General features: G+C 67.7%; 37 protein-coding genes and 1 pseudogene (1 of these 38 only partly in view). 32 read left to right on the forward strand and 6 right to left on the reverse strand.

The features are described from left to right. On the reverse strand, positions 1 to 1536 hold the 5' portion of the coding sequence (locus tag J2T23_RS10715) for an acyl-CoA carboxylase subunit beta (RefSeq protein WP_141161097.1). It extends 48 nt beyond the left edge of the window; 1536 of the gene's 1584 nt are visible here — the first part of the coding sequence; it begins with the start codon at positions 1534 to 1536; the stop codon falls past the left edge of the window. A gap of 215 nt (positions 1537 to 1751) precedes the next feature. Between J2T23_RS10715 and J2T23_RS10720 the strand changes: the two genes are divergently transcribed. The 4 genes from J2T23_RS10720 to J2T23_RS10735 all read left to right on the forward strand — a co-directional run bounded on the left by J2T23_RS10720 (position 1752) and on the right by J2T23_RS10735 (position 5408). Then, positions 1752 to 2639, forward strand: coding sequence for an SDR family oxidoreductase (locus J2T23_RS10720; protein WP_307359814.1), 888 nt, complete (start codon positions 1752 to 1754; stop codon positions 2637 to 2639). 85 nt (positions 2640 to 2724) lie between these two features. Then, positions 2725 to 3633 carry a biotin--[acetyl-CoA-carboxylase] ligase gene (locus J2T23_RS10725; protein WP_307359816.1) on the forward strand — a complete coding sequence of 303 codons (909 nt, stop codon included), beginning with the start codon at positions 2725 to 2727 and terminating at the stop codon, positions 3631 to 3633. After that, positions 3626 to 4222 carry a PH domain-containing protein gene (locus J2T23_RS10730; RefSeq protein ID WP_307359819.1) on the forward strand — a complete coding sequence of 199 codons (597 nt, stop codon included), beginning with the start codon at positions 3626 to 3628 and terminating at the stop codon, positions 4220 to 4222. The genes J2T23_RS10725 and J2T23_RS10730 overlap by 8 nt, the downstream gene beginning before the upstream one ends. Further along, on the forward strand, positions 4212 to 5408 hold the full coding sequence (locus J2T23_RS10735) for an adenylate/guanylate cyclase domain-containing protein (protein WP_141181091.1): 1197 nt from the start codon (positions 4212 to 4214) through the stop codon (positions 5406 to 5408). The genes J2T23_RS10730 and J2T23_RS10735 overlap by 11 nt, the downstream gene beginning before the upstream one ends. Positions 5409 to 5778: 370 nt before the next feature. Here J2T23_RS10735 and J2T23_RS10740 read toward each other — a convergent pair whose 3' ends face one another. Further along, on the reverse strand, positions 5779 to 6024 hold the full coding sequence (locus tag J2T23_RS10740; protein WP_307359823.1) for a hypothetical protein: 246 nt from the start codon (positions 6022 to 6024) through the stop codon (positions 5779 to 5781). Between J2T23_RS10740 and J2T23_RS10745 the strand changes: the two genes are divergently transcribed. From J2T23_RS10745 to J2T23_RS10825, 17 genes and pseudogenes are all read left to right on the forward strand, one after another. After that, positions 6011 to 11725, forward strand: coding sequence for an Ig-like domain-containing protein (locus J2T23_RS10745; protein WP_307359826.1), 5715 nt, complete (start codon positions 6011 to 6013; stop codon positions 11723 to 11725). The genes J2T23_RS10740 and J2T23_RS10745 overlap by 14 nt on opposite strands. Before the next feature lie 147 nt (positions 11726 to 11872). Continuing rightward, positions 11873 to 17986 (forward strand): Ig-like domain-containing protein, encoded by a 6114-nt coding sequence (locus J2T23_RS10750; protein WP_307359830.1) that lies wholly within the window; start codon positions 11873 to 11875, stop codon positions 17984 to 17986. Positions 17987 to 18052: 66 nt separating this feature from the next. Beyond that, on the forward strand, positions 18053 to 19024 hold the full coding sequence (locus J2T23_RS10755; protein ID WP_141161090.1) for an AAA family ATPase: 972 nt from the start codon (positions 18053 to 18055) through the stop codon (positions 19022 to 19024). Positions 19025 to 19093: 69 nt separating this feature from the next. Continuing rightward, complete coding sequence (locus tag J2T23_RS10760) at positions 19094 to 20437, forward strand: DUF58 domain-containing protein (protein WP_141161089.1); 1344 nt, start codon at positions 19094 to 19096, stop codon at positions 20435 to 20437. Further along, positions 20434 to 23046 (forward strand): transglutaminase-like domain-containing protein, encoded by a 2613-nt coding sequence (locus J2T23_RS10765; RefSeq protein ID WP_307359836.1) that lies wholly within the window; start codon positions 20434 to 20436, stop codon positions 23044 to 23046. The genes J2T23_RS10760 and J2T23_RS10765 overlap by 4 nt, the downstream gene beginning before the upstream one ends. Further along, positions 23046 to 23123: pseudogene (locus J2T23_RS10770) on the forward strand (zinc-ribbon domain-containing protein); the annotation flags it as partial. The gene J2T23_RS10765 and the pseudogene J2T23_RS10770, both read left to right, overlap by 1 nt. Before the next feature lie 264 nt (positions 23124 to 23387). Then, positions 23388 to 24626, forward strand: coding sequence for an RDD family protein (locus J2T23_RS10775; protein ID WP_307360132.1), 1239 nt, complete (start codon positions 23388 to 23390; stop codon positions 24624 to 24626). Continuing rightward, positions 24623 to 25549, forward strand: coding sequence for a PP2C family protein-serine/threonine phosphatase (locus tag J2T23_RS10780; RefSeq protein ID WP_307359838.1), 927 nt, complete (start codon positions 24623 to 24625; stop codon positions 25547 to 25549). Before J2T23_RS10775 ends, J2T23_RS10780 begins: the two co-directional genes overlap by 4 nt. Beyond that, entirely contained in the window at positions 25546 to 27585 is a 2040-nt protein-coding gene (locus J2T23_RS10785; RefSeq protein ID WP_307359841.1) for an FHA domain-containing protein, read from the forward strand. Before J2T23_RS10780 ends, J2T23_RS10785 begins: the two co-directional genes overlap by 4 nt. Beyond that, complete coding sequence (locus tag J2T23_RS10790) at positions 27582 to 29348, forward strand: serine/threonine-protein kinase (RefSeq protein ID WP_307359844.1); 1767 nt, start codon at positions 27582 to 27584, stop codon at positions 29346 to 29348. The genes J2T23_RS10785 and J2T23_RS10790 overlap by 4 nt, the downstream gene beginning before the upstream one ends. Before the next feature lie 45 nt (positions 29349 to 29393). After that, positions 29394 to 30098, forward strand: a complete 705-nt coding sequence (locus tag J2T23_RS10795) for a hypothetical protein (protein ID WP_307359846.1) — start codon at positions 29394 to 29396, stop codon at positions 30096 to 30098. Then, positions 30095 to 34540 carry a type VII secretion EssC family protein gene (locus tag J2T23_RS10800; RefSeq protein WP_307359848.1) on the forward strand — a complete coding sequence of 1482 codons (4446 nt, stop codon included), beginning with the start codon at positions 30095 to 30097 and terminating at the stop codon, positions 34538 to 34540. Before J2T23_RS10795 ends, J2T23_RS10800 begins: the two co-directional genes overlap by 4 nt. Positions 34541 to 34661: 121 nt before the next feature. Further along, a complete protein-coding gene (locus J2T23_RS10805; protein WP_307359850.1) occupies positions 34662 to 35297 on the forward strand; it encodes a hypothetical protein in 636 nt (211 codons plus the stop codon). Positions 35298 to 35375: 78 nt separating this feature from the next. Continuing rightward, on the forward strand, positions 35376 to 37664 hold the full coding sequence (gene ligA, locus J2T23_RS10810; RefSeq protein WP_307359851.1) for an NAD-dependent DNA ligase LigA: 2289 nt from the start codon (positions 35376 to 35378) through the stop codon (positions 37662 to 37664). Further along, on the forward strand, positions 37661 to 38470 hold the full coding sequence (locus tag J2T23_RS10815; protein WP_141161079.1) for an inositol monophosphatase family protein: 810 nt from the start codon (positions 37661 to 37663) through the stop codon (positions 38468 to 38470). The genes ligA and J2T23_RS10815 overlap by 4 nt, the downstream gene beginning before the upstream one ends. Before the next feature lie 124 nt (positions 38471 to 38594). After that, positions 38595 to 39098 carry a GNAT family N-acetyltransferase gene (locus tag J2T23_RS10820; RefSeq protein WP_307359854.1) on the forward strand — a complete coding sequence of 168 codons (504 nt, stop codon included), beginning with the start codon at positions 38595 to 38597 and terminating at the stop codon, positions 39096 to 39098. A gap of 46 nt (positions 39099 to 39144) precedes the next feature. Further along, a complete protein-coding gene (locus tag J2T23_RS10825) occupies positions 39145 to 39525 on the forward strand; it encodes a RidA family protein (RefSeq protein ID WP_307359856.1) in 381 nt (126 codons plus the stop codon). A gap of 11 nt (positions 39526 to 39536) precedes the next feature. Here J2T23_RS10825 and J2T23_RS10830 read toward each other — a convergent pair whose 3' ends face one another. After that, entirely contained in the window at positions 39537 to 40199 is a 663-nt protein-coding gene (locus J2T23_RS10830) for a response regulator (RefSeq protein ID WP_307359858.1), read from the reverse strand. Continuing rightward, entirely contained in the window at positions 40192 to 41946 is a 1755-nt protein-coding gene (locus tag J2T23_RS10835) for a sensor histidine kinase (RefSeq protein ID WP_307359860.1), read from the reverse strand. Before J2T23_RS10835 ends, J2T23_RS10830 begins: the two co-directional genes overlap by 8 nt. A 189-nt stretch (positions 41947 to 42135) precedes the next feature. Here J2T23_RS10835 and J2T23_RS10840 point away from each other — a divergent pair, with 189 nt between their 5' ends. From J2T23_RS10840 to J2T23_RS10860, 5 genes are all read left to right on the forward strand, one after another. Then, positions 42136 to 43638 carry a CitMHS family transporter gene (locus J2T23_RS10840; protein WP_307359862.1) on the forward strand — a complete coding sequence of 501 codons (1503 nt, stop codon included), beginning with the start codon at positions 42136 to 42138 and terminating at the stop codon, positions 43636 to 43638. A 148-nt stretch (positions 43639 to 43786) separates the two neighbouring features. Next, the gene (gene gatC / locus J2T23_RS10845) at positions 43787 to 44083 is read left to right on the forward strand and encodes an Asp-tRNA(Asn)/Glu-tRNA(Gln) amidotransferase subunit GatC (protein WP_018763018.1); all 297 of its coding nucleotides are present in this window, start codon (positions 43787 to 43789) and stop codon (positions 44081 to 44083) included. 2 nt (positions 44084 to 44085) lie between these two features. Further along, entirely contained in the window at positions 44086 to 45657 is a 1572-nt protein-coding gene (gene gatA, locus J2T23_RS10850; protein ID WP_141161073.1) for an Asp-tRNA(Asn)/Glu-tRNA(Gln) amidotransferase subunit GatA, read from the forward strand. Beyond that, positions 45657 to 47165 carry an Asp-tRNA(Asn)/Glu-tRNA(Gln) amidotransferase subunit GatB gene (gatB, locus tag J2T23_RS10855; RefSeq protein ID WP_141161072.1) on the forward strand — a complete coding sequence of 503 codons (1509 nt, stop codon included), beginning with the start codon at positions 45657 to 45659 and terminating at the stop codon, positions 47163 to 47165. The genes gatA and gatB overlap by 1 nt, the downstream gene beginning before the upstream one ends. Positions 47166 to 47356: 191 nt before the next feature. Next, positions 47357 to 47986 carry a DUF5666 domain-containing protein gene (locus J2T23_RS10860; protein ID WP_307359866.1) on the forward strand — a complete coding sequence of 210 codons (630 nt, stop codon included), beginning with the start codon at positions 47357 to 47359 and terminating at the stop codon, positions 47984 to 47986. A gap of 44 nt (positions 47987 to 48030) precedes the next feature. Here the strand turns inward: J2T23_RS10860 and J2T23_RS10865 are convergent, their stop codons facing one another. Then, the gene (locus J2T23_RS10865) at positions 48031 to 48942 is read right to left on the reverse strand and encodes a LysR family transcriptional regulator (RefSeq protein WP_141161071.1); all 912 of its coding nucleotides are present in this window, start codon (positions 48940 to 48942) and stop codon (positions 48031 to 48033) included. 126 nt (positions 48943 to 49068) lie between these two features. Here J2T23_RS10865 and tdh point away from each other — a divergent pair, with 126 nt between their 5' ends. From tdh to J2T23_RS10895, 6 genes are all read left to right on the forward strand, one after another. Continuing rightward, entirely contained in the window at positions 49069 to 50115 is a 1047-nt protein-coding gene (tdh, locus tag J2T23_RS10870; protein WP_141161070.1) for an L-threonine 3-dehydrogenase, read from the forward strand. A gap of 8 nt (positions 50116 to 50123) precedes the next feature. Next, complete coding sequence (locus tag J2T23_RS10875) at positions 50124 to 51320, forward strand: glycine C-acetyltransferase (protein ID WP_141161069.1); 1197 nt, start codon at positions 50124 to 50126, stop codon at positions 51318 to 51320. Positions 51321 to 51377: 57 nt separating this feature from the next. Then, positions 51378 to 52508: an NAD(P)/FAD-dependent oxidoreductase gene (locus tag J2T23_RS10880; protein ID WP_307359870.1), complete on the forward strand. Its 1131-nt coding sequence runs from the start codon at positions 51378 to 51380 to the stop codon at positions 52506 to 52508. Positions 52509 to 52519: 11 nt separating this feature from the next. After that, positions 52520 to 53731, forward strand: coding sequence for an imidazolonepropionase (gene hutI / locus J2T23_RS10885; RefSeq protein ID WP_307359873.1), 1212 nt, complete (start codon positions 52520 to 52522; stop codon positions 53729 to 53731). 101 nt (positions 53732 to 53832) lie between these two features. Then, the gene (locus J2T23_RS10890) at positions 53833 to 54621 is read left to right on the forward strand and encodes a DeoR/GlpR family DNA-binding transcription regulator (protein WP_141161066.1); all 789 of its coding nucleotides are present in this window, start codon (positions 53833 to 53835) and stop codon (positions 54619 to 54621) included. 64 nt (positions 54622 to 54685) lie between these two features. Then, positions 54686 to 55465, forward strand: coding sequence for a CPBP family intramembrane glutamic endopeptidase (locus J2T23_RS10895; protein WP_141181110.1), 780 nt, complete (start codon positions 54686 to 54688; stop codon positions 55463 to 55465). 509 nt (positions 55466 to 55974) lie between these two features. Here the strand turns inward: J2T23_RS10895 and J2T23_RS10900 are convergent. Beyond that, positions 55975 to 57657: an HNH endonuclease signature motif containing protein gene (locus tag J2T23_RS10900; RefSeq protein ID WP_307359877.1), complete on the reverse strand. Its 1683-nt coding sequence runs from the start codon at positions 57655 to 57657 to the stop codon at positions 55975 to 55977. Between the last annotated feature and the right edge of the window lie 14 nt (positions 57658 to 57671).

Consider the following 57671-nt stretch of genomic DNA (forward strand, 5'->3'; position numbering starts at 1 on the left):
GTCGCGGAGGGCGCGCAGTCCTTTGATGATCTGGATGCGGGTGTCCGACGGGGCGATGACGGCGTCCACGTAGCCAAGCTCGGCTGCCTGGTAGGGGTTGAGGAGTTCTTCCTCGTACTGCTGGATGACCTGGGCGCGGCGGGCCTCCACGTCGCCGCCGTCCTCGGCGACCGCTGCGAGGTCGCGGCGGTAGAGGATGTTCACGGCCCCCTGCGCGCCCATGACGCCGATCTGCGCCGTAGGCCAGGCAAGGTTCAGGTCGGCCCCGAGCTTCTTGGAGCCCATCACGATGTAGGCGCCGCCGTAGGCCTTGCGCGTAATCACCGTGAGCTTGGGGACGGTCGCCTCGGCGTAGGCGTAGAGGAGCTTGGCGCCGCGGCGGATGATCCCCTGGAACTCCTGGTCCTTGCCCGGAAGGAAGCCGGGAACGTCCACCAGGGTGATGATGGGAATGTTGAAGGCGTCGCAGTGGCGCACGAACCGGGCCGCCTTTTCGGAGGCGGCGATGTCCAGGGTGCCGGCGAACTGCAGCGGCTGGTTGGCCACGATGCCCACCGTGTGGCCCTCGACGCGGCCGTAGCCGATCATCACGTTGGGGGCGTACAGGGCCTGCATCTCCAGGAAGTGCCCGTCGTCCACGATCTGCTCCACCACGGCGCGCATGTCGTAGGGCTGGTTGGCTGAATCCGGAACCAGCGTGTCCAGGGCGAGGTCGTCGTCGTCGATCTCCAACTCCTGCTGGTGCCCCAGGACGGGCGCCTCGGACAGGTTGTTGGACGGAAGGAAATCCAGCAGTTCGCGCACGAACTCAATGGCGTCGGTCTCGTCGGAGGCGAGGTAGGTGGAGGTTCCGGTGGTGGCGTTGTGCTGCCGCGCACCGCCGAGGGTTTCCATGTCGACGTCCTCGCCGGTGACGGTCTTGATGACGTCCGGACCGGTGATGAACATGTGCGAGGTCTTGTCCACCATCACCACGTAGTCGGTGAGGGCGGGGGAGTAGGCGGCACCGCCGGCGGAGGGGCCCATGATGAGCGAAATCTGCGGCACTACGCCGGATGCGTGGACGTTGTTGCGGAAGATGTCCGCGAACATGGCCAGTGAGGCCACGCCTTCCTGGATGCGGGCGCCGCCGCCATCCAGGATGCCGACGACGGGGCAGCCGTTGCGGAGCGCAAACTCCTGGACCTTGACGATCTTTTCGCCGTTGACCTGGCTCAGGGATCCGCCGTACACGGTGAAGTCCTGGCTGTAGACCGCCACCAACCGCCCGTCCACGGTGCCGTAGCCGGAGACCAGGCCGTCACCCAGCGGTTTCTTCTTCTCCATGCCGAAGGCGGTGGAGCGGTGCACGGCCAGGGCATCAAACTCCACGAAGGAATCCTCGTCCAGCAGCAGGGCGATGCGCTCGCGGGCGGTGTTCTTGCCGCGGGCGTGCTGTTTCTCGATGGCCTCGGGGCCGGAAGGCTGTTCGGCACGCGCCTGGCGGTCGCGGAAATCGGCAATCTTTCCCGCAGTCGTTGTCAGATCGTGGCTCATCAAGTGTCTCCGGCTCTGTAGCAGGTCAATTCTGTCGGCTGGCAGGTCTGGCTGCGCGGAGCGTTAAGTAGCATCCACACAAAAGACGAACCCTGCTGGCAAGTCTAGTAACGCTTTGGGCGCCAACGGCTGTAGGGAACCTACAATTTTCTGCCGTTCCAACAACCTCTCCATAATGTTACTCATGAGTAACTTAGTTGGGTTACAGTGTTCCCATGACTTCAAGCGACGATGCTTTGCATGCCTCCGAAAGCCCGTACCGGGCCGCCGGCTCCCTGGCGGGCCTGACCATCCTGCTGTCCGGCGGCAGCCGCGGGATCGGCCTGGCCATCGCCCTGCGGGCGGCCCGCGATGGGGCCAACATTGTGCTCCTTGCCAAGACGGGGGAGCCGCACCCCAAGCTCGCCGGGACGGTCCACACCGCAGCCCGCGAGCTGGAGGCGGCCGGAGGCCAGGCCCTGCCTCTGGTGGGCGACGTGCGGAGGGACGATGACGTGGCCGGCGCCGTAGCCGCGGCTGTTGACCGGTTCGGCGGCATCGACATCGTCATCAACAACGCCTCCGCCATCGACCTCTCCACCACGGACAAGGTGGACATGAAGAAGTACGACCTCATGCAGGACATCAACGTGCGCGGCACCTTCCTGCTGTCCAAGCTGGCGCTCCCGGCGCTCCGTGCCTCGGGCCGGGGGCAGATCCTGACACTCTCGCCGCCGCTGAACCTCCACCCCTCCTGGGCCGGGAAGCACCTTGCCTACACCATGGCCAAATACGGGATGAGCCTGACCACCCTGGGCCTGGCCGAGGAACTGAAGGCTGACGGGATCAGGGTCAACTCACTGTGGCCCTGTACCCTGATCGACACGGCTGCCATCCGCAATATGCCCCACGGCGAAACCATGGTGCTGGCCGCGCGCGGCCCGCAGATCATGGCCGACGCCGCCCACGCCATCCTGACCGGCAGCAATCTCGGTGCCGGTGCGCTGCCGTCGGGCAACTTCTACACGGATGAGCAGGTCCTGGCCGCCGCGGGCGTGACCGACTTCCGCCCCTACAGCCTGGGAGCACCGGAAGACCGGCTGGTCCCGGACATCTTCCTCTAAGGCGGGCCCTCATGCAGTCCCCGGTGCCCGTTCCGGGACTGCGGCAGGCTGGGTACGATCAGGCGCGGCTCGGTAGGATCTAGCTATGGATGACGCACACGCACCGGGTACCCCCCTGAACCGAGGGGACCTGGCCGACCAGCGTTTCCTCTCCGCCACGGGAATACCCCGGATCGACGTGGTGGACTCCACCGGCTCCACCAACGCCGACCTCCTGCATGGCGTCACGGTGGACCCTGCGGCATGGCCTGACCTCTCCGTCCTGACGGCGGAGTACCAGACCGCGGCAAGGGGCCGGCTGGACCGGCGCTGGGAGGCACCGCCGCTGAGTTCCGTGTCGGTCTCCCTGGTTTTGCGCCCGGTGAACGCCGAGGGCAGGCCCCTTCCCACCCAGAGCTACTCGTGGCTTTCCCTGATCGCAGCCCTGGCGCTGCGCGAGACGCTCCTGGAAACGGCAGGCCTTCCCGCCGAGCTCAAATGGCCCAACGACGTCCTGGTCCGCGGCAGGAAAATCGCCGGCATCCTGGCCCAGCTCGGTCCCATGGTGGACGGCAGCGTGCCCCCCGTCATCCTGGGGACCGGCCTTAACGTCAGCCTGGGCGAAGACGAACTTCCCGTGCCCACCGCCACGTCCGTGGCCATCGAGGGTGCCACCACCACAGACCGCACCGCGCTGCTGAAAAGCTACCTGGCCCACTTCGCTGTCCTCTACCGCAGTTTCTGCAACGCCGACGGCGACCCCGCGGCGGGCATGGCCGGCGGCCCATCGCTGCACAAACGGGTGGAGGCCGTGATGGTCACCTTGGGAAAGCAGGTGCGCGCGCAGCTTCCCGGCGACCACGAAATCATTGGACATGCCTCCCGCCTGGATGACTACGGCTCCCTCCTGGTGGTGGACCGGGATTCGCGTGAGCATGTAGTCACGGCCGGCGATGTGGTGCACCTGCGGCCCTGGTCATCGCCGGACGCGCCGCAGCAGGGTGGTTATGCGTAGGTCCCTTGTTCCAGGGGAGCAGGTCATCGTCACTACCCGCCCGCAGCCGCGGAAGCTTGCCGGTCCCGCCGTGGCCTTCGTCCTGGCGCCGGCCGTGGCCGCCTTCGCCAGCGCCTGGGTTATCCGCGGCGGCCCCGCACGCGTGGCGCCTGCCCTTGGCCGCCAGTGGACGCCCTGGCTGGTGGGCGCCTGCGTGCTCGCGGCGGCGGCTGTGTGGCTGGGCTACTGCCTGCCCCGGCTTCTTCGCTGGCATGGCACCCGGTACACGCTGACCAGCCAGCGGATGGTGGCCAGGTACGGACTGTTGAACCGGCGGGACCAGCAGGTGAACCTGGCATCGGTGCGAAACCTGACGGTCCATGAATCGTTGCTGCAGCGCCTGGTGCGTTCCGGGAATATATCCTTGGAAACCGGGCACCAGGGCATGGTGACCTTTCGCGACGTGCCCGAGGTCGCCCGGTTCCGGGACTTCATCCTCGACGCCATCGGGGAACTGCCGGAGGACAGCGGGGCCCAGCCCGGCGCGACGTATTACCCAGCCGGTGCATTTCCGGAGGACATGAGAGAAGGTGGACGGGATGACCGATGAGGACCAGCAGGAACGCGTCGAGAGCATCGAAACCGGCGCCTTCGACGCGTCGTCCGACGCCGGCTCGCCTGACCCTTTCACAACCGGGCCGGGTGCTGCCGCGGAGCTGCCCGGCGTCGACCGTCACCCGCCAACCGGCGCCATGTCCGCGGAACGCTTGGCCATGAAGGCGCTCGAAGCCCGCCTCCTGGGTGGGGAACGCAAGCTCCGCCGCCGTGAAGTTGCGGCCGGGGCCGGCCTCTCACTGCTTTCTGCCCGCAAGCTCTGGCGTGCCCTGGGATTCCCCAACTTCGGCGACGAGGACGTCGCCTTCACCGAACGCGACCAGGCGGCCCTGTCCACCGTGGTGGACCTTGTCCGCGCCGGCAAGCTCACGGAGGAAGCGGCGATCTCGGTGACGCGCTCCATCGGGCAAATGACCGACCGCATGGTGGTCTGGCAGATCGAGGCGCTGGTGGAGGACATGGTCCACGAGCAGGGTGTCACGGACGCCGTGGCCCGCAAGCGCCTGGTCAACGAGCTGCCCGCTTTGGTGGACGCACTCGAGGAAGTACTGGTCTACTCCTGGCGCCGCCAGCTCAACGCCGGCGTCCAGCGCCTCGCGGTCCGCGCCGAAGCCGGGCTGCAGGCCAGCGAGGAAGGCCGGGAAGGCGACGAGGACGACGCGCCGCTGCCCCTGGCCCGCGCGGTCGGTTTCGCGGACCTGGTGTCCTACACGAGCCTGTCCCGGCGGATGAACGAAAAGACGCTTGCCCGGCTGGTCCAGCGCTTCGAAAACAAATGCGCCGAGATCATCTCCGTCGGTGGCGGCCGGCTGGTCAAGACCGTGGGCGACGAAGTCCTGTACATCGCCGAAACCCCTGCCGCGGGTGCGGAGATTTCGCTGGCGCTGGCTGAAGCCTTCACCGAAGACGAAATCCTCCCGGAAGCCCGGGTAGCCATGGTCTGGGGAAGGATCCTGTCCCGCCTGGGCGACATCTACGGCCCCACCGTGAACCTCGCCGCCCGCCTGACCACCCTGGCGGACCCTGGTACCGTCCTGGTGGATTCCATGACAGCCTCCGCCCTGGAACATGACGAACGGTTCGTCCTGATTCCGCAGGACCCGGAGAATGTGCGCGGCTTTGGCGAGATCAATCCCGTCCGCCTGACCCGCGGGCGCGGCAAGGGCCTGGTCCTGGACTAGGCTCCGGCGGCTTTGGGTCCGGGACGGACCGGGCCGAAAGAATTTATCCACTTGTTGGCGTATGGCGGTATCGTTGTGGTGCCCGGGGTCCTGTGATGCCGGCAGCAGGCACGAAGCCTAGATTTACCGGGGGATTTCCACACATGACACGGCTCGGACAACCGCGCGCCCAGATCCCTTCTTCCGCCGCGCCCCGGTGGCGCCGCCTGCCGCGTTCCCGCTGGTTCACCGGTACGGCGTTTGGTGCTGTGGTGGCTGTGGTGGTGATGGGTGCTGTGTTGTATCCGGGGTTTAAGACCACTGAGGTGGAGTTGAATGACGGTGGTGTGTGGGTGGTTTCGAAGTCGAAGAATGCTGTGGGGCGGTTGAATTATCCGTCGCGGGTGTTGGATGGTGCGGTGACGCCGGCGTCGTCGACGTTTGATGTGTTGCAGCATGCGGGTGAGGTTTTTGTTGATGATGAGTCTGGTTCGACGTTGAACCAGGTGTCGCCGGCGAATATGCGTTTGGGTGGGGATAAGCAGTTGCCGGGGGCGGCTGATGTGAGTTTTGGGGCGCGGACGATTTCGGTGACGGATGCTGCGTCGGGGAAGGTGTGGGCGGTGTCGCCGTCCACGGTGAATGGTTTTGATAAGGAAGCGTCGGAGCCGGTTTTGGTGGGTTCGGCTGGCCTGGTGTCGGTGGTGGGGTCTGATGACCGGATTTATTCGGCGGATCCGAAGACCGGTGTGGTGACGGTGACCGGTGTTGATGCCGAGGGTGGTGTGGTGTCGTCGGAGTCCAGTACGTGGGATGGGCTTAAGGGTGCCGGGGATTTGCAGATGACGGTGGTGGGGGACCAGCCGGTGGTGCTGGATGCTGCTGCGGGAAATCTGTTCCTGCCTGGTGGTAAGCGGCTGCAGTTGGAGAATGCGCGGGATGCGAAGTTGCAGCAGCCTGGGCCGGGTAGTGATTTCGTTGCTGTCGCGACGCGGAAGGCGTTGCTGAAGCAGCCGTTGGACGGCGGGACGGCGAAGACCGTGGGGTTCGATGGTGAGGGGGTTCCGGCTGCTCCGGTGCAGTTGGGTGGGTGTGTGCATGCGGCGTGGTCGGGTGCGAACAAGTACGTCCGGGACTGTGTCAATGATGCTGATGATAAGAATGTTGCGGTGCCCAAGGCGAGTGCGTCGCCGTCGTATGTTTTCCGGGTGAACCGGGACCTGGTGGTCCTGAATGATGTGAATTCGGGGAATGTGTGGTTGGTGAACCAGAACATGCAGCTGGTGAACAACTGGGACGACGTCATCCCACCGCAGCAGACCTCGGACGACGCCGACAAGGACTCCGCCGACGAGGTCCAGCAGACCGTCCTGCCGGACCGCACCAAACCCAACAGCGCCCCCGTGGCCAAGCCCGACCAGTTCGGCATCCGCGCCGGGAAGACCACCATCCTGCCCGTCCTGGACAACGACTCCGACCCCGACGGCGACGTCCTCACTGTCCGAACCCCCGAAGGCGTCAAAACGGGCGCAGTCTCGCCCATCTATGGCTCCACGGGCCTGCAAGTCGCCGTGCCCGCCGACAAGGCCGGCAGTGAGACCTTCAAGTACACCGTGGACGACGGCCGCGGCCTGTCAGCGTCGGCGGACATAACGCTCAACGTCATCCCGCCCGGCACCAACACTGCGCCGCGGCAAAAGCCCAACCGGAACACCACGCTGGTGGTCCAGTCAGGCAAGTCGGTCACGCAAAACATCCTTCCGGACTGGATGGACCCCGACGGCGATGACCTGTTCGCCGTCTCAGTGTCCAGCAGCGATCCGCTGGACCAGGCCCGGATCCGCCCGGACGGACAGCTGGCCTTCCAGGATTCCGGTGCCGCCCCGGGCCGCAAGGTCCTCACCGTGTCGGTCTCCGACGGCCAGTCCACCGCGGAAGGCAAAGTCACCGTCGACGTCAGGAGCCCAGGGGCCCTGCCGCCCATCGCCAACGCCGACCACGTAGTGGCCGTTGCCGGCACCGACACCGTCATCACCCCGCTCAAGAACGATTCGGACCCGCAGGGCGGGACGCTGCGGCTGGCGCAGGCCACCCCGGACGCCGAGACTACGGCAACCCTGAACCCGGACCAGCAGACGTTCACCTTCAACTCCCGGACCCTTGGTGCCCACTACGTCAGCTACCTGGTGACCAACGGACCGGCCAGCGCACAGCAGCTGGTGCGCGTTGACGTGGTGCCTGGCACCGACGAGGGCGCCCCGGTGGCCGTCCGGGACACCGCGCTGCTCCCCACCGGCGGGGATGTCCTGGTGGATGTCCTGGGCAACGACTCGGACCCCGCGGGCGGCGTGCTGGTGGTGCAGTCCGTGACGGCCGACGCCGGACTGCCGGTCAGCGTGGCCGTGCTGGACCACTCGGTGGTAAGGATCACCGACATCCGCGCCGAGGGCCAGCTGACGGTCCGGTACACCGTGTCCAACGGCCGGTCCTCCGCCACCGGCGAGATCGCGGTGCTGATGGTTCCCGCCCCGGCCAAGCTCCAGGCACCCCAGGCAAAGCCGGACGAAGCAACGGTCCGGGTCAACGACGTCGTCACTGTTCCCGTCCTGGCCAACGACGCCGACCCCAACGGATCAAAGCTCACCCTCCTCCCGGACCTGGCCCAGCAGCCCGATGCAGCCGATGGACGAATGTTCGTGGCGGGAGACCAGCTGCGGTTCGTGGCCGGGCCCGAGGCGAAAACGGTGTACGCCATCTACAAGGTTCAGAATGCCTCCGGGCAGGTGGACTCGCAGCAGGTGACCATCCGCATCCGCGCCCGGGACGATGACCGGAACACCCGGCCCGAGCCCCGAAACCTGACCGCGCGCGTGGTGGCCGGGATGACCGTCAAGGTCCCCGTGCCGCTGGACGGCATCGACGCAGACGGCGATTCCGTCCAGCTCATCGGCATCGACAAGGCACCCGCCATGGGAACCGCCGTGGTGCGCGACGGCTACCTGGAGTTCACAGCCGCCGGGGACGCTGCCGGCACCGACAGCTTCACCTACCGGGTTCGGGACCGGATCGGCGCCGAAAACACCGGCACAGTCATTGTCGGCATCGCCCCGCCGGAGGCCAACAACCAGAAACCCATCGCGGTGGATGACGCCGTGGACGTCCGGCCCGGCCGCAAGGTGGCCGTGGAGGCCCTGGCGAACGATTCAGACCCCGACGGCGACCCGCTGAGCCTGGTTTCCGACGGGTTCGAGGCCAGGCCCGACCTGCAGGTTGAGGCAACGGACGCTGCCAAAGTGCTGTTCACCGCCCCGGGCACCGCCGGCAACGAAAGCATCAGCTACCGCATCCAGGACGACAAGAAGGCCTCCGCCAGCGCCGTGATCCGGGTCCGGATCAGCCCGGACGCCGAACTCCAGCGCCCCGTGGCCAAGGACGACCACGTGACGGTGGCCGAAACCCTCGGCAAGACCGCGGTGGACGTCCCCGTCCTGAAGAACGACTCCGATGCCGACGGCGTGGCCTCCGAGTTGAAGGTCAGCCTTCCCGACGGCAACCCGAACGCCCGGCCCGGCGGCTCTGGCAACGTAGTGGTGACTCTCACCCCGGAAGACCAGCTGATCCCCTACACGGTCACGGACGTCGACGGCCTCACCTCCACCGCCCTGATGTGGATCCCGGGCCAGGGCGCGCAGTACCCCACCCTCGCCAAGACCGACCCCGTTGAGGTCATGTCCGGCAAGGACGTCACCCTGGACCTGTCCGAATACGTCCGGGTCCGCAGCGGCCGCAGCGCCCGGATCACCGTGGCCGACTCCGTCCGCGTCCAGGGCGGCTCCCCGGATGGCATCATCCAGTCCGACGGCAAAGCCCTGCGCTACGCCGCCAGACCGGACTATGTGGGCCCGGGCTCCATCACCTTCGAAGTAACGGACGGCTCCGGACCTGACGACGCCGACGGCCTGAAATCCACCCTGGTCATCATGACCAAGGTGGTCCCGGACCCCAACGCCAACCACCCGCCCACGTTCAGCGGCACCTCCGTGGACGTCCCCAAGGCCGAAACGGCAACGGTGGACCTCGCCGGACTGGCCAAGGACGTGGACGAACGGGACAAGGACAACCTCCGCTTCGAACTGGACGGGACGCTTCCTGCCGGCTTCAGCGCAAAGGTCGACGGCGCCACGCTCGCCATCACTGCCGATGGTTCCCTTGGCATCGGCGTCACCGGGAACATCCAAGTGAAGGTCACCGACGGCAGGTCACCCGCCGTGGGCGCCACCATCGCCGCACGACACGTAGCATCCAACCGGCCCCTGCCAGTGGCCAACGACGATGCTGTGGACAAGGCCAACGCAGGAAAGACGGAACAGGTCAACGTCCTGGCCAACGACTTCAACCCTTTCCCGGATACGCCCCTGCGGATCGTCGGCGCCACCGTGGAGACGGGCGCCGCAGCAGGCCAGCCGTCCGTGTCGGGGGACAGCATCACCGTTACCCCGGCTGACGGGTACAAGGGCGTCATGGTGGTCCGCTACACCGTGGCCGACAAGACGGGCGATCTGTCCCGCCAGGTGGACGGCCGCCTGCGCCTCACCGTCCGCGGCAAACCCGACGCACCCTCTGCCCCCAGCGCCACCGACGTCCGCAGCCGAACCGCCGTGCTCAAGTGGGCGCCGCCGTCGGACAACGGCGCTCCCATCACCGGGTACACCGTCCGCTCGAACAACGGCTTCGAACAGAAGTGCCCCACCACCACCTGTACCTTGAGCGGGCTCACCAACAACGTGAAGTACGTATTCACGGTGCTGGCCACCAACGAGGTGGGGGACTCGCAGGCTTCGCCGCAGTCCAACGAAATCCGGCCTGACGAGAAGCCATCGCCACCGGAAGCCCCCACCGTGAAGGCGGGGGACAAGACCATGGCCATCACCTGGCCCGCGGCGAAAACCGAGGGCTCGCCGGTGAAGCACTACAACCTGGAGATCTCACCGCCACCGGCCAGCGGCGTCGCGGTAAAGAACGAGGTTGCCGGGCTGAACTACACCTGGACCGGCCTCACCAACGGCGTGAAGTACAAGGTGCGCGCCCAGGCCGTCAACGAGCTTGGCGCCTCCGACTGGGGGACCTATTCCGCGGAGGACAATCCCGCCGGAGTCCCTGCGGCACCTGCAGCACCTGCATCCGCCGTTGCAGCATCCGTGGGGACCCAGAACCAGCTTCGGGTCACGTGGGCCGAACCCAACACCAACGGTGATCCGATCAGCACCTATTACGTGACCATGAGCGGCGGCAACGCCCCTGCCCAGACGCAGACCGTCCCCGGCAACGTCCGCACCGCAAACTTCACCGCCAACAACTCTGAGGCCGCATACACGTTCACGGTGCAGGCTGAGAACAAGGCCGGCAAGGGCGCGGTCAGCCCGCCCTCCGCGCCCCGGCGCGCCACCGGCAAGCTGGCGACGGTCTCCGGGGTCACGGCCACACCGGCGAACACCGGCGGAGCAGGACGCGCCGTGACGGTGGACTTCCGCAAACTGACCGCGGCGGAACGAAATGGTTCTGCCGAAAACGAGGTCAGCTACAGCTACAACGCGAGCAACGGTGCCCGCGGGCCCATCACGCCCGGCCAGACCATCGGCGGCTTCACCAACGGCAACGCCGTTAGTATCACCGTCGTCGCCAACTCCACGGTGGCCCCGAGTTCTGACGGCAGCACCCCTGCCACCGCCACGCCGTACGGCTCCCCGGGCACCCCCTCCGCGTCCGGCCAAAACGGCGGCGTGAACCAAAAGTCCGCCACCCTGAACTGGTCCTCCCCGTCCACCAGCACCAACGACGTGGCGCAAACGAGGATCAAAATCAACAACGGCGGCTGGGAGAACGTTCCCCCTTCCGGCAGCCGGACGGTCAACACGGCCAACTTCGGTGACACCGTCACCATCGCGGTCCAGACCTTCAACTCTGTCGGCACCGGCAGCGCGGTGGTTACCGCCAGCGCCACAGCGGGCAAGCAAGGCCTGTGGGAAACCCGGATCAAGACCTCCGACCCCAACTTCGTCAGGAGTTGCACCTTCACCCTGGGCGGATCGAACTACCGGCCAAGTCCCTACTTCGACTGTGACGGCGTCAACGCCGACAGCCCACCCTGGTTCTACAAGGCGGACCAGGACCGCATCATGGTGGCGTGCTGGATCGACCAGAGCGACAACTGGTCCGGCAACGGCATCGTCCGGTGGTGGCGGGTTGAATCCGGCTCGGCACGCAATGTTGGCCGCTACGTGATCGCCGGCCACACCACGCTTGCCGATCCCGCCGGGCTGGGGGCACCGCATTGCTAGGCCTCCTGCCCTGCCATTGCCCGGGCAGTTGTCCCCATCGCGGCGGTTTCCGCTATTCGGTAGGCTTACCCCGGGGAAAAGGAAGCCTGCTGCCTGTCCTGCCACCAGGCCGCCATCTGGCTACACAATCTGAGGGAAATTAACGCTGTGACAACTCTGCTGGGGAAGCTTGGGCTGAAAAAGCGACACAAGAAACTGGTCACCGGTACGGCGTTTGGTGCTGTGGTGGCTGTGGTGGTGATGGGTGCTGTGTTGTATCCGGGGTTTAAGACCACTGAGGTGGAGTTGAATGACGGTGGTGTGTGGGTGGTGTCGAAGTCCAGGAATGCTGTGGGGCGGTTGAATTATCCGTCGCGGGTGTTGGATGGTGCGGTGACGCCGGCGTCGTCGACGTTTGATGTGTTGCAGCATGCGGGTGAGGTGTTTGTTGATGATGAGTCTGGTTCGACGTTGAATCAGGTGTCGCCGGCGAATATGCGTTTGGGTGGGGATAAGCAGTTGCCGGGGGCGGCTGATGTGAGTTTTGGAGCGCGGACGATTTCGGTGACGGATGCTGCGTCGGGGAAGGTGTGGGCGGTGTCGCCGTCCACGGTGAATGGTTTTGATAAGGAAGCGTCCGAGCCGGTTTTGGTGGGTTCGGCGGGCCTGGTGTCGGTGGTGGGGTCTGATGACCGGATTTATTCGGCGGATCCGAAGACTGGTGTGGTGACGGTGACCGGTGTTGATGCCGAGGGTGGTGTGGTGTCGTCGGAGTCCAGTACGTGGGATGGGCTTAAGGGTGCCGGGGATTTGCAGATGACGGTGGTGGGGGACCAGCCGGTGCTGCTGGATGCTGCCGCGGGAAACCTGTTCCTGCCTGGTGGGAAGCGGCTGCAGTTGGATAATGCGCGGGATGCGAAGTTGCAGCAGCCTGGGCCGGGCAGTGATGTGGTGGCGGTGGCGACGCGGAAGGCGTTGTTGAAGCAGCCGTTGGATGGTGGAACGGCGAAGACCGTGGGGTTCGACGGCGAGGGCGTCCCTGCGGCGCCGGTGCAGTTGGGCGGGTGCGTGCATGCGGCGTGGTCGGGTGCGAACAAGTACGTCCGGGATTGCGTCAATGATGCTGATGATAAGAATGTGGCGGTGCCCAAGGCGAGTGCGTCGCCGTCGTATGTTTTCCGGGTGAACCGGGACCTGGTGGTCCTGAATGATGTGAATTCGGGGAATGTGTGGTTGGTGAACCAGAACATGCAGCTGGTGAACAACTGGGACGACGTCATCCCGCCCAAGAACCAGTCCGACGACCAGGACCAGGAGTCGGCGGACAACAACACCATTAACATCCTGCCGGACCGCACCAAACCGAACCGTCCGCCGGAAACCAAGCCCGACGCCGTCGGAGTCCGCCCCGGCCGCACCACCATCCTCAGCGTCCTGGACAACGACTCCGATCCCGACGGCGACGTCCTGACGGCTGCCGTGGCGCCCGAGGCTGCACCCAAATCGGGAACGCTGGAAAGCATCTACGGCGGCACCGCCTTCCAGATCACCGTCCCCGCGGACGCCAAGCCGGGCACCGAGACTTTTAACTACAGCGCCTCGGACGGCCGTGGCCTCTCCGCCACGGGCCAGGTCACGCTCAGCGTGGTGGGACCGGACGAGAACAAGCCGCCCAAGTTCAAGCGCGGCGAAGACACCACCATGCTGGTTGAACAGGGCAAGACCGTCAGCCAGAACATCCTCACCGACTGGATCGATCCCGACGGCGACGACCTGGTCCTGCTGGACGCGAAGGCCGATAACGACCAGGACCAGGTCAAGGTGCGGCGCGACGGCCTTCTGACTTTCCAGGATTCCGGCGCCACTGCCGGCAAGAAGAACGTCCAGGTCAGTATCTGGGACGGCCGCGCCACCGTCACGGGCAAGGTAGTGGTCAACGTGCAGCCGCCCGGAGCCCTGGCACCGGTGGTCAACGCCGACCACGTCACCGCCGTGGTGGGCCAGGATCTGGTCATCTCCCCGCTGAAGAACGACGTCGACCCCAACGGAGGTGCCCTCCGCCTGGCCCAGGTGGAAGCCAACGGCCCCGCCGAACTTGGCCCCGTCACCGACGGCGGCACCTTCACCTTCCGCAGCAGCACCCCGGGCCCCGTCTACCTGACGTACATCGCCAGCAACGGCCCCCAAAGCAGCCAGGGCCTCATCCGGGTGGACGTCGAATCCGGCAACGACGGCGGCGATCCCGTCGCGGTCCATGACGTTGCCCTGATGCCCACCGGCGGCAGTGTCCTGCTGGACCCCCTGGCCAACGACTCCGACCCCTCCGGCGGTGTCCTGGTGCTTCAGTCCGTGAAGCTCCCGGACAACGCGACGGTGTCCGTCAGCGTGATCAACCACAGCGTCCTGCGGATTACGGACATCCTGGGAACCAAGGACCCCATCCTGTTCGAATACACCATGTCCAACGGAAAGAAGTCCGCCACCGGCAGTGTCTCCGTGGTGCCCGTGCCGGCCCCCGCTGTCGTGGAAGCACCCCAGCCCAAGCCGGATGAGGTGAATGTCCGCGTCAACGACGTCGTCACCATCCCCGTCCTGGACAACGACACCCACCCGCAGGGGCAGGAACTGACCGTGGACCCCGTCCTGCCGCAGGCGGTTGACCCTGCCGACGGGAAGAGCTTCGTCTCAGAGAACACCCTCCGGTTCATAGCGGGCAGCCAGCCCAAGACCGTGCGCGCCATCTACAACGCGGTGGATCCGCAGGGCCAGAAGAGCGCCGCCGCCGTGACCATCCACATCCTCCCGCTCGAGGGCGCGGAGAACTCCCGGCCGCAGCCGCGGAACCTGACAGCCCGCGTGGTGGCTGCGGGCACCGTCCGCATCCCGGTTCCCCTCGACGGCATCGATCCCGACGGCGACTCCGTCCAGCTCACGGGCATCGACAGCACCCCTGCCATGGGAACCGCCACAGTAGGTAGCAACTTCATCGACTTCACCGCCGCCGGGGACGGTGCCGGCACCGACACCTTCCGCTACAAGGTGGTGGACCGCCAGGGGGCAGTGAACACGGGAACCGTCACGGTGGGCATCGCGCCCCGCGGTGACATGAATCAGAAACCCACCCCGGTGGACGACGAGGTCCGGGTGCGTCCCGGCCGGCAGATTGCCGTCGACGCTACCGCCAATGACACCGATCCTGACGGCGACCGGATCCGCATCCTCACCGACGGCATCGAGGCCGACCCCGCCCTGCAGGCAACCGTCAGCAGGAACAGCGGCCGCATCATCCTCCTGGCCCCGAACGAGGCCGGAACCGTCAACGTGCGCTATACCGTCGCCGACGACCGGGACGCCACTGCCCAGGCCACCATCCGCCTGGTGGTGGACAACGACGTGCCGCTGAAGGCGCCGATCGCCCGCGACGACAGGGTGACATCAGCCCAGGCCATGGGCAAGACCGCCGTGGACGTTCCCGTCCTCAAGAACGACGAGGATCCCGACGGCGTTGGCGAGAACCTCAAAATCAGCACCGAGGCCACCACCGCGCGGCCCGGCGGAAACGGCAACGTCCTGGTGGACCTCACCGAACAGCCGCAGCTGATCCCGTACACCGTGGAAGACGTCGACGGCCAGCAGTCCACAGCCATCATCTGGGTGCCGGGCCTTGGCCAGCAGGTCCCCACCCTGGCCAAGGACGAGGTCCTGGAGGTCGTGGCCGGACAATCCGTCGACGTTGACCTGAAGGAATGGGTCAAGGTCCGGGAAGGACGTTCACCCCGGCTGACCCAGGCGGACAGGATCAAGCTCATCGGTGCCGACGGCGGCGATCCGGTAACGCGCGACGGCACCGGTCTGAAGTACACGGCTGGTGCGGATTACGTGGGCCCCGGTTCACTGACCTTCGAGGTGACCGACGGTACCGGGCCGGATGATCCTGCCGGCCTCAAGTCCACCCTCAGCATCAGGACCAAGGTGTTGCCGGACCCCAACAAGAACAACCCGCCGGAGCTGCTGGGCGCCAACGTGGATGTTCCCAAGGGTGACTCGGCCAGCACCGACCTCGGGAAGCTCACCTCAGATCCGGACCAGGACGACGTCGAGAAGATGAAGTACGAAGTGGTGGGCGACTCGCCCGGCGGTTTCAGTGCACGCATCGAAGGCAAGACGCTGAAGGTGTCGGCGGCCGATTCCACGGCAACCGGAACCCGTGCCGCGGTGCAGGTCAAAGCAATTGACCCCCGCGGGCTTGAAGCGACGGCGACGTACCAACTCGCCGTGACGGCTTCCAACCGGCCCAAGCCTGTGGCCAATGATGACGTGGAGCCAAACGCTGCGGCGGGCAAACCCGTCACTATCAACGTCCTGGCCAACGACGCCAATCCGTTCCCCGAAACACCGCTGAAGATCATCGCAGCCAACACTGAAACGGGCAGTGGCAACGTTGGCGTCAACGGTGACTCGGTGACCGTGACACCGGCGCCGGGCTTCACCGGAACCATGGTGGTGGCCTACACCGTGGAGGACAAGACGCAGGACAGCTCCCGGCATGCCACGGCCAGGGTCCGGCTCACCGTCAAGGACAAGCCGGCAGCACCCACCACGCCACAGGCACAAAGCGTCGGCGACCAGACGGCGCTGCTGACCTGGTCCGCACCGGCGGACCGGGGCTCGCCCATCACCAAGTACACGGTGTTCGGCGAGGGTGGGTTCCGGCAGGAGTGCCCGGCCAACACGTGCACCCTGAACAACCTGACGAATAACACCACCTACCACTTCCAGGTGATGGCTACCAATGAGTTCGGTGATTCCGACCGGTCCCCGGCGTCCGCCGATGTCCGCCCGGACGTTAAGCCGGATACGCCACAGGCGCCGTCATTGAAGTTTGGCGACAAGCAGTTGGCGGTCAATTGGGCCGCGCCGGCGAGCAAGGGTTCGCCCGTGAAGTCCTACGACCTGGAAATCTCACCGGCACCGGCGGGCCAGAACGCCCAGATCCAGGGGCTGACGTCCGTGAGCTACGTGTGGAAGGGCTTGCAGAACGGCGTGTCCTACAAGGTGCGGGTCCTGGCCCGGAATGACGCCAAGGATCCATCCGAGTGGAGCCCGTATTCGGCGGCCGAAGTGCCTGCCGGCGTGCCCGCCACGCCGGCGGCGCCAAGCGTGGCACAGGCCACGCCCGTGGGTTCCCAGAGCCAGCTGCGGGTGGTTTGGTCGGCGCCGAATAACAACGGTGACGCCGTTTCCGCGTACACCCTGACCACGCTCCGGGGCGGAGCCGCGATTGCCAGCCAGCAGGTTTCCGGGACGTCGCAGAACGTCACGGTAGACAACTCGGAGTCCAGCTACACCTTCACAGTGTCAGCCACCAACAAGGCCGGCACCAGCGGCACCAGCGCGCCGTCGGCTGCAACGCGTGCGGTGGGCAAACCCGGAACGGTGGCGGCTCCCTCGGCCTCCTTGGTGGACACCAACGGCAACGGCGGCAAGATCGACGTTCGGTTTACGCCACTGACGGACGCCCAGCGGAACGGCTCGGCGCCCGGCGAAATTTCCTACCGCTACAGCCTGACGTCCGGTGGGGGCTCCGGTACCATCCCTGCCGGCGGGGGCGTGGTGGCGGCGGCCAACGGCACGCAGACATCCGTGGTGGTGTGGGCGGTGTCAACACGCAGCACTTCAGCCGGTGATGCCAGCGCACCATCGAACGCCGTCAACCCGTATGGCCTGGCCTTTGCCCCGAACGTCACCGGCAGCAAGAGCAGCGGCGTGGGCGACAAGACGGTTTCCTGGACCTGGAACCAGCCGGACGGTAACGGCCGCGCTGTTACGGGATACCAGATCAGCCTCGACAACGGTGCCTGGCAGGACACCACACAGCGCAGCTTCTCCAAGAGCGTTGGATACGGCGAGACGCACAAGCTGGAGGTCCGCGCCATCAGCGGCGGCCAGCCGGGACGCATCGGCAGCGATACGTCCAGCAGCGGTGCCGCGCCGCCGCCGCCGGGACCCAAGCTGTGGAACGTTGTCGTCCGGGTAAACAGCTGCCTGGAAGAAGCCAAGGGCACCGGCGATCATTGGGGTTCCGGCAACTGCACGTCCTACATGATGCCGCAGGGCTCCAACCTGGGGCTCGAGTGCTACCGCGATGGCTGGGGCTCCAGCCGCTGGTACTACATCTACGAACGCAACGGCAGCCGGTGGACCAACCAGTACCGGTTCATCAGGGCGGACACCATCACCGGATCAACCGCCGGAATGGGCTCCTGCCCGGCCAGCTACTAGGACCTCGGCAACCCGGTCTTTCGCAACAACACGACAAACCCCGCACAACCAGAGGAAGCACATCTCATGACCATGACCATTGAGCAGGCCGAGTGGTTTGCCGATACGTTCGAAAAGCTGGTTGCCAACGTGGGACAGGCGGTGCTGGGCAAGGAACACGTCATCCGGCTGACCTTTACCGCCATGCTGGCCGAAGGGCACGTCCTGTTCGAGGATGCACCGGGCACCGGCAAGACCTCCCTGGCGCGGGCCTTGGCTGCTACGGTGCAGGGCTCCAACAACCGCATCCAGTTCACCCCTGACCTGCTTCCTTCCGACGTCACCGGCGTGACCATCTACGACCAGAAGACGCAGAAGTTTGAGTTCCACAAGGGACCGATCTTCAACAACATCGTCCTGGCCGACGAAATCAACCGCGCCTCGCCCAAAACCCAGTCAGCCCTGCTGGAGGTCATGGAGGAATCACGGGTGACCGTGGACGGCGTCACGTATTCCGCGGGCCGTCCCTTCATGGTGATGGCCACCCAGAACCCGATCGAGCAGGCCGGTACCTACCGCCTGCCCGAGGCCCAGCTGGACCGCTTCCTGATCAAGACCTCCATCGGCTACCCGGACCACGCTTCCACCGTCCGGCTCCTGGGCGGCAGCAACCTGAAGGACCGCTCCAAGGAACTCTCCGCCGTCATCACCACCCAGGCTGTGGCGGACATGGCAGACCTCGCCGCAACGGCACACGTGGACACCGCAGTACTGGAATACATTTCCAGGCTGTGCGAGGAAACCCGCAACGCCCCGGAAACCCGCCTTGGGGTGTCCGTGCGTGGTGCCCTGGCCATGGTCCGGGCCGCCAAGGTCTGGGCAGCCTCGCAGGGCCGGAACTTCGTCCTGCCGGATGACATCAAGGAACTGGCGCCCGTGGTGTGGACGCACCGGTTCGTGATGGACCCCGAAGCGGAATTTTCCGGCGCCACGGCCGAGGCCGTACTGACCCGGATCCTGGCCGACGTCGCCGCCCCGCAGCAGCGCACCAACGCCTGAGCCGGCCGGCTGCGGCCGACCGCCGCAGCCCCCGCCATTCCATTCCAGCGCAACAACGAAGGCACCCCTATGTCCGACGGCACGTCCAGCGGCACCCCGTTGACCCGGTTCGCGGAGCGTTTCCGGCAACTCTTCCACCGGAACGGCCGCCCCACCCGGCTGCACCCTGCCGCGGTGTGGTCCGAAGCCAGCAGCACCGCACTCCAGGCCCTGACGCCCGCGTGGCGGTCCGTCCGGGACACCTGGCTGAAGTATGCATGGCCGGTGCTGTCCGTGGTCAGCATCCTGGGCTGGTCCGTCCTGGCTGCAGCTATCCTGCTCTGGGCCACCGGCCAGGCCTTCGGCTGGCAGGAGGCCACGGCGGCGGCCATTGCCGCCTTCGCCATGTTTGTGATCGCCGTTGCCTTCATCCTGGGCCGGTCGTCCTATGGCGTGGTCCTGGACCTTGCCCGGACCCGCGTGGCGGTGGGGGACAGCGCGGTCGGAAGCATCGCCGTCTCCAACACCTCCGCGCGGCCGTTGCTGCCTGCGGCCCTTGAACTTCCGGTGGGCAGCACCACCGCCGTGTTCCACCTGCCCCGGATGAAGCCGGGCCAGGTCCACGAGGACCTCTTCACCATCCCCACGGCACGGCGTGCCGTCATCGTGGTGGGACCGGTCCGCTCCGTCCGGGCCGACCCGCTGCACCTCCTGCGCCGGCAGGTCCTCTGGACCGACCCGGAGGACCTCTTCGTCCACCCGCGCACCGTGGCCCTGGCCGGCTCCGCCGCAGGCTTCATCCGCGACCTCGAGGGCATGCCCACCACGGACCTCTCCAGCGCCGACGTCTCCTTCCACGCCCTGCGCGACTATGTGCCGGGCGATGACCGCCGGCACATCCACTGGAAAACCACCGCCCGCACCAACAAACTCATGGTCCGCCAGTTCGAGGAAACCCGGCGCGCCCACCTGGCCATCTCGCTGTCCATTAACACCGAGGAATACGCCTCCGAGACCGAGTTCGAAATGGCCATCTCCGTGGCTGCCTCCATCGGCCGGCAGGCCATCCGCGAACAGCGTGAACTGGACGTCCTGACCCAAAAGGGCCCCCTGCGCTGCGAAACCGGCCGCAACATGCTGGACGACATGACCCGGATCGTCGGCGCCCCCATGCGCCGCACCGCCGTCGACCTCGCCCGGACCCTGGCCGACACCGTGCCCAACGCCTCGGTGGTCTTCTTCGTGGTGGGCAGCAACGTGACGGCAACCCAGCTCCGCTCCGCCGCCGCCTCCGTCCCGCCGGGTGTACGTAGCCTGGCGGTCAGGGTGGAAGCCGGGGTGGCCCCCACCCGGGCCAACATCGCAGACCTGACTGTCCTGACGCTCGGCGACCTGGCCGACCTTGCCATCGTGCTGAGAAAGGCGGCCGCATGAGCACCGCACCGGGCCGCTCCCCGCAAACGCAGATTCCCCCAACCCGTACCCGCCGCAAGGCGGCCACCACGGAGTCGCCCTTCGTGGACGGCCAGCCGCCATGGCATTTCCTGCTCGACGCCGGGGCACTGGTGGTCCTGCTGGGCCTGGGCCTGCTCGGTTTCGGCCTCAGCTTCGGCGGGGACCCGTACTACCTGCTGTCCGGGTTCGGCGGAATCGTGCTGGGCCTGGCCATCGGCGCAGCGAACGCCCACCTGCGGCTGGGGCTGTTGATCACTTCGGCCCTGGCACTCGCCGCCTACCTGGTCCTCGGAACCTGGCTGGCAGTACCCGGCGCTGCCATCGCCGGCTTTGTTCCCACCCTTGATTCGCTGCGGACCCTGCTTCTCGGCGTCGTCTTCGCCTGGAAGGACATGCTCACGGTCGGCGTGCCTGTGGGCACAGCCGGCGGGGTGCTCATTGTCCCCTTCCTGAGCTCCATGATCACGGCGCTCGTCGCTGCGCTGCTGACCTGGCGCGCCAAAAGCCCCTACCTGCCCCTCCTGCCCGTGCTGGTCCTGTTCGTCACCGGAATCGCCTTCAGCACCAACGCCGCGTTCCTGACACTCGAACGCGGCATCGGCCTGACCGTCCTCGGCATCGCCTGGGCCACCTTCCGCCGCGACGCACTGCGGCGGAACAACACCCGCCGGGTGGCGGTCAACAACCCGCAAACAGACACGGCCGCTGCACGCCGGGCCAGGATCCGCCGGCTGGGCATGGCGGCAGGGGTCATTGCTGCCAGCGTGGGGGTCACCGCGGTGGCCGCACCGCTCGTCAGCGCAGGAGAAGACCGGAAAGTCCTCCGCAACGTGGTGGTGCCCCCGTTCGACCCCAAGGACTACATCACGCCCCTGGCAAGCTTCCGGACGTACGTGAAGGACAAAAAGGACGACACCCTGTTCGTGGTCAAGGGCCTCCCGAAGGACGGCCGGGTCCGGCTCGGCGCGCTGGATGCCTTCAACGGGACCAACTACAACATGGACCCCAATGGCTCCGGAAACTTCAGCAAGGTGGGGGATGCGAAATCCATCAACACCCTCGCCGACTCATCCGGCGTGGTGCCCACCAACGACTACTCGATCAGCATCAACATCGAGGACTACCAGGGCTACTTTGTCCCCGGCGGGCGAAAGACCACCGGCATCAGCTTTGACCAGTCCGGCTCCGCCGCTGCTGCCGGCCTCTACTTCAACCCCGGCTCCGACACCGCCGTGACCACCAACGGGCTGTCCCGCGGCGACTCCTACAGCGTCCAGGTCTCCGACCCCGTCAAGCTCGAGCACGGCCAGCTGACGCAATACGACTTCGCCAAGGTGTCGCTCCCGGACGCGTTGGAAGTGCCGCCGGTGGTGGGATCCCAGGCCAACGACCTGTCCGCCGATGCACCCACGGCCATCGACCGGGTCCGCCAGATCGAAGCCCACTTCCAGAAAACCGGGGCGTTCAGCAACGGCCTGGTCAGTGAGGGCCAGCTGCCCAGCGTCTCCGGCCACGGTTCCGCCCGTATCCGCAGCCTGCTCACGGCCAAGCAGATGCTGGGCGACGATGAACAGTACGCGGTGGCCATGTCCCTGATGCTCCGGCACTTGGGCATCCCCTCCAGGGTGGTGATGGGTTTCTACCCTGAACCGACCAGCCCGGAGAACGGTGCCGGCGAGGTGAAGATCACCGGCAAGGACGTCCACGCCTGGGTTGAGGTCGCCTTTGAACGGGTCGGCTGGGTCAGCTTCGATCCCACCCCGCCCAAGGACAACATTCCCATCCCGCCGGACCCCGAAAACAAGTCCAAGCCCAAGCCGCAGGTGCTGCAGCCGCCGCCCCCGCCGCAGGAACCGGCAGACCTGCCGCCGGATTCATCGCCGGACGCGCTGGACGCCGACCAGAAAAAGAACAACCCCTGGCTCTTCTGGGGTGCCCTCCTGGGCGCCCTGGGCGTCGTCGCGGTCCCGCTGGTGATCCTGGCGCTGCCGCTGCTGCTGATCGGCCTGTTGAAGGCGCGACGGCGGAAGTCGCGTTTCCGCGACGGGCACCCCGCCCAGCGTGTGGGCGGAGGATGGAACGAGGTGGTGAGCCTCGCGACAGACCTGGGCGCCGCCGTCGACACCCGCTCGACGCGGCGCGAAAGCGCCGCCGTGCTGGCCGAAGCGTTCCCTGCCACCCAGGGAACAACCACCATGCTGGCGCGCCGGGCCGACGCCTCGATCTTCGGAGCCGGGGAACCCACCGAGGAGGAGGTCCGCGAGTACTGGACCATCGTTGATGGTTCGCTCAAGGAAATGACCTCCGGCATGGGATTCTGGCGGCGGCAGCAGGCACGCTTCTCGCCCCGTTCGCTGCTGGCCGACGCCCGGACCGCGATGAACTCCGGCAATGGCCTCAAACTGCGCGGCGGCCGCGTGGCGCTCCCGGCGGTGGGCGGCATCCTTGCTGCGCGCCGCCGCCGCCTCGCCGACGGCAACGCCGCGGGGAAGACCGCCGGAACGCCCGCCCCAACTTCGGCGCCCCTGCCGGAAACCCCGCAGCGCGAGGCGCCAGGGCCAGACCAGCAAGGACCCAGCCAGCAGTGATGCCTGATCCCGAACGCTGCCCGCGCTGCCAACAGCAGATCCGTGCGGGTGCCACCTTTTGCCCTGCCTGCGGTGCGCCGCTGCCCAACCGGGCGGCGCGCCGGACGCGCACCCCGGATCCTGTGGTGGGCTACGACAGTAGCGGTGCCCGGGAAGCGAGCCCCACGCATGCGCCCGGGATTCCCGGTACTATCCCGGTAGTAGAAAGCCCCCCGGCAGGTCGGCCGGCGGGCGCAGGACAGACGGCCCCCGGGGGCAGGAACAGCCCCCATGCGGGCGCCGGGCCGGGCATGACCGGCGGTTCCACCAGGGTGGAAGCCGCTCCAGGGGGAGGAACGGGAATGGCAGTGAACCTTCAGCTTGTTCCGGCTGCGGCGGGCAAGCGGCTTGGCGCTGCCGTCATCGACTGGCTGCCCGGGGTGGCGGTGCTGGTGGTGACGTTCGCCATCGGATTCGCCGGGATCACCCGGACCAGGAGCGGTGGCTTCATTGTGTACGACACCTCTTCCCTGGTCCTTTTCGGCGGCATTGGCCTGGGCCTCACCCTGGCCTACCTCTTCGTGGTGCTCGGGCTGGAAGCCCGCACCGGCAAGACCCCCGGCAACCTGGCCATGGGCATCCGCAGCGCGGACCAGGACGGCTACGCACCAGGCGCCGGTGCCGTCTTCCTGCGCGGCCTCATCACAGGGGCAGGCATCCTCCTGGCCCTGCCCGCGGCGGTGCTGGTAGCGGTCTTCAAATGGTTTGACGCCGCCCTGTTCATCCTCGGCCCGCTGCTCGTGGTGGGTGCTGCCTGGGCGGTGCTGGTGGTCGTTTCCAACCGATGGGACAAGAACGGCGGACTCCGGGGCTGGAACGACACCGCTGCCAAGACCCTGGTGTTCGACGTCAAGGCCGGCAGGGACCCCATCACCACCGGCGGCATCCAGGGACCCTACAGCTTCGCGCCCCTGGACCTCCCGCCCGTGCAGCAGGTGCTCTCCCCGGTGGCCCAGGCAAACACGCCCCAAGCCCCCGCAGCACAATCTGTCGCCCGGTTCCAGGCTCCCCAGGCTTCCGCACCCCACGCGCCTGCGCCGTCGGCCACCATGCCCTCACAGACCATGCCCTACACCTCGCCGGCGTCCTTCGCGCCGCCGGCCACCCCAGCCCAGGATGCCCCCGCAGGCCACCGGGTGCCGCCACAGCACGTGGACGACGACGTCGAACGCACCCAGGTGCGCCCCGGCACCGGCGGACCCGCCCAGGTGGCCGTTCTCCGCATCCGGCTCGATGACGGCCGCGATTTCCAGCTGGACCGCAGCGTCCTGGTGGGCCGCAACCCGGTGGGGCAAGCGGGCGAACAGCACGCCCAGCTGCTGGCCGTGGACGACCCCGGCCGATCCATCTCCAAGACCCACCTGCACCTGCTCACTGACGGTGCGGGCATCTGGGTGACGGACCGGCAGTCAACCAACGGAAGCGCCGTCACCACCCCGGACGGCCTGCGCACCCCCCTGGTGCCGGGCGTCCCCACGTTTGTTACCCCGGGATCCAGCGTGCACTTTGGAGACCGTACCTTTTACCTAGGACAGGCATGAACCAGCACCCCGCCAGTGTTTCCCCCACCATCCAGCCGGGGCCGGGCCTCAGCCTCACCTATGGCTACGGGACGGACAGGGGACTCCGCCGGGAGCTGAACGAGGATTCCTACATTGCCGCCGATCCGGTCTTCGCCGTGGCTGACGGCATGGGTGGACACGAGGCCGGCGAAATCGCCAGCGGCCTCTGCGTGCGCGCCCTGGCCGAAATGCCCCAGGTCACCACCGGGGAGCGGAACATCACGGCGTCCCTCCTCCAGCAGTACCTGGTCCGCGCTGACGCCTCCATCCGCGAAGCCACGGGCGCCCGCGCCGGCACCACCCTTACGGGTGCCGTGGTGGTGGAGCAAATGGGCGTGCCGTACTGGCTGGTCCTGAATATCGGCGATTCCCGCACCTACCGGCTCAGCCAGGGCCGGTTCGAGCAGATCAGCGTGGACCATTCCGAGGTCCAGGAGCTCGTTGACGCCGGCGAGATTACCGCACAGGAAGCCACCGTCCACCCGCGGCGCCACGTGGTGACCCGGGCCCTGGGCACGGGCAATGAGACGGAGGCGGACTACTGGCTCCTCCCCGTGGAGGAAGGCGACCGGGTGCTGGTCTGCTCCGACGGCCTCACCGGGGAACTGCCGGACGAGGACATTCTCCGGATCCTCAGCACCGTGGCTGATCCGCAGGAGGCGGTGGACGCCCTGATCCAGGCCGCCCTGCGCAGCGGCGGCCGGGACAACGTGACGGCCATCGTGGTGGACGCCCGGAACGTCGCGCACGACGACGGCGCCGGCACCACGGCACCGCGCCACGCCCCGGCGGACGGCGACGAAGTGACGCTGCCGCGGCCCCCGGCGTCGGAGGCGGTAACGCAGCCCCTGCCCGAACCCGTGGACGCCGGTGCGGAGCAGGCCGGGGAGCCCGGCCGATGACGGGCGCAAGCTACACCCCCGGCACCTGGCTGGGCATTGTCCGGTCAGGGACCGCAGTCCTCCTGGGCCCGGAGACACCGGCGGAACTCGCCGGGGCCATCTGGGACCTCCTGGGTTCGCGCCCCGAGCCACACGAAGTCCTGGCCGCCGTCACCAGCAGCTCCGGTGGGTCACTGTCCCGGATACCGTCGTTTGCCATCCTCGATTTCAACGGTTCGCTCCGGGTTTTCCTGCGCGGCGAGCTCGACCTCGCCGTGGAGCAGCCCGGCGGACCGGTGGATCTGGACGGCCGCGACGTGACCACCTGGACTGAGCGCAGGTTCCTGGTGGCGGGTAAGTGCCGGCTGACAATCGCCGGCGGCACGGTTGCCACGGGGCAGGGTGCCGGCAGTCCCGGCCGGCCGCTGGTTGACCTGCCACTGCCTGAACTTCCGCTGCTTGAACTTCCACTGGTGGAGGGCGTGGTGCTGCTGCGGTCCCTGACTCTGGGTGCGCCGTCCGGCCCCGCCGCCGTCGCTGCCCCAGCTCCGGCTGACCGCGACGAATCGACGGGGACTTCGGCCGGTGGTGACGGCACCTTCGCCGTCAATTCTTCCGGCGAGGTGGACGGTCCCGCCGGCATCGACCAGCCCGTTGCCCCGGAAATGCCAACGGGTGGGGGCGAACCGGCCGCCGATGCGTCCGTATGGACCGCCACTGCCATGCCGGCCGCAACCGCCGGTGACCTTCGGCAACCGGACGCGCAGCCCGATCCGGAGTCCGCTGTGCGCCACCTTGATCCGGAAGCCACCATTGCCCCCGGCGCGATCATCGACGCGGACGGAGAGCTTCTCGAAGGAACCGGTACCCAAGACTCGGCAGGCCTTGGGGACCCGGGACCGGAGCTGCCCGGCCCCGGTACAACCGGGGCAGAGCCAACCGCCGCGGCGGGCCACGCCGATGCCGCCCCCGCCGCGGAGGTGACCACGTCCTACGACCACCTGTGGGACCGCACCGTGATGCGGAACATCGAGGACGCCGCCGTCCGCGAGGACCCAGATGCCGATTCCGGGCACGTGGTGCCGCAGCAACAGCCTGCGCTGACCGCCGCCGAACCACTGCCCGCGCTCGGGACGGCAGAAGAGGCGGCGCCGGCAGGCTCCGCCGCTGAACCGGGGCCAGCGGAAGCCGGTGCAGCAGAAGCCGGGCCTGCGCCTGCAAGTCCCGGCGATGCAGCGGGACCCGGGACCGGCCGGGACGATGCTGCTGCCGGTCCGCCCCGTCCTGCGTCGGCTGGAGTCCTCATCGACTCCGTCCCCTGGCGCACAGGGGGAACAGATCCCACCCCCGCCCGCCCCGGGAGCCGGCCAGCTGTCCAGGAACCCGCTGCCCCGGAACCCGCGCCCGTCCCGGAACCCGCACCTGTCCAGGCTCCCGCGGCAGCCCATGGACCGCTGGCGCACCCGCCCGCCCCGGGCCAGCAGCCCGGCCCAGGCTTCGACCCTGACCACGACGGCCAGACAGTCATGAAGAGCAGCCTCGCCGGAACCGCGGGCCCGGCCTCGAACACACCTGCCGGGCAGCAGGACGCCGGGAGTGGCCCGCTGGTGCTGGCGCGCATCTGCGCCCAGGGTCACGCCAACCCGCCTACCCGTGCCCAGTGCAGCGTCTGCGGGGGCGCCCTGTTGCCCGATGCGGTGCAGGTGGCCCGTCCCCGGCTGGGGCGGATGCGGCTTTCCACCGGAGACCTGCTGGACCTCGACCAGTCCATGGTGATCGGCCGCCAGCCGTCGGTATCCCGCGTCCAGGGCGGGGTGATGCCGCGCCTGGTGCAGGTGGCAAGCCCGGGCGGTGACATCTCGCGCTCCCACGTGGAGGTGCGGCTTGAGGGCTGGCACGTGATGCTCTGCGACCTCAAGGCCACCAACGGCACCGTCCTGGTCCGCGAAGGCCAACCGCCGCGCCGCCTCGCCCAGAACGAGATGGCCATCCTGCTCGACGGCGACATCGCCGAACTGGGCGACAACATCTCATTGCGTTTTGAGGAGATTCCTTGAGTTCCAAACGGCCCGTTGCGCCGCCGCCCCGCATTCCGGGGTTCACCTACATCAGCCTGCTCGGTTCGGGCGGCTTTTCGGACGTCTACCTCTACGAACAGGACAGGCCGCGCCGGAAGGTGGCCGTCAAGGTACTCCTGTCCGACCTGAAGACGGAGGGTGCCCGCCGGCGCTTCGAGTCCGAGGCCAACCTCATGGCCCAGCTGTCCTCGCACCCCTACATCGTCACGATTTTCGAAGCGGAAGTAACAGACGACGGGCACTCCTACCTGGCCATGGAGTACTGCTCCCGGCCCAGCCTGGATGTGAGGTACCGGCGCCAGCGCTTCAGCGTTGACGAAGTCCTGGCCGTCGGCATCCAGGTGGCCTCCGCCGTCGAAACCGCCCACCGTGCCGGCATCGCCCACCGCGACATCAAACCCGCCAACATCCTGGTGACGGACTACAACCGTCCCGCGCTGACCGACTTCGGGATCTCCGGCACCCTTGCCGGGGACTCCGACGACGACTCCGGCATGTCCATTCCCTGGTCGCCGCCGGAGCAGTTCCGGGATGGCAGCGTTGACGGCGTCATGGTGGACGTGTGGGCCCTCGGCGCCACCCTGTACACCCTGCTCGCCGGCCGGTCGCCCTTCGTCATGCCAGGGGCGGACAACTCACAGCGCGAACTCATCAACCGGATCAGCAACACGCCTCTGCCCCGGCTGGGCCGTCCGGATGTGCCGGAGTCGCTGGAACTGGCCCTGGCAACCGCCATGGCCAAGTCGCCGCAGTCCCGGTACTCCTCCGCACACGCCTTCGCCCTCGCCCTCCAGCGCATCCAGGCAGAACTCAACCTCTCCGTGACGCCCTTCGAGGTCCTTGAGGAACCCCAGCAGGAGGAGGGCCACCCGGACGACGGCACGGAGGAAACGCGCGTCCGCAGCATCGCCGCCATTGATCCCGAGCGCACCGGAAGCGCGCCCACCTTCCCGGCCCGCACCCGCCCCAGCGCACCCGGTGCCGGGACCGATGCCACGGGACGCCGTGGCGGCGCCGTCCCGCCGTCGTCCTTCACGCCCGCCGGCCCCGGCCAATGGCGGCCGGCCCCCGCCGTGCCCTCCATCCCGGCGGGTCCCGCTGGAACGGATGGCCACGGAGCACGCGCGGCCGACGGCGGCGGCCAGGGGGAGTGGGCCCAGTCCACCGTCCTGCGCGGCAGCCCGGGCACGGCGACCTATGGTGCCCCGGTAAGGGACGACGCCGGGCCTGACACCTACACCGCCGACGCAACCGTGCACCGGCCCGTGAACGTGGACGAGCCCGCGGCGGAGCCGGCGGCAGACCATGGCAAGCGCAACCTTTGGCTCGCGCTGGCCGGCGGAACCCTCCTGGCCCTGGCGGCGGTGGTGGGCATCGTGGTGGCCAACACTGCCACCGGGACGCCCAAAGCGGTGGAAACCCAGCAGGCCAGCAAGCCGCCGGCGGACGCCGTGGACAGCGGGACTGTCCCCAGTGTTGAAGGCCTCTCGGCAGCACGAAAGCCCGAAGATCCAAACACCATCATCTTCTCCTGGACCAACCCCCAGCCCAGGGAGGGCGACTCATACAAGTACCGCTCCAAATCCGCCAAGGCGGACGGGCCCTACGAAACCACGAAAGTACCGAAGACTTTTGTTTCCGGGTTCGGCCCGACTCCCATTTGCCTGGAAGTGATCCTGGTGCGGGCCGACGGCAGCGCCTCGCCGGAAGGCCCGGACTCCATCGCTTGCCTGCAGGACTAGCCAGCTGATGACGCAAACACATTGCCCACTGAGGAGGCACAGATCATGGGGGATCTAGCAATAGATTTCTGTGGCGAATGGTACGAGCCATCGGACGAGGACATTTTCAGTATCGGCCGCGAAGGCGACCTTGAAGTGGACGACAATCCGTACCTGCACCGGCAGTTCCTGCAGGTGGCCCGTTACGACGGCATCTGGTGGCTCAGCAACGTGGGCAGCATGTTGTCCGCCACCGTGGCTGACGCCTCCGGCGGCATGCAGGCATGGTTGTCGCCCGGGGCCCGGATTCCGCTGGTGTTCAGCCACACCAACGTCATCTTCACGGCCGGGCCCACCACCTACGAGTTCGCCGTGCACCTGAAGACGCCGTCCTTCCGGCAGGAAGCCCGGGACGGCGCCAGCAGCGGCGACACCACCATCGGCCCCGTGGTCTTCACCGACGCCCAGAAGGCACTGATCGTCGCCCTCGCCGAGCCGGTGCTCCGGCGCGAAGGCACCGGTTTCAGCACCATCCCGTCTTCGGCGGCCGCCGCCAAGACCCTGGGCTGGGCGCTGACCCGCTTCAACCGCAAACTGGACAACGTCTGCGACAAGCTGGACCGCGTTGGCGTGGTGGGCCTGCGCGGAGGCGGCGGGAAGCTCGCCACCAACCGCCGCGCACGGTTGGTGGAACACGCCGTCACCACCCACCTGGTGACACCCGATGACCTGTACCTGCTCGAAAAGATGAGGGGCGTGGACGAAGGATGAGGATCCGGCTGACACTCCGCCGCGAACCCGCCCAAGCCAAGGACCTGGCCGTCACGGTGGACGGCCTGGCCACCGTGGCCGACATCGCCACCGTGCTTTGGGCGGCCGACCCTGACCGCAAGGGCACCCCTGCCCCGGACAACCTGTCCCTGCGCATCGACGAGGCCTTCGTGGGTGCCGGCATCAGCGGCAACGTCCTGGCCCGGGAGGACAACCTGCTCGAATCGGGCCTGCGCCCGGGCTCCGTGGTGTCGCTGGCCCAGGTCAGCGGGCAGTTCCACGAACCCGGAGCCAGCCGTGGGCCTGCCGCGGCCACCTTGCGTGTGTTGTCCGGGCCCGACGCCGGCCGCGAATTTTCGCTGCCCAGCGGCACCAGCTACATCGGCCGGGACCGGGACGTGGACATCCGCCTGACGGATCCGCTCACCTCCAAGCGGCACGCCCGGATCACGGTGGGCGAAAGCATCGAGATCGTGGACACCAACTCCGCCAACGGCCTCCTGATGGACGGGCTGCCCGTCACCCGCGCCACCCTGAACTCATCGGACACGGTGACCCTGGGGGACACCACCGTCACCGTGGTGCCGCTGGGGCACAACCACGCGGCAGCGCCGACGTCGCCCCTGGTGAACTTCAACCGCTCCCCGCGGGTGGTGCCCCGCTTCGACGTGCCCAAGCGCGTCCTCCCTGCCGGGCCCAAGCGGCCGGAGGACCAGCCGTTCCCGTACATCATGCTGGTGGCGCCCCTGATGATGGGCGCGGTCATCTTCGCGGTCACCCAGAACGTGCTCTCCATGGTGTTCATGCTGATGATGCCCCTGTTCATCGTGGGCCATTACGTTGACACCAGGATGCGGACGCGGAAGCAGCAGAAGGAACAGCTCAAGCAGTTCCGCGCCTCCATGGCCGCGTTCCGGCAGGACCTGACCGAACTGCAGCAGGTGGAACGGGCGGTCCGGCTCCAGGAAGCACCGTCCGTCAGCGACACCGTGGATGCCATCTACAAGCTGGGGCCTTTGCTGTGGACGCACCGGCCCGAGCACTCCTCCTTCCTGGGCCTGCGCTTTGGACTGGGGACCGCGCCGTCGCGGGTCCCGCTGGAAGAGCCGTCCAACAATGACACCGAGGTCCAGTACGCCCGCGAAATCCAGGACTGCATCAAACAGTTCAGCGAGATCGAGGGCGTCCCCGTGGTCTCCCAGCTGCGCACCTCCGGCGCCCTGGGCATCGCGGGTGCCCGCGGCCTGGTGGACGATGTTGCCCGCGGCATGGTGCTGCAGCTCGTCGGGCTGCATTCACCCGCCGAGGTGGTCCTGACGGCCATTACGTCCGCCCAGTCCCGCGAACGCTGGAACTGGCTGCAGTGGCTGCCGCACGTGGGCTCGGGGCACAGCCCGCTGGGCGGGGACCACCTGGCCGCCGGCTCGGCCGGCGGTTCGTCCCTGCTGGCCCGGCTTGAGGACCTGGTGGATGCCCGCGAAGCGGCGGCGAAGCGGACCGCCCCGGACCTCCGCCCCGGCATCGACCCCGCCAAGCATGAACTCGAAGAGCCGGTCCTTCCGTCGGTGCTGGTCATCGTGGAGGACGACGCTCCCGTGGACCGCGGCCGGCTGACCCGGCTGGCGGAACGCGGGCCCGACTCCGGCGTACACGTCCTATGGGTGGCCACCGACATCCAGGCCCTCCCGGCCGCCTGCCGCGACTTCATGGTGGTGGACGGCGACCACGGGACCACCACCGGCCAGGTGCGCCTGGGCCGCCACACGTATCCGGTCAGCTGTGAAAGCGTGGACGCGGAGCTCGCCGCCCAGCTGGCCCGGATGCTGGCCCCCGTGGTGGATGTGGGCAAGCCTGTCAACGACGACTCCGACCTGCCCCGTGCAGTGTCCTACGCGACGCTGATCGGCAAGGATTTCCTGGACAACCCGCAGTCGGTGGCCGAGCGCTGGACGGAAAACAACTCCGTGCATGCCACCGCCGTGGCGAACCGCAAGGACAACGGCACGCTCCGGGCCCTGGTGGGGTCCAAGGGCATCGAGCCGCTGTACCTGGACCTGAAGAACGAGGGGCCGCACGCGTTGGTGGGCGGCACCACCGGCGCCGGCAAGTCCGAGTTCCTGCAGTCCTGGGTCATGGGCATGGCCGCCGCCTACAGCCCGGACCGGGTCAGCTTCCTGTTCGTGGATTACAAGGGCGGCGCCGCATTCGCGGACTGCATCAACCTGCCGCACACCGTCGGGCTTGTCACCGACCTGTCTCCGCACCTGGTCCGCCGGGCCCTGACGTCGCTGCGCGCGGAGCTGCACTACCGTGAGCAGCTGCTGAACCGGAAGAAGGCCAAGGACCTGCTGGCCCTGCAGCGCGAAGCAGACCCCGAAGCCCCGCCGTACCTGATCATCATCGTGGACGAGTTCGCCGCCCTCGCCAACGATGTTCCGGAGTTCGTGGACGGCGTGGTGGACGTGGCCGCCCGCGGCCGCTCCCTGGGCCTGCACCTGATCCTTGCAACCCAGCGGCCGGCCGGCGTCATCAAGGACAACCTGCGCGCCAACACCAACCTCCGCGTGGCCCTTCGCATGGCCGATGAGGATGACGCTACGGACATCCTCGGCGTCCCGGACGCCGCCTACTTCGACCCCGCCATCCCGGGCCGCGGCGCCGCCAAGACCGGGCCGGGCCGCATCCAGGGGTTCCAGACCGGCTATGCCGGCGGCTGGACCACCGACAAGCCGCAGCGGCCCCAGATCGACATCGTGGAAATGGCCTTCGGCTCAGGTCCCAGCTGGGAAGCGCCGGCCCCTGACAAGCCTGTTGTCCAGGAACCGGCGGGACCCAACGACATCGCCAGGATGACCTCCACCATCGTCCACGCAGCGGACACCCTGGCCATCCAGCCGCCCCGCAGGCCATGGCTGGACGAACTGGCCAAGACCTACGATTTCTCCAAGCTGCCCAACCCGCGCACCGACGAACAGCTCCTGCTCGGCGTGGCCGACGACCCCGCGCACCAGGACCAGCCCACCGTGTTCTACGAACCGGACCGGGACGGCAACATGGCCATCTACGGAACGGGCGGTTCCGGCAAGTCCGCAGCCCTGCGCGGCATTGCCATTGCCGCCGCGGTCACCCCGCGCGGGGGCCCCGTCCACGTGTACGGCATCGACTGCGGCTCCTCCGGACTGAGGATGCTGGAAGAGCTTCCGCACGTGGGTGAGATCATCAACGGCGACGACGTGGAACGCGTTGGGCGGCTCCTGCGCCTCCTGCGGGACATCGCCGAGCTGCGGTCCGCACAGTTCGCTGAGGTGCGGGCATCCACCATCGTGGAGTACCGGAAGCTGGCCAACCGGCCGGACGAGAAGCGGATCTTCGTACTGGTGGACGGCATGTCAGCATTCCGCGAAGCCTACGAGCACAGCAAGCTTTCCGGGCTCTGGGACATTTTCCTGCAACTTGCCACCGACGGCCGCACCCTCGGCATCCACCTGGTGGTGACGGGGGACCGGCCCAACGCCGTCCCCGCATCGCTGCTCGCCTCCATCCAGCGGCGGCTGGTGCTGCGGCTCTCCAACGAGGACGACTACATCTCCATGGACGTACCCAGGGATGTCCTCACCGCAACGTCGCCCCCGGGCCGCGGCCTGCTGGACGGGCTCGAAGTGCAGCTGGCCGTCCTGGGCGGCAACTCCAACCTGGCCCTGCAGGCCCGGGAAGTCCATAAGCTCAGCGAGGCGATGCTGCGCCAGGGCCTCGGTACCGCACCCGGGATCGAGCGGCTGCCCGAGCAGGTGGACCTGGATGTCCTGCCCGCGGGCAGCCCGGACCTGCCGGTGGTCGGCGTGGACGACGAGTCCCTGCAGCCCGCGGAGATCATGGCCCGCGGCCCGCTGCTGCTGGCAGGCCCCCCGGGCGCCGGCCGGACCGTGGCCCTGGTGACCCTGGCCTACGCCCTGCGCCGGTCAAACCCCGCTACCGAGCTGATCTACCTCGGATCCCGCCGGTCCGCCGTCGCCTCCCTCCCCATCTGGAACCGCTCCGTGGTGGGACCGGACGACCTCGCCGAGGTTGTGGAGGACCTGGTGGAGCATTCCACCGGGAATCCCGGGGCTGTGGCGTTCTTCATCGAAGGCCTGACCGAATTCACGGACACCCTCGCCGAATCAGGGATGGCACAGCTGGTCACCGCGTCACTGAAGGCGGACCAGTGGGTGGTGGGAGAGTCCGAGACCTCCACCTGGTCCAGCGCCTGGCAGCTTGCCCAGCCTTTCAAATCCGGGCGCCGGGGCCTGCTGCTCAACCCGGGCGACATCGAAGGCGACAGCCTGCTCAACACCTCGCTGGGCCGGGTCAGCCCCGACTTCATCCCGGGCCGCGGGTACGTGGTGGGCCGCGGCAAGGCCCGGAAGATCCAGGTGGCGCTGCCGCCCGAAAACCGGGACTGAGCAGGACCAACGACGGCGGGGCTGCTGCTGCGGCGGATTTGCGGCCCCGCCCGGCGCTGTAGAAGACTACCGGGGACACCAGAAAGCCGCGGTGGGGGGCTGCGCGCATCGAAAGGTAGCAATGACCCCGTCCGCTCCGATCCTCCGTGCCGTCCCGACGACGGCTTCAGCAGCTGCCCTGGCCCTGGCTCTTGGCTTCTTCCCGGCCGGGCCCGCGCTCGCCGCCGCCACCGCACCCTCGCCGACTCCGGCGTCGGAAACCCAGGCCCCATCTGACTGCGGGCTGGTCTGCGTACCCATCCTCGCCAGCAGCCCCGACGCCGGCCAGACCGGGCGTCCGCGGAAGTCCAGGGACCCGGTCCCGCCGCCGAGCCAGCCGGCACCTCCCGCCGGAGCGCCTGCACCGACGGCCCAGTCCGGCCAGCCCCAACCCGCACAGCCCGACGTCCCGGCCCCGGACCCCGCACAGCTTCCTGCAACGGCGGCGCCGGACCCGGAGGTGGCCGCTCCCACGGAATCGCCGTCAGCCACAGCGGGCTACCGCCCACCCACCGGCCCCTCGAGCGGGCAGGACTGGAACAGCCCCGTCACCCGCTCCAGCGGGCCCACCCAGATGGCTGCCGTGGCACCTGCCGGCGGTGAGGGCCCGGGCGGCCCGGCCCTCGGGCCCATCGCCCTGGGCACGCTGCTGGTGGGCACTTCCGCCGGTGCCTTCGCCGTGTGGAACCGGAACCGGAACCGGCTCCGCTCGCACTGAGCGGTCCATCCGGCCAAACGGGCGGGTGCCACGCCGTGCTGTCCCCTGGCTGTCCGGGGTGTAGGGCAAGATAGGTCTGTGAGCACAGGACCAGGACCCGCAGAACAGACCGCCACCCGGACCACGGCACCGCACCAGCCCGAAGCGGTACCCACCGAAGCCATCCGCGAGGAGTACGAAAACCTTGCTGACCTGGTCCGGAAGTACCGGTTTGCGTACTACCAGGAGGACGCGCCCCTGGTATCGGACGCCGAGTTCGATTCGCTCTTCCGCCGCCTTGAGGAGATTGAGGCGCTGCACCCCGAGCTTGTCGCCAACGATTCACCCACCCAGGAAGTGGGCGGGGAGGTCTCCGCCGCCTTCGCGCCGGTGCAACACCTGCAGCGCATGTACAGCCTGGAGGACGTCTTCTCGCTGGAGGAGCTCGAGGCCTGGCTCAACCGGGCCGAGGCCAGCATCGAAAGAATTGGCGACGGCGGCGCAAAGGCCGCCTGGCTGACCGAACTGAAGATCGATGGCCTGGCAGTCAACCTCCTGTACCGCGACGGCAAGCTGGTGCGCGCTGCCACCCGCGGCGACGGCACCACCGGCGAAGACATCACCCACAACCTGCTCACCATCAAGGAAATCCCGCAGGAACTGCACGGGACCGGCTTTCCCGCGGAAATGGAGGTGCGCGGCGAAGTCTTCATCCCGTCCAAGGCGTTCGCCGAGTTCAATGAGGCCCTGATCGAAGCCGGCAAGGCGCCGCTGGCCAACCCCCGCAACGCCGCGGCCGGTTCGCTGCGGCAAAAGGACCCGGCGGAGACGGCCAAGCGGCCGTTGAAGATGTTCGTCCACGGCATCGGCGCCCGCGAGGGCCTTGCCGCCGGCAGCCAGTCGGAAACCTACGGACTGCTTAAGGAATGGGGCCTGCCGGTCAGCCCCTACTTCGAGGTGCTGGCCGCCCGGGACGACGTCCTGGCCTTCATCAAGCGGTACGGGGACCAGCGCCACAAACTGCTCCACGAAATCGACGGCATCGTCATCAAGGTCGATGATTTCGCCACCCAGCGGGCCCTCGGAAACACCACCCGCGTTCCGCGCTGGGCCGTGGCGTACAAATACCCGCCGGAGGAAGTCCACACCAAACTGCTGGATATCCAGGTCAACGTGGGCCGCACCGGCCGGGTCACGCCCTACGGTGTCATGGAGCCGGTCAAGGTTGCCGGATCCACCGTGGAAATGGCCACCCTGCACAACCAGGACGTGGTCAAGGCCAAGGGCGTCAAGATCGGCGACATTGTCGTCCTGCGCAAGGCAGGGGACGTCATCCCCGAAATCGTGGGCCCGGTCCTGAACCTCCGGGACCAGCAGGACCCGCCGGTGCGCGACTTCGTGATGCCCACCGAGTGCCCGTCCTGCGGTACCCCGCTGGCACCTGCCAAGGAGGGGGACGTGGACGTCCGCTGCCCCAACGCCAGGTCCTGCCCGTCCCAGCTGCGGGAGCGGGTGTTCCACGTGGCCGGCCGTGGGGCCTTCGATATCGAGGCCCTCGGTTGGGAAGCGGCCATCGCGCTGACCCAGCCTGCCGAACCGGACACCCCTCCGCTCACCTCCGAAGCACGGCTGTTCGACCTCACCCCCGAAGACCTGGCCGGCGTCCGGATCCGGCGTGAGAAAAAGGCCAAGGGCGTCCCCACCGGCGAATATGAACTGGTGCCGTACTTCTTCAGCAAGGGCACGGCCAAGTCGCCATCCAAGCCAACCGCGAACACCCAGAAACTGTTCAAGGAACTGGAAAAGGCCAAGACCCAGCCCCTTTGGCGGGTTTTGGTGGCGCTGTCCATCCGGCACGTTGGTCCCCGCGCATCACGGGCCCTGGCACAGGCGTTCGGCAGCATGGACCGCATCCGCGCCGCGTCCGAGGAGGAACTCGCGCACGTGGACGGCGTCGGCCCCACCATCGCCGCCGCGCTGAAGGAGTGGTTCGCCGAGGACTGGCACGTCGAGATCATCGACCGCTGGGCCGCCGCAGGTGTACGCATGGAAGACGAACGCGACGAGTCCATGCCGCGCACCCTGGAGGGGCTGACCGTGGTGGTCACCGGTTCCCTGCCCAACTTCAGCCGTGACGAGGCCAAGGAAGCCATCCTGCTCCGCGGCGGCAAGGCAGCCGGCTCGGTCTCCAGGAACACCAGCTATGTGGTGGCCGGCGAAAGCGCCGGCAGCAAGCTGGACAAGGCAGAGCAACTGGGCATCCGCGTCCTGGACGAGGACGGGTTCCGGCAACTGCTCGACGGCGGCCCGGCAGCCTTGGGGGACTCGGCGGACGAAGACGTGACCGAGGAAGAGGCAATGGAAGTAGTGACTGGGGAGGACGCATGACGTCTGCAACGGAACTGCTGGAGGTGGCCAAACAGGCCGCCGCGGCAGGCGCAAAGGTCCTGTCCGGCCGTGACGGCAGCGCCCTGGACGCAAGCAACAAGGGAGCGGCCGGGGACTGGGTCACCGCCTTCGACCTGGCCGCGGAAAACGCCGTGCGCCGCGTCATCACCGCCGCCCGCCCCGGCGACAGCATCACCGGCGAGGAACAGGGAACCACCCGCTCCGCCCACCCCACCGGTTACCGCTGGTCCATCGACCCCCTGGACGGCACCACCAACTTCATCCGCAACATCGTCTACTACGCCACCTCGGTGGCTGTCGCCGATGCCGGCGGCGCCTGGCTGGCGGGCGTCGTCAACGCCCCCGCCCTGGGCCGGGTGTACTACGCTGCCCGCGGCCAGGGTGCGTGGCTTGAGGAACGCGGCACAGTCACCAGGCTCGATGGACCGGTACCGGGCCGTGCCGGGCAGATCCTGGCCACAGGGTTCAGCTACGAGCCCGAAATCCGCGCCCAACAGGCGGCTGCCTTCGGCACGTTGATGGACGGCTTTGCCGATGTCCGCCGGCTTGGTTCCGCCGCCCTGGACCTGTGCATGGTGGCCGACGGAACCCACGATGCCTACGGTGAGCGGGGGCTGAACGAGCATGACTTTTCAGCCGGTGCCCTGATCGCGGAGGAGGCCGGCTGCTGGGTGCGCAGGCCGCGGCTCACCAGCCCGCTCGACGGCGGACCAACGGACGACGAGCGCCTGGACGCCTGGACCTGCGCGGCCGGGTTGGAGCTGTCAGGGAAGTTTCCGCTTTGAGCGGGCCGCCCTGGATGGGCACTGGGCGGCCTCATCGAAGGAGCGGGGTGTCCGTTCTGATAGTTCTGTCACGGAAAGTGCCTTCCTGCCGTCCAGTGGGCGGGGCCGCCACTAGCATTGACGGGTGCAGCCGCAGATAACCATCCGTCCCGCCGTCGAGGCCGACTTCGCCGCCATTGCCCGCATCACCGGGGCTTCGTATCTTTCGGCAGGCTACTTCGACGACGCCGCGCACCCCTACATGGTCAAGATCATGGATGTGGCAGAGCGCGCGGAGCAGGCAACCATCTGGGTGGCGGAGCGCGAGGGAGCTGTCATCGGTTCCGTCACGCTGGCGCTGGCGGGGGAGCCGTACGCGGATATCGCCCTGCAGGATGAGCTGGAATTCCGGATGCTGGTGGTGGACCCCGCCGTCCAGCGCAGCGGGGCCGGCAAAGCCATGGTGGAGGCCATCATCGGCCATGCCAGGACCCTCCCCGGCATCCGTGCGGTGGCCCTCACCACCGGCCAAACCTGGGAGAGCGCGCACGGGCTCTACCGCAAGACCGGCTTCCAGCGGGTGCCTGCACGGGACTGGCTGGTCCCCGGAACCGACATAAAACTGCTGGTTTACCGGCGCGACCTGTAGCAGCCCTACAGTGGTGGCGACCCATTCCAGCTTTGAAAGGCCCACCATGCGCAAAACCTTCGGCAGCGGATCCGTCTGGGAACAGACCCTCGGCTATTCCCGCGCCGTCCAGGTGGACAACACCCTCTACATCTCTGCCACCGCTGCGAGCGGCGACGACGGAGTGGTGGGGGATGACTTCTACACCCAAACCCAGTACATCCTGCAGAAACTCGGCAAGGTCCTGGCCGACGCCGGCTTCGGCTACGGGGACGTGGTGCAGTCCAAGCTGTACCTGACGGACATCAGCAAATGGGAAGAGGCCGGCCGGGCCCACGGCGAAGTGTTCGGTGAGATCCGCCCCACCCTCTCCCTGGTGCACGTGCTCCCGTTCCTTGACCCAAAGATGCTCGTCGAGATCGAACTGGTCGCGCAGAAAAGCGCGTAGTTTCTCCGGCCCTACCGTGCCGGCAGGCCGTAGCGGTGCTCCGGCCTGCCCGTGGTGCCGTAGCGGAGCTGGATGTCCACCGCCCCGTCGTCCGCCAGCGAGGACAGGTACCGCTGGGCGGTGGCGCGGGAAACGCCCACCCGGGCGGCCACCTCGGCGGCGGAGTACTGCTCGCCGGGGGCCAGCGATTCCAGCACCGCGGCCTCCGTTGCGGAACGTGGTTTCGACGACGGCGTGACATCCCCCGGAATCAGCGCACGTTTGGCGCGCTCCACGCCGTCCTGGTCCAGTGCCCCGGGCTGGCCCAGGAGGCGCCGGTACCTGGCATAGGAGCGCAGCTGCTGCGACAGTGACTCCGCCGTGAAGGGCTTGAGCAGGTAGCCCAGGGCGCCGCGGCGGAACGCCACCCGGACCGACGCGGTGTCGGAGGCGGCGCTGAGGATGATCGTGTCCACATCCAGCTGCTGCAGCAGGTCCAGCCCGGAGGCATCCGGCAGGTACACATCCAGGAGTACCAAATCCGGCCGCAGGCTGTGGATGGCCTGCAAGGCCAGCGACGCCGTACCGACGGGCGCCAGGGCCAGGAAGCCGGCCACCGAATCCACGTAGGCGGCGTGCAGCTTCGCCACGTGGAAGTCGTCGTCCACGATCAGGACCCGAAAATCGTCAGCCATTCTTTTCCTTTCCGGCTTCCCCCGTGGTCTTTGCGGCGGCGCTTCCCGCCGTCGTATGCGGAAGGGTGGCCATGAACACGGCACCCGGCCCACCCGTGGCCCCGCGGTCCAGCACCTTCACATCGCCGCCGCGGCGCCGCGCCAGCTGGCGGGCCAGCGCCAGGCCGAAACCCTGGCCGCCGCCGGCGCGGACCGGGCCGGCGGCGGTGGTGAAACCTTCGGCGAACACGCGTTCCGTGTCCGTGCCTTCCGCCAGCCCGTCACCCGAGTCCGCCACCACGACGTGCAGCGTGCCGCCGTCGTCGCCCGGTTCATCCAGCACCTCCAGCTCAACCCAGCGGTCCGTGGACAACCCCGCCACAGCGGCGTTGACGGCGTTGTCGATCAGGTTTCCCAGCACCGTGGTCACATCCTGGGCCTCCGTCACCTGCCCGCGGACCAGGGTCTCCGGGCCGATGCGCAGTGCGACGCCCCGTTCGTCTGCCTCCACGCCCTTGGCACCCACGAATGCCTGCAGGTAAGGGTCCTGCAGCAGCTCGGCCTGGTCCACCGGGAACTTCAGCGGTCCGGTGGCGGCCAGCCCCGCAAGGTAGTCGCGGGCTTCCTGGTGCTGACCGATGCCCAGGAAACCGGCAAGGGTGTGCAGCTGGTTGGCGAACTCGTGCCGCTGGGCGCGCAGGGCGGTGGACATGGTGCCGACGGCATCGAGTTGCCGCGTAAGCTCCTGCAGTTCCGTCCGGTCACGCAGCATGACCACCCAGCCCAGGTCCTCCCTGCGGTGCAGGGCCTTGCGCGCATTCACCACCAGCACCCGGCCGCCGGCCACCAGTTCGAGGGCGTCCTGGGTTGATCCGCCGCTACCCACCGCCGGACCTGCAACACCGATTCCGGTGCGCGTGAGGGACTTCAGCTGTTCCGGGACGGGGGCATCCTCCCACCGGGACCCCGACAGGTCGGGCAATCCAAGCAGCCGCTGCGCTGCGGCGTTGAACACGCTGACCCGGCCGTCGGCACTGACGCCGATCACGCCGTCGTCCACGCCCTGCAGCACCGCCACCTGGTCGTGGACCAGCGTGCTGATCTCCTCCGGTTCCAGGCCCAGGGTGAGGCGCTGCAGGCGGCGGCGCAGCAGGAAGGACCCCAGTACCCCGGCCAGCAGGGCGCCGGCGGCGGTCAGGGCCACCGGGCCGATGTCGCGGCTCACGCTCTGTGCCACCGTTTCCATGGAGTAGCCGACGCTCACCTCACCCACCACCGTGCTGGTGCCCGGCGCGTACACCGGAACCTTCGCGCCGGCCGACGGGCCAAGCGTTCCGGTGTTACGGGTAGTGATCTCCTGCCCGGACAATGCTTCGGACGGGTCGGTGCTCACCTTTTCGCCCAGCCGCTGCGGATCCGGGTGGGCCAGCCTGATCCCCGTTTCGTCGGTTATCACCACGAACAGCGCCCCGGTCCGGGTCCGCGCTGCCTCCGCGGACGCCTGCAGCGGGCCGGCCAGGAGCTCGGCCGGCGGGGGAGTGCCGGGCTGGTCGCTGATGGCCAGCACATCTGCGCGGACCTCCGGATCGGAGGCGACGGTCCGTGCCAACGTCAGTGCCTGGTTCTCCGCGTCGCTGCCCACCCGGTCGTAGGTCAGCCAGGCGTGAACGGCGGTGCTCAGCAGCACGACCAGCAGCACCACGGCCAGTTGGAGCAGCAGCGTCTGGGTGGAAAACCGCAGCGGCTGCCGGGGCACGGAACGCTGCATTCATCCTCCTTGACGGGTGGCAGGGGCCACGGTTCCGGCGCGGTGGCGCCGTGAGCACAATGAGCAAAATGCTCCCAATAAGCAGTATGCCAATCAATTGAGCCAAAGGCACTGCCGTGACGGACGCCACCCTACAGTCTGTAGCACGCGTCACACCGCTGTGCCGCTGTTCACAAGAAGGAGCCGGCTGTGCTGGTAATACTTGGATTCGCCATGATCGCGGTTTTCATGGTGCTGATCATGACGAAGAAGTTGACGCCAGTGCTGGCGTTGATCATTGTCCCCACCGTTTTTGGCCTCTTTGCCGGCGCCGGCCTGGGCATCGGCGACATGGTCATGGACTCCATGAAGTCCATGACTTCCACCGCGGCCCTGCTGATGTTCGCCATCATCTACTTCGGCCTGATGATCGACGTCGGACTCTTTGACCCGCTGGTGAAGTTCATCCTCCGCAAGCTGGGCAACGACCCCGCCAAGGTGGTCCTGGGCACCGCCATCCTCGCGGCCGCCGTGTCGCTGGACGGTGACGGGTCCACCACCTTCATCCTCACCACCGCCGCCATGCTGCCGGTCTACCTGCGCCTGAAGATGAGCCCCGTGGTCCTCACCTGCGTAGCCGGCCTGGCCAACGGCACCATGAACATCCTGCCGTGGGGTGGTCCCACCGCCCGCGCCGCCACCGCCCTGAAGATCGATGTCAACGACGTCTTCGTCCCCATGATCCCGTCCTTGGTGGCCGGCCTGGTCGTGGTATTCGCCTTCGCCTGGCTCCTGGGACTTCAGGAACGCAACCGCCTCCGTGCCACCGCTCCGGAAATCTGGGGAACGCCGTCTACGGCAGAGCCCTTCACGGCGGACGGGTTCGACGGCGGCACCACCGCCGGCGGTTCGCGCACCGGCGTGTCCGGCGCCGGCCGTGGCCGCAAGGGCGGCAACCCCGGCGGAGCAGCCCCCGCCGTCGGCGTCTCGCCGGCAGGATCCTCCGTGGCCGTGCTGGAGCGCACCGACACCCTCCTTGAGGACAGCAGCGCCGGACTCACCGACACCGCGCTCGATCCCAACCGCAGCACCCTGCGCCCCAAGCTGTTCTGGTTCAACCTGGCCCTGACCGTCGCCGTCATGGTGGTGCTCGTCGCCAACGTCATCCCGCTGCCGTTTGTGTTTATGGTGGGCGCCGCGATCGCCTTGCTGGTCAACTTCCCCAAGGTCAAGGACCAGGGCGCCCAGCTCATTGCGCACGCACCCTCCATCGTCGCCGTGGTCAGCATGGTCATGGCCGCCGCCGTCCTCACCGGCGTCCTCAAGGGCACCGGCATGGTGGAAGCCATGTCCGCCTGGCTGGTCCAGATCATCCCCACCTCCATGGGCCCGTTCATGGCCGTCATCACGGGCGTGCTCAGCATCCCCATGACGTTCTTCATGAGCAATGACGCCTTCTACTTCGGCGTCCTTCCGGTCCTGAGCGAAACCGCGGCGCACTACGGAGTCGGCGCCGCCGACATGGCCCGCGCCTCCATCACCGGCCAGCCCTTCCACCTGCAGAGCCCGCTGGTTCCGGCCATCCTGCTGCTGGTCTCGCTGGCCAAGGTGGACCTGGGCGACCACCACAAGAAGGTCCTGTGGCGCACCGCCGTTATCTCCCTGGTAATGCTCGGCGTCGGGATGCTGACTGGAGCCATCGGTATCGGTTAGTCTGTAGCTGCCCGCGCTCCCTGTCCCCGAGGCAGGAGCGGGCTTCGAAGGTGCCCGTCTGACGCCCGCTGGGGGATGTCAGACGGGCATCTGCGTTTGGCGCACTAGACTGGATCGGAAAACAATTCGAACTTTGCAGGGGAGATCCATGGCTGCGATCAACCGTGACGACGTCGCGCACCTCGCGCGGCTCGCTCACATCGAGATGAGTGCCGAAGAGCTGGACAGGATGGCCGGCGAACTGGCCGTCATCGTGGATTCGGTCAAGTCCGTCAGCGAGGCCGCAGGGGACGACGTTCCGGCCACCTCGCACCCCATTCCGCTCACCAACGTGTTCCGCGACGACGTTGTGGGCCACACCTTCACGGCTGAACAGGCACTCTCTGGCGCCCCGGACTCCGATGACAACCGTTTCAAGGTTCCGGCAATCCTGGATGAGGCATAGACATGACTGACAAGAACACCAGCGCCGACACCCTGATCAGGCTTTCCGCCGCGCAGCTTGCCGAGAAACTCCACGCCGGCGAAGTCACCGCCGTCGAAGCCACCCAGGCCTACCTGGACCGCATCGCCGCCGTTGACGGCCAGGTCAACGCCTTCCTGCACGTCAACGCCGAAGAAGCGCTCGCCGTCGCCGCCGAGGTGGACGCCATCCGCGCCGCCGGCGGGGCGGAAGCCGAAGCACTGCACTACCTGGCGGGCGTTCCCATCGCCGTCAAGGACCTGATCGTCACCATCGGGCAGCCCACCACGGCCGGCTCCAAGATCCTCGAGGGCTGGCACAGCCCGTACGACGCCACTGTCGTCGAGCGGCTGCGTGCCGCGAAGATGCCCATCCTGGGCAAGACCAACCTGGACGAGTTCGCCATGGGCTCGTCCACGGAGCACTCCGCGTACGGTCCCACCCGCAACCCCTGGGACCTGGACCGGATCCCCGGCGGCTCCGGCGGTGGCTCCGCTGCCGCCGTCGCTGCTTTCGAGGCGCCCCTGGCCCTGGGCACGGACACCGGCGGCTCCATCCGCCAGCCCGGCGCCGTCACCGGAACCGTGGGCGTGAAGCCCACCTACGGCAGCGTCTCCCGCTACGGCGCCATCGCCATGGCATCCTCCCTGGACCAGATCGGCCCGGTCACCCGCACCGTCCTGGACTCCGCGCTCCTGCACCAGGTCATCGGCGGCCACGATCCCCGCGACTCCACCTCGCTGCCGGAACCGTTGGCTGACCTTGTTGCCGCGGCCAAGACCGGCAACGTCGAGGGGCTGCGGATCGGCATCATCAAGGAGCTGCACGGCGAGGGCTACCAGGCCGGGGTCGAGAACCGTTTCAACGATGCCCTGGAGCTGCTCAAAGAAGCCGGCGCCGAGATCGTGGAGGTCTCCTGCCCCAACTTCCAGTACGCCCTGGGCGCCTACTACCTGATCATGCCGTCCGAGGCATCCTCCAACCTGGCCAAGTTCGACGGCGTCCGGTACGGCCTGCGCGTCCTCCCCGTAGACGGCCCCATGACCATCGAACGCGTCATGGGTGCCACCCGTGCAGCCGGGTTCGGCGACGAAGTCAAGCGCCGCATCATCCTGGGCACCTACGCCCTGTCCGCGGGCTACTACGACGCCTACTACGGCTCCGCCCAGAAGGTCCGCACCCTGGTGCAGCGGGACTTCGAGGCCGCCTTCGCCGAGGCTGACGTCCTGATCTCGCCCACCGCCCCCACCACGGCGTTCCCGCTCGGCGAAAAACTGGACGATCCGCTGGCCATGTACCTCAACGACGTCGCCACCATCCCCGCGAACCTCGCGGGCGTCCCCGGCCTGTCGCTGCCAGGCGGCCTGGCGGACGAGGACGGGCTGCCCGTCGGTATCCAGCTGCTGGCCCCCGCGCGCGAAGACGCCCGTTTGTACCGGGTGGGCGCGGTCCTTGAATCGCTGCTCGAGGCGAAATGGGGCGGCCCGCTGCTGGCACAGGCTCCCGACCTTGCCGCCGCCGCTGCCGGAACCCTCGAAACCCAGGAGGCAAAATAATGAGCACTGACCACATCCTGAGCTTCGAAGAGGCCATGGAGAAGTACGATCCCGTCCTGGGGTTCGAGGTCCACGTGGAGCTGAACACCAAGACCAAGATGTTCTCCTCCGCGCCGAACGTCTTCGGCGACGAGCCCAACACCAATGTCAACGAGGTGGACCTGGGCATGCCCGGCGTCCTGCCCGTGGTCAACAAGACGGCCATCGAGTCCTCCATCAAGATCGGCCTGGCGCTGAACTGCAAGATCGCCGAGTCCTGCCGCTTCGCCCGGAAGCAGTACTTCTACCCGGACACCCCCAAGAACTTCCAGACGTCCCAGTACGACGAGCCGATTGCGTACGACGGCTACCTCGATGTTGAACTCGAGGACGGCACCGTGTTCCGCGTGGAGATCGAGCGCGCACACATGGAGGAGGATGCCGGGAAGCTGACCCACATGGGCGGTGCCACGGGCCGAATCCAGGGCGCAGACTTCTCGCTGGTGGACTACAACCGTGCGGGTGTGCCGCTGGTGGAAATCGTCACCAAGCCCATCGAGGGAGCCGGGTCCCGCGCACCGGAACTGGCCAAGGCCTACGTCGCGGCCGTCCGGGAGATCGTGAAGAACCTGGGCGTGTCCGACGCGAAGATGGAACGTGGCAACGTCCGCTGCGATGCCAACGTTTCGCTGCGCCCGCACGGCCGTGAGCGGTTCGGCATCCGGTCCGAGACCAAGAACGTGAACTCGCTGCGCGCCGTGGAACACGCCGTCCGCTACGAGATCCAGCGCCACGCCGCTGTCCTGGACTCGGGTGAACCGGTGATCCAGGAGACCCGCCACTGGCACGAGGACACCCGCACCACCACGTCCGGCCGCGCCAAGTCCGACGCCGACGACTACCGCTACTTCCCGGAACCGGACCTGGTTCCCGTGGTGGCATCCCGTGAATGGGTGGAGGAACTGCGCGCCACCCTGCCCGAGCCGCCCGCCGAGCGCCGCAAGCGCCTCAAGGCCGACTGGGGCTACTCCGACCTCGAATTCCGGGACGTGGTGAACGCCGGCGTCCTGGACGAGATCGAGGAAACCATCGCCGCCGGCGCCACGGCTTCCGTGGCCCGCAAGTGGTGGATGGGTGAGATCGTGGGCCGCGCCAAGGCCGCCGACGTGGACCCCGGCCAGCTGGGCGTTGAGGCTGCCACGGTGGTGGAGCTGAGCCGCATGGTTGAGGCGGGCAAGATCAACAACAAGATGGCCTCCCAGGTGCTGGACGGCGTGCTCGCCGGTGAAGGCACCCCGGAGGAGATCGTGGAGAAGCGCGGCCTGGCCGTCGTGTCCGACGACGGGCCCCTCCTCGAAGCCATCGACGCCGCACTGGCCGCGCAGCCCGACGTCGCGGACAAGATCCGCGGCGGCAAGGTGCAGGCCATCGGCGCGATCGTTGGCGGGGTCATGAAGGCCACCCGCGGCCAGGCCGACGCGGGCCGCGTCCGGGAACTCATCCTGGAGAAACTGGGCGTCACCGTCTAGTACCCGCACACCCAACTGGGTCGCAGTTGATGTCGTTTTGGGCGCCCATAACGACATTGACTGCGGCCCAGTTGGGCTTTAAGTACTCAGGTGCCGCCGGCCGCAAAGTACCCGTGGCCGCGCCGGCGTGGCGGACTTACACTGGAGCCCACAGGGCGCCGGTGCCCTGGCTGCGTGCGGGAGGAACAACCATGGTCCGGGAACCTGTGAGGATGCGCAAGGCGGTGCTGGCCGGTGCCGTAGCCGTGGCACTCACCGGGACGGGAGCCGCCCTCGCCTGGTCGGCAAGCGGGACGCCAACGCCGTCCCCCTCCCAGGCCGCGCCGAACCCCTCGCAGACCGCACCGGGCCAGCAGAAGGCACCCGGACAGCAGAAAGCGCCAGGCCAGCAGAAGGCACCCGGGCAACAAAAGTCCCAGCGCGCCCAGCCGCTGCATGGAGAGGGTGTGGTCAAGCAGCCCGACGGAACCTTCCAAACCGTCCTCGAACAGCGCGGAACCGTGGAGTCCGTCAGCGACTCCGCCATCACCGTCAAGAGCGAGGACGGCTTCACGCAGTCCTACACTGTCAACGCGGACACCAGGATCACCAAACTTCCAGCGTCCGGCGACGGTGCCAGCCGTAAGCCGGCAGACGGAACGCCAGCGGACATCGCCGCCGGCGACACCGTGCGGGTAGCCGGCGTAAAGGACGGGGACAAGGCCACCGCCAAGCGGATCGTTGACGGTGCCGGCGACGGCCCCGGCTTGGGGTTGGGACGCGGGCATGGCATGGGCCACAAGATGGGCGCCGGAGACGATCAGGATGGCGAAGGGGCGTAGCGGCGCCGGTCCGGCCACCCGGCAGAGCGCCCGCGGCACGCTGCCTACCCCTGCTGCACCAGTCCTGCCATGATGTCCTCCAGGGCCTCGCAGACCATCACCACGGCCCGACGCTTCAGGTTCTCAGGCCTGGCCAGCAGGTCGATCCTGCGCCGGGTGCTGATGCCCTCCAGCGGCCGCAGCACGATGTCCGGGTTCAGGACCGGGCCCGCCGTGTACCGGGGCAGCAGCCCCACCACGCCCCCGGCAGCCACCAGCGCCGCCACCGTGGAGTAGTCGTTGATGCGGTGGATGATGTTCGGCTCCCGGCTGGAGACGGCAGCGACGGCGGACAGGACATCGGCGGGGGAGTAGCCGGGGTGGCTGGTCACCCAGGCCTCGCCGCCGACGTCGTCCGCCGTGACTTTCTCCTGTCGGGCCAACCGGTGGCCTGCGGGCAGCGCCACGTCCAGCGGCTCATGCGCCAAGGGGATCACGGCAACCCGTTCCGCCGGCCAGCGCGGGCTGTGGTCCATCCGGTGTGCGAGCACCAGGTCATACCGGGCGGTGAGGGCGGGGAAGTCCTGCTGGGCAACGTCCTCGTCCGACAATTCAATGCGCGGGTGCTCCGGCCGGTCCAGCATGCGCGCCAGCGGCGCGAACAGGGCCTGCCCCGCGCTATGGAATCCACTGAGGGTCACCCTGCCGGCAGGGGAGCCGTGATAGGTGCCCAGCGCACCGCGGGCCTCGGCCATGGCGCTGACGACGGCGGCGCCCGCGTCCGCGAGCACCTGTCCCGCCTCTGTCAGCACCAGGTTGCGGCCCTCCTTGCGCGTCAGCGGAACCTCCACGGTGCGCTGCAGGTGCGCCAGTTGCTGCGACACGGCCGACGGGGTGACCATGAGCGTATCGGCCACCGCCTTCACGCTGCCCAAAGCGCCCAGCTCCCGCAGGATTTCCAGCTGATGAACCTCCATGCATCCACTCTAATCATTAGCAAACGCTACATCGTCGATTGAGAAGATCCCGGTTGTGCTAAAGCATCACCGGGGCTTCAATGGGGAGGTACCCCGCAGAGCGAACGCCAAGCAGTAAGGACGCCAATGAAGGCCCTGTATAAGGCCGGCCCGCACGCCGGCTTCGAGCTCGTCGACCGGCCCGAACCCGAAGCCGGCCCGGCCGACGTGAAGATCCGCGTCATGACCACCGGGATCTGCGGCACGGACCTCCACATCCAGTCCTGGGACGCCTGGGCGCAGGGGATCATCGAGGCGCCCCTGATTGCCGGCCACGAATTCTATGGCGAAGTGGTTGCAGTGGGCGAGGACGTCCGCGAAGTCAAAGTAGGTGACAGGGTGTCGGGCGAAGGCCACGTGGTCTGCGGCATCTGCCGGAACTGCCGGGCCGGGCGCCGCCAGATGTGCATCCACACGGTCAGCGTCGGCGTCCAGCGCGATGGTGCCTTCGCTGAGTACGTCGTCATCCCAGAAACCAACGTCTGGGTCCACCACGATCCCTCCGTCACGCCCGAACTCGGTGCCATCTTCGACCCCTTTGGAAACGCCGTCCACACCGCGCTCAGCTTTCCGCTGGTGGGGGAGGACGTGCTCATCACCGGCGCAGGCCCCATCGGGCTCATGGCCATCGCCGTGGCCCGGCACGCAGGGGCCCGCAAGATTGCCATCACGGACGTTTCCCGGCCGCGGCTGGACCTGGCCCGGCAGCTCGGGGCCGACCTTGCCATCGATGTCTCCACCACCCGGGTGCGCGATGCCCAGCGTGAGCTGGGCATGCGCGAAGGCTTCGACGTCGGAATGGAAATGTCCGGCCACCCCTCCGCCCTGCCTGAGATGATCGACAACATGAACCACGGCGGCCGGATCGCCATGCTGGGCCTGCCCAGCCAGGAGATCACCATCGACTGGGGCAAGGTGGTCACCCACATGCTCACGCTCAAAGGCATCTACGGCCGCGAGATGTACGAAACCTGGTACGCCATGAGCGCCATGCTCTCCTCCAACCCCGTGCTGCACGCCGGCATCTCTGCCGTGGTGACGGACACGCTGTCCGCCACGGACTGGGAAAAAGGCTTCGACATTGCCCGCAGCGGCGTGGGCGGCAAAGTTGTCCTCGACTGGACCCGACTGTAAGGAACCCCATGTTCACCTCCATCAAGGACCAGCTGCGCGAAGAGCTGGACGAGATCCGCACCGCCGGACTGTACAAGACCGAGCGCAGCATCAGCTCGCCGCAGTCCAGCCACATCACCGCCGGGCAGATTGGCGGCCCCGGAGCCGACGTGCTGAACTTCTGCGCCAACAACTACCTGGGCCTGGCTGACCACCCGGACATCATCCGCACGGCCAAGGCGGCCATGGATGAGCGCGGCTTCGGCATGGCAAGCGTCCGCTTCATCTGCGGCACCCAGGACCTGCACCTGCAGCTGGAAGCCAAGGTCTCCGCGTTCCTGGGCACCGAGGACACCATCCTGTTCTCCAGCTGCTTCGACGCCAACGGCGGCGTGTTTGAGTCCCTGCTCGGACCGGACGACGCCGTGATTTCCGACGCGCTCAACCACGCTTCCATCATTGACGGCATCCGCCTCTGCAAGGCCCGCCGCTACCGCTACGCCAACCAGGACATGGCCGAACTCGAGGCCCGCCTGCAGGAAGCACAGGATGCCCGGCGGACCCTGATCGTCACCGACGGCGTGTTCTCCATGGACGGCTACCTGGCCCCGCTTGAGGCCATCTGCGACCTCGCCGAAAAGTACGGCGCCATGGTCATGGTGGACGATTCCCACGCGGTGGGCTTCATGGGCGCCACCGGTGCGGGCACTCCCGAGCACGCCGGCGTCTCTGACCGGGTGGACATCTACACCGGCACCTTCGGCAAGGCTCTGGGCGGAGCGTCGGGCGGGTACGTCTCCGGACGCGGGGAGATCGTGGCCATGCTGCGCCAGAAGGCGCGGCCCTACCTGTTCTCCAATTCCCTGGCTCCCGCCATTGTTGCCGCGACCCTCAAGGCGCTTGACCTGGTGCAGAACTCGGCCGACCTTCGCCGCCGCCTGTTCGAAAACGCCGGGCTGTTCCGCCGCCGGATGACCGAGGAGGGCTTCGACCTGCTCCCCGGCGAGCACGCCATTGTCCCGGTCATGTTCGGCGACGCCGTCATGGCGGCCAAGGTGGCGGACCGGATGCTGCAGCACGGTGTCTTCGTCACGGCCTTCAGCTTCCCCGTGGTCCCCCGCGGTGCTGCAAGGATCCGGGTGCAGCTTTCAGCCGCACATTCAGCGGACGACGTCGAAGCGTGCGTGCGTGCCTTCGTCGCCAGCCGTGCCGAGGCGGCAGCCTGACAGGATTTCCCCTGAAACGCAGGGTCCCGGACGCGTGATCTCTGTCAGGATGGACCAATGGCAGCACACTACGATGTCCTGATTGTGGGCGGCGGCATCGCCGGCCTGTCCCTCGCGTCCGCGCTCGCCGGCCGCTGCAGCGTTGCACTGGTGGAGGCGGAGCAGGAGTTGGCGTACCACACGTCCTCCCGCTCCGCCCGCCAGCTGATTCCCAGCTACGGGCCGCCCGTGGTGCAGGAGCTCACCGTCCGGACCCTCGAACTGCTCGCGGCCCGCGACGCCGAAGCGCCGGAAGCGGTCCTGGCACCGCGCAGCTTCATGCTCGTGGGCTCGGCGGAGGATGTTGCCGCGGAGGCCAGCGGACATATGCAGCCCATTGGGGTGGACCGTGCCCTCGAGCTGTGTCCGGCCCTGAAGCCGGGAACCTTCGAAGCCGCCGGACTAGATACCGGCTCCTTTGGCTGCAATGCGCCCCTTCTGCTGGAGGACCACCGCAAGCGGGCTCTCGCCGCCGGAGCGGACATCATCACCGGCGCCCGCGTGCATTCGGCACAGCGACTGGGTTCAGGGTGGCAGGTGGGGGCTGGCGCCGAGGGCTTTGAAGCCGCGGTACTGGTCAATGCGGCAGGTGCCTGGGCCGATGAGCTGGCGGTGCTCAGCGGCGTCGAGAAGCTGGGCCTCCAGCCGTACCGGCGCACTGCGGCGATTGCCGCCGTCGACAATCCCTTGCCTGCTGCCACCCCCATGGTGGCAGCGGCGGACAACACTTTCTATTTCCGCCCCGACGGCCATGACGTGCTGATTTCCCCATCGGAGACGGTGCCCAGCGGGCCCGAGGACGCACGGCCCAATCCAGGTGATGTGGAGCGCCTGGTGGAGAAGCTCAACGCGTTCACCAGCCTGGGGATCACCGGAGTGCGCCGGGCCTGGACCGGCCTGCGCACCGAAGCCGCGGACGGGGTGCCCGTGGCCGGGTTCGACGCTGAAGCGGCCGGGTTCTACTGGCTCGCGGGCCAGGGCGGCTACGGATTCCAGACGTCGGCGGCGCTGGCGGAGTTCGCCGCCGGCCAGATCCTTGCGGGGCTGGGCTCTTCCGGCGGCGCCGTCCCTGCCGATGGGGCTGTGGACGGTCCGGAATCCCGGACAGCGCAGGCCCTGGCAGCCACGCGCTGGTCCGTCAGACGCTGAAGAATGATTTCATGAGCACCTTGATCACCAATATCGCCGAGCTGATGACGCAGGACCTGGAACACCGGGTCCTGAGGGACGCGGCGGTGGTGGTCGAGGGTGAACGGATTTCCTGGATCGGGGCGGCGGCCGATGCTCCGCCGGCGGATGAAGCCGTCGATGCCGGCGGCCGGGCCATGCTGCCAGGATGGGTGGACTCCCACAGCCACCTGCTGTTCGCCGGGGACCGCACCGCAGAATTCGAAGCCCGGATGGCTGGGGAGTCCTACGCTGCCGGTGGCATCGCCGTCACCATGAACGCCACGCGCGCCACGTCCGATTTCGATCTCACCCGCCTGGCCATGGGGCGGGTTGCCGAAGCAGTCTCGCAGGGCACCACCTACCTGGAAACCAAGACCGGCTACGGCCTGGACGTTGAGCACGAGGCCCGGAGCGCGCGTATTGCCTCCACCATTGCGGACCAGGTGACCTACCTTGGGGCACACCTGGTTCCAGCCGGGCAGGACCCGGAGGAATACACAGACCTGGTCTGCGGGCCGATGCTCGCTGCGGTCCGCCCTTATGTCCAGTGGGCCGATGTGTTCTGCGAGGAGGGTGCGTTCAACGCCGAGCAATCCCGCCGTGTGCTCATGGCCTGCCGCGAGGCCGGCCTGGGCCTGAGGGTCCACGGCAACCAGCTCGGCGAGGGCCCCGGCGTAGAGCTGGCCGTGGAGCTTGGCGCGGCCAGCGTGGACCACGTGAACTACTTAGCCGCGCAGGACGTGAAAGCCCTGGCGTCGTCCTGGTCCGGCTGGGACCCGGCCGTGGGAACGGGGGAGCGTGGCACCGTTGCCACGTGCCTTCCTGCCTGCGACCTCTCCACCCGCCAGCCGTTGGCTTCCGCCCGCGAACTTCTCGACGCGGGGGTGCAGGTGGCACTGGCGTCCAACTGCAACCCCGGCACGTCGTACACCAGCTCCATGGCTTTTTGCGTGACAACGGCAGTGCTCCAGATGCGCCTGAGCGTGCACGAGGCCGTCCGTGCCGCTACCTACGGCGGGGCGCTGGCGTTGCACAAGGAAGCCGGCCGGGACACCGACGGCGAACGCGCCGTGGGATCCATCGCCGTCGGACACCGGGCCGACCTGCACCTGTTGAATGCGCCATCCGCGACCCATCTCGCTTACCGGCCCGGGATGCCATTGACGTACGCTGTGTGGCGGGCGGGGGTGCGGGAGCGTTAGCGGGACTCCTGCTGTATGATTGTTCCTGATCTTTTCCGTATGGTTAGAATCAGGAAACGTCATCCCGAAGCGGTGGCTGATGTATCGAAAGGCCCGCTTGCATGACACGCACCGACCGGCTGACAGCGATTCTGGACCTGCTCGCCAGGACCGGCCAGGTAGAAGTCGACGAGATCGTCAGCACCCTCAACGTCTCCCCTGCCACGGCCCGGCGCGACCTGGACAGCCTTGCCAAGCGCCGCCTGCTGACGCGGACGCGCGGCGGTGCCACCGCCGGCGCCCTGGCGTATGACCTGCCCGGACGTTACAACCGCGACGACCATGCCGAAGCGAAGGAACAGATCGCGCAGTGCGCCGCGGCTCTAATCCGGCCGGGCGCCGTCATTGGTCTCTGCGGAGGCACCACCAGCACCGCGCTTGCACAGATCCTGGCCACCCGGGAGGACCTGAATGCACCCTCCAACCAGCCGACGCTCACGGTCGTAACGAACGCCATCAACATTGCGGGCCAGTTGGCGGTCCGGCCCAATATCAAGGTGATGGTGACAGGCGGCATCCTCAACCCGCGATCGTATGAGCTCGTGGGCCCCTACACGGACATCATCATGCAGAAGGTGGTGCTGGACATCGCCTTCATCGGTGTCAACGGCATCGACCCGGAGGTGGGACCCACCAACACGGGGGAGGGCGAGGCCTCCGTCAATGCCCTGCTGGCTTCCCGCGCCCGGGTGTCCTACGTCCTGGCTGATTCCTCCAAAGTCGGCGTGCGGGCCTTTGCCACGATGGACGGGTACGACTTCACCCGCCTGATCACCGATTCCGGGATCTCTGCGCGCGACAAGGCAGCCTTTGAAGCCAACGGCACGGAAGTGATCGTGGCACCTGCCTGATACTCCCGGGAGGCTGGGGGAGTTCCGTCAGGCAGGATCCAGAAACTGAAGGCAAGATGGGAACATGCTGGTTCCCTCCCGCCGTCGACTGCGGCTCGAAGTCTGGATCGTCCTGGGACTGTCCCTGGGCCAGTCCGCCATCTACTCCGTGGTGCAGCTGCTGGACAAGATGACCCGCGCCCCGCTGGCCGAGGGCACGTCCACCCTGAACCGCTCGCAGAGCACCCGCGAGTATTTCGACCTGACGTACCAGCTGCTCGACATCATCTTTGCGCTGGTTCCTGTGCTGCTGGTTCTCTACTTCCTCACCGACCAGCGCCAAGCTTCCCCCGGCGACGCACGGAACTCCGGTTCAGCATTCCAGAAGCTGGGGTTCAACTTCGCCCGGCCCGGAATGGACCTGCTGCAAGGCCTGGGGCTGGCCGCGCTGATTGGGATACCGTCCTTGGGGCTCTATTCGGCTGGCCGGGCGCTCGGCATCACCACAGCCATCATCCCCAGTGCCCTGGACGCCTACTGGTGGACCGTTCCAGTCCTGGTCCTCTCGGCGATGCGCCACGCGGTGCTCGAGGAAGTCATCGTGGTGGGGTACCTGATGGACCGCTTCGGCAAGTTCGGCTGGAGCACGCCACTGGCCATCGCCGTGAGCTCCGTGCTGCGTGGCAGCTACCACCTTTACCAAGGCTTCGGTCCCTTCATTGGCAACGCTGTGATGGGGGTGGTCTTCGCCTGGCTCTATACGCGCACCAAGCGCGTCATGCCGCTGGTCATCGCCCATGCGCTGCTGGACATCGTGGCATTCGTCGGCTTCAGCCTCTTCGGCAAGGCCGTGGGGCTGGGGTAGCTGTACAGCTATGGCCGCCGCGGTCTGCCGGTACCCGACTGAACGACCGCTGGGCGGTGGTCCGGCCTGCAGTAGCCCTAGTTGCGGGTTCTTGTTGATTCCAAGCATGCCTTCGTGAAGTCTTGCAGCATGGGTGGGGGACTACGACACGGATTGGCCTTGGGGAGTGCCGTCTTGGCGTTGGCCGGATGTTTGCTCATTGGGCGATTGTGGAGCATCCATGAACAGACGTCGGACTGGGTGCTCTGGCCTCGAGAGGTTCCTTCCAAAGTCCAGTTTGCCGGGCGCGAGTACAACTGCGGTCCTTACCCGGAGCCCGCACGGACTGATGTTTCCCTCCTGACGGTCCAAGGCAAAACCGCCGGTGGAGCCGACATCCTCGCCGCGCCCTCCTCCGACGAGGCCCGAGTATTCATCGTCGTGAGAACTGCCGAAAGAAATGTTGGCTGCGGCCTGCTGGGCGGCCCCTAGCTCCGGCCACGGCCTGCGCGCTGTTTTCTGCCCTCACATCAGGTGCAGCAGCACTGCCAGTCCGCCTGCGGGTCAGCGGGCAGCTCGTAAAACCTGGCATGGAACTCATCCCACAGGGGATCCGCGGGGCAAAGCTCGCCGGGGTCCAGGACGTCCTCACTTGGTGGTTCTTCGACAGGAGGATCAGACCACGGCGGCATCGATGCGAGGAACTGCTGCCGCTGCGCGTTCTCCGCTGGCCCGGTGGCCTCCAATTCAACCCCTGCCACAACGGCACCCCGAACAGCGTGCGGTGGCAGGCTTCCCGGTGGCCAGTGGGTTGGTTCTGATTCCTGTTGTTCGGGGTTGTAGTGGCGTCCGGTGGGTGAGGTCCAGCCCGGTGGGTCTTTGCTCGTGGCCGGGCCGGGGGCCCATTGGCTGTGATGTTTGAGCCGATGGTGCTTGCGGCAGAGCTGGGCCAGGTTGCTGACGTTGGTGGTGCCGCCGTGTTCCCACGCTTGGAGGTGGTCGGTTTCGTTGTCGGGGGTCTTGTTGGTGCAGCCGGGGACGTGCATTGGGCATCGCGCAGCCTGATCCAGCGTTTGATGGCCCCGGTAAGCCGGTAGTTTTTGCGGCCGATTTCCAGGGGCGCCCCGTCCCGTGGGTCGACGAGGACCCGGTAGAACGACTCCGCGCCACCGGCGACGAGTTTGCGGGCCATGGATGCCGGGATTGGGCCGAAGCCGTCCAGCACTGCTGGTTCGTCGGTGAGGCCGAGGAGCGAGAACACGGGCACGGTGACCAGGACGTCGGCCCGCGGCGCAGGGACCTTCCCGATCCCGGTGACACCCTGCGTGCCCGGGGCGGTGCTGGTGGGGACCCTCACCCGCCGCCCGGCCGGCGCCGAGCAACAGGGATGCGGCGATGTCGGGGCGGAGCTGGCTAAGCGTGCGGGGTTCGTCTGGTCCCTGGAGGCCGCGGGCGGTGGCGGTGGTCCGGTTCCAGATGGCGCACGCGGTATCGCCGGGAAGGTAGAGGGAGATCCAGGCCATGCCGTCCCGGTCCGGGGTGTATTCCATCCGCCGGTCCGCCACCCCTTTCGCATGGCGCTTTTGGATCGATTCGGGGTGGTGGCGTTCCCGCCAGCCCCGGATCTTGGCCCGGAACCGGGACGGGACCAGTTCACCGGGCGCGGCACCCCGGGCCGGATCGGGCGTGGCGGGGTCGAAGAAATGCGCCACCAGCCCGGCAGCCCCGACAGCGTCAAGGCCTTCGGTTTCGTCCGCGACAATCCGGGCGTGCTGCCACGACATCACGCCCGCCGCCAAGGCGTTCATGACCAGCGGCAGGGAACAAATCCGCCGGGACTGCTCCACCAACGCTCCCGCTGCCCCGGAACTAACCGTCAGGACCCCGGCGATCTCCTCCACCACCGACATCTGCGCGTAGGTACGGTCCTGGACCGAGGCGTCCGGCGGGGTCATCGCCTCCTGGAACCCGACGGCGTCGACGGCGTCCTGCGCCTTCACCCCTGCAAGCTGCGCCTCCAGCCGGGACGCAACCTCCAGCCGCTCCAACCGGATCTCATACCGCCGCTGCAACACATCCACACCAGCACCAACACCGAAACCAACATCCAAGCCGGAAGCCAGAGAAGCGTCCTCACGCTCCAGCGCATCCAGGGCAGCAACAGAGGCACGAACACCCTCCAACACCACCCCAAGACCACCGCCGATTCCCATACCCACATCATCCA

The organism is Pseudarthrobacter niigatensis, from assembly GCF_030812615.1.
Classification (GTDB): domain Bacteria; phylum Actinomycetota; class Actinomycetes; order Actinomycetales; family Micrococcaceae; genus Arthrobacter; species Arthrobacter niigatensis.

Excerpts from the sequence above, each read along its gene's own strand:
- J2T23_RS10720 (WP_307359814.1), top strand. The coding sequence starts at position 1,752 with ATGACTTCAAGCGACGATGCTTTGCATGCCTCCGAAAGCCCGTACCGG.
- J2T23_RS10725 (WP_307359816.1), top strand. The coding sequence starts at position 2,725 with ATGGATGACGCACACGCACCGGGTACCCCCCTGAACCGAGGGGACCTG.
- J2T23_RS10730 (WP_307359819.1), top strand. The coding sequence starts at position 3,626 with ATGCGTAGGTCCCTTGTTCCAGGGGAGCAGGTCATCGTCACTACCCGC.
- J2T23_RS10735 (WP_141181091.1), top strand. The coding sequence starts at position 4,212 with ATGACCGATGAGGACCAGCAGGAACGCGTCGAGAGCATCGAAACCGGC.
- J2T23_RS10755 (WP_141161090.1), top strand. The coding sequence starts at position 18,053 with ATGACCATGACCATTGAGCAGGCCGAGTGGTTTGCCGATACGTTCGAA.
- J2T23_RS10760 (WP_141161089.1), top strand. The coding sequence starts at position 19,094 with ATGTCCGACGGCACGTCCAGCGGCACCCCGTTGACCCGGTTCGCGGAG.
- J2T23_RS10765 (WP_307359836.1), top strand. The coding sequence starts at position 20,434 with ATGAGCACCGCACCGGGCCGCTCCCCGCAAACGCAGATTCCCCCAACC.
- J2T23_RS10775 (WP_307360132.1), top strand. The coding sequence starts at position 23,388 with ATGGCAGTGAACCTTCAGCTTGTTCCGGCTGCGGCGGGCAAGCGGCTT.
- J2T23_RS10780 (WP_307359838.1), top strand. The coding sequence starts at position 24,623 with ATGAACCAGCACCCCGCCAGTGTTTCCCCCACCATCCAGCCGGGGCCG.
- J2T23_RS10785 (WP_307359841.1), top strand. The coding sequence starts at position 25,546 with ATGACGGGCGCAAGCTACACCCCCGGCACCTGGCTGGGCATTGTCCGG.
- J2T23_RS10795 (WP_307359846.1), top strand. The coding sequence starts at position 29,394 with ATGGGGGATCTAGCAATAGATTTCTGTGGCGAATGGTACGAGCCATCG.
- J2T23_RS10800 (WP_307359848.1), top strand. The coding sequence starts at position 30,095 with ATGAGGATCCGGCTGACACTCCGCCGCGAACCCGCCCAAGCCAAGGAC.
- J2T23_RS10805 (WP_307359850.1), top strand. The coding sequence starts at position 34,662 with ATGACCCCGTCCGCTCCGATCCTCCGTGCCGTCCCGACGACGGCTTCA.
- J2T23_RS10815 (WP_141161079.1), top strand. The coding sequence starts at position 37,661 with ATGACGTCTGCAACGGAACTGCTGGAGGTGGCCAAACAGGCCGCCGCG.
- J2T23_RS10825 (WP_307359856.1), top strand. The coding sequence starts at position 39,145 with ATGCGCAAAACCTTCGGCAGCGGATCCGTCTGGGAACAGACCCTCGGC.
- J2T23_RS10830 (WP_307359858.1), bottom strand. The coding sequence starts at position 40,199 with ATGGCTGACGATTTTCGGGTCCTGATCGTGGACGACGACTTCCACGTG.
- J2T23_RS10835 (WP_307359860.1), bottom strand. The coding sequence starts at position 41,946 with ATGCAGCGTTCCGTGCCCCGGCAGCCGCTGCGGTTTTCCACCCAGACG.
- gatC (WP_018763018.1), top strand. The coding sequence starts at position 43,787 with ATGGCTGCGATCAACCGTGACGACGTCGCGCACCTCGCGCGGCTCGCT.
- gatA (WP_141161073.1), top strand. The coding sequence starts at position 44,086 with ATGACTGACAAGAACACCAGCGCCGACACCCTGATCAGGCTTTCCGCC.
- gatB (WP_141161072.1), top strand. The coding sequence starts at position 45,657 with ATGAGCACTGACCACATCCTGAGCTTCGAAGAGGCCATGGAGAAGTAC.
- J2T23_RS10860 (WP_307359866.1), top strand. The coding sequence starts at position 47,357 with ATGGTCCGGGAACCTGTGAGGATGCGCAAGGCGGTGCTGGCCGGTGCC.
- J2T23_RS10865 (WP_141161071.1), bottom strand. The coding sequence starts at position 48,942 with ATGGAGGTTCATCAGCTGGAAATCCTGCGGGAGCTGGGCGCTTTGGGC.
- tdh (WP_141161070.1), top strand. The coding sequence starts at position 49,069 with ATGAAGGCCCTGTATAAGGCCGGCCCGCACGCCGGCTTCGAGCTCGTC.
- J2T23_RS10875 (WP_141161069.1), top strand. The coding sequence starts at position 50,124 with ATGTTCACCTCCATCAAGGACCAGCTGCGCGAAGAGCTGGACGAGATC.
- J2T23_RS10880 (WP_307359870.1), top strand. The coding sequence starts at position 51,378 with ATGGCAGCACACTACGATGTCCTGATTGTGGGCGGCGGCATCGCCGGC.
- hutI (WP_307359873.1), top strand. The coding sequence starts at position 52,520 with ATGAGCACCTTGATCACCAATATCGCCGAGCTGATGACGCAGGACCTG.
- J2T23_RS10890 (WP_141161066.1), top strand. The coding sequence starts at position 53,833 with ATGACACGCACCGACCGGCTGACAGCGATTCTGGACCTGCTCGCCAGG.
- J2T23_RS10895 (WP_141181110.1), top strand. The coding sequence starts at position 54,686 with ATGCTGGTTCCCTCCCGCCGTCGACTGCGGCTCGAAGTCTGGATCGTC.
- J2T23_RS10900 (WP_307359877.1), bottom strand. The coding sequence starts at position 57,657 with ATGGGAATCGGCGGTGGTCTTGGGGTGGTGTTGGAGGGTGTTCGTGCC.